The sequence below is a fragment of the Flavobacterium sp. CBA20B-1 genome (genome assembly GCF_028473145.1).
GTDB lineage: Bacteria > Bacteroidota > Bacteroidia > Flavobacteriales > Flavobacteriaceae > Flavobacterium.
In genome coordinates this window covers 1209613-1265681 of the sequence record NZ_CP092370.1, presented here as the reverse complement: position 1 = coordinate 1265681, position 56069 = coordinate 1209613, and the positions used below count along the sequence as shown (strand labels likewise).

Here is a 56069-nt window from a genome sequence, read left to right as displayed (position 1 = left end):
ATCAACAATTAACGGTCACTGATCCCAGTCGAAGTGCAGCATCTCATCCGATTTGTCACTCCGTAGGAGTCTCAAAATATAAAGCATCTCATTTCAAAATCCTTCTATGCTCTATTCTCTATTTTCTATGCTCCCTCCCAACAACAGCTCAAAACTATGACTGGCAATGGGCCGTAAACGGTGGCGGTAGTTTAGGAGAAAGCGGTTGGTACTACCAGGTAGAACAGATATTTGACATACAAATAGGAACCGATGATAATTACTACTTTGTAGCTAAAATAAAAAACGGCACGCCGCAATTAGGCGGTCAGCCGGTAACGGTTTATGGCAACCAAATGGGCGGTAACGATATTTTTATTTTCTCCACTACCTGCGATGGACAAGTACGCTGGAGCCAAGCAATTGGGGGGGGGGGGCTGTTTGATGCTGCTTATAACATAGCCTTAGATAGTAATAACAATGTATATGTGGGTGCTAACTTAAGTTTAGGAAACGCAACTTATCCGGTACATTTTAGTCCCACTGAAGCATTACCTGCACCCCCAAGTAACCCCAGCACTTTAAGCGAAGGCTGGAAAACCACATTTTTAGTTAAATACAACAGTAATGGACAATTTCAGTGGAAAAAAGCATTGCAAGGTGACGTTAATTCGACTGATGTTACTTTTCCTTCATCTATGCTGGATATTTTGATTGACAGTAATGATAACGTTCATTTTATTGTCGGTCTTTTAAACGGTAGTCACTTAGATAATAACGTAGTTGTTCCTGTACAATATAAATATGACCCAACAACAGTAACGGGCTATATTTTTAAATATTATTTGGCGAAATATGATACCAATGGCAATTATGTTAGTAGTATAGAATTGCCTACAGCTGAAGGGAGCATGTTTGCCGAACCAAGTTTTACTTTTAGATACGATGAGCCCCGCAACCGCTATCTTATAGGTGGTTTCCGTTCACGAGTTAATGCCAATGAAGACATTCCATTAACCTACGATGGCACCGCGTTTACCGAAAATGCCTATATATTAGCCATAAACGCTACCAACGGCAACGAACTATGGCGCCGTGAAATGGCATGTAGTAGCAACCTCCAAGATAACCGCATCTACGATTTGGTGGTTGATGATGCTAACGGGGATGTATATATTGGAGGTAAACTTTATAGAGACGGGGGGGCTGTAGTTAGTATAAAAGACCCCAAAAGCACTACTAGCACGCCTTATACCTTTACTTTTTCTCTTCCCGGCGGCAACATGCCTTTTATAGCCAAATTAAACAGCAACGGTGTCACTCAATGGGCACGTACGCCTACGGGCTATAATTGGAGTGGTGCCCAAACAGGCACTTATTGGGGTTTTGGTATGGCATTGCGCTACAACGAGGTGGCTTTTGCCACTATGGGGAGCCATACCATTTGGGATGGCTTTAGCATTAACCGCCCACAAGGCCACCAAAGTGACCCGTTATTAATGCGTTTTAACAAACAAACCGGTGCGGTAATAGGTATGCACGATATTCAGGGAAGTACAGGTAACAACCACATGCTTACCGCCGTAGCGGTAGATAACGACGGTAACTATGTGGTAGGCGGGTGCTATCAAGGTAATTTGTTTACGGGCGGCGGTAGTGTTGGTTTATTAGGAGCTATTGGTAAATACGATTTTTTTGTAGCAAAGCTTGGAGCAAGTACCTGCGGTACGTCAGTAAGCACCGATAAGTTTAATAAGCTAAACGTAAACGTGTACCCCAACCCTACCAATGATATAGTAAACATAGAAACCCAAGAAACGCTTCAAAACTATGAAGTATATAACGTATTAGGGCAACAAATACAACAAGGCAACTTTAACAGCAACAATCAAATAAACCTGCACGGTGCCACAACTGGAACGTATTTTATAAAAGTAACCACCACCCAAGGCAGTGTAGCTACGGTAAAAGTGGTTAAGAAGTAGGTTTTTTGAAGTTGTATGTTCTATGTTGTATGTTGTATAGTGTATAATGTAAATTGTATAACGTATAATGTAAATACTATTATAATAACCTCCCAACACTCCCCCTTTGAAGGGGGATTAAGGGGGATGTGAAAATTTAACGACAAGACTATCATCCTAGAAGAGAGTCAAGTAAAAACAACTTTAAACCTAAAATAAATAAATAGTTCTATTCACAAAATGGCATTATCTTTTTAGTGAGCGTCAAATTATGTGAATATTCCGTAAAAAGAAATGCTGTTTGAGCGAAGCGAGTTTATTTCTTTTAGGAATAGAACATTTATTTGACCACTGAAAAAGATAGCGCCTTGATTTTTTGGTTCTTTTGTATCAAGACAAAAGAATATAAAATAAATAAACCATAACCAAAAGAAATTATGTAACACCAACTACAACATACACTTTGATCCCGAGGCAACGAGGGATCTCAAAAAACTATATACAAGTGGAATGATGAATAAAAAGCACAAATAGCCTAAATACAGCGGTATGAACTTTTAATCGAACGTTGAAACACTGCATGAAGCGTAAACGCATCGGCGAGCGCAGCGATGGTTTCGATGTGTTAGCTTCACAAGTGAATTTCAACCGATTAAAAATGCACCGCAATTAAACACTTTGCTTCTTTGGTGTTTCAAAGAAGAGAATAGCGTAAATTTATCGAATCATCAATTCAACAACATAAATAACTATGAAAAATAAACTACACACCATGCTTCGACAAGCTCAGCAACCACAAGCTCAGCAACCAAAAGCTCAGCAACCAAATCATCAACTCAACAATTCACCAATTCACCAATTCAACAATTCATCAAATCAACAAATCACCAATTCAACCCTTCCCAAACAATTATTAAATCCGTAGAAAAATCACTATCTTGCATACCGTTTAAGATACAAGCAAATGATTACAACTAATAATCTCATTTTTTCCTATTCGGATATACAAAAATTTCATTTTCCTGATATCAATTGTCCCAACGGACAAACCTTGTTAATTACGGGAAATTCGGGTACAGGTAAAACCACTTTACTGCATTTGTTGGGTGGGTTGCTAAAGCCTTCCGAAGGATCAATCCAAATAAATAATCAGGATGTTTTAAGTTTGAGTGCCGCACAACTAGATGCTTTTAGGGGCGCATCGATAGGTATGATTCTGCAAAAATCGTTTTTTATCGAAGCTTTATCAGTATTAGATAATGTGGTTTTGGCATCGTGGATTGCAAACAAAGAAAAAAATAAAGAAAAAGCCTTAAGTATTTTAGATAATTTAGGGTTGAAAGACCACGTGCACAAGTTGCCAAGCAAGTTAAGTATTGGTCAGCAACAGCGGGTAAACATAGCCCGGGCTTTGATTAACAATCCGTCGGTAATTTTGGCTGATGAACCCACATCGAGTTTAGATGACGAAAACGCCTTAATTGTAGCACGTTTGTTGAGTAACTTGGCAGAAAGCTATCAATCATCATTGATTATTGTAACCCACGACCAACGTTTAAAAAGTTTGTTTAACCACCAAATCACTTTGTCATGATCAGTAAAATCGCATGGAAAAACACGTGGTTTAAACCGCTCAACACTTTTTTATGTATTATTTTGCTTACTGCTTCGGTTTCTATCATATCCATTCTTATCCTTTTACAAAAACAATTCGAAGAAAAATTTTCCTCGTCAATGGACAATATCGATTTGGTTTTAGGAGCAAAAGGAAGTCCGTTGCAATTGATTCTGTCATCGGTCTATCAAATGGATGCACCTCCGGGAAACATTTCCTATACCGAAGCCGAAGCTTGGATGAACAAACCAATGGTAGAAAGCGCTGTTCCGTTGGCGTATGGTGATAATTATTTAGGCTATAAAATTGTAGGTACCACTGATAATTATATAAAACATTTTAGTTTGCAAATGCAAGAAGGAAAACTGTTTGCGAATGATTACGAAGTGGTTATCGGGGCTACGATTGCAGCAAATATCGATTTAAAAATTGGCGATACTTTTTTTGGAACACATGGCGATGCCCAAGAAGGTGAAGTGCATGACCATCATGCCTATAAAGTGGTGGGAATATTAGCAGCATCGGGCAAAGTAGCCGATAATTTAATTCTTTCAAATATCGAATCGGTTTGGGGAATGCACGATCATGAACATGAACACGAAGGTCATTCAGAAGTAGCACATGATCATTCAAATCACAACCATGCAGAAGGCGAGGAGCATCACCATGAAGAAGTCAATCCACATGAAGGTAAAGAAATCACCGCAGTGCTTTTAAAATTGCGCAATAATATGGCTAAAATGACCTGGCCACGAATCATTCCTCAAAATACCGAAATGCAGGCAGCTTCACCGGCTTTAGAAGTGAACCGTTTGTTTGCTTTGTTTGGTGTGGGTATTTCGGCCTTAAAATATTTGGCGTATGGCATTATGTTTATTTCGGGCATCAGTATTTTTGTTGCATTGTACAATACCTTAAAAGAACGTAAATACGAATTCGCCTTGTTGCGAATTACTGGTGCCACTAAACTGCAACTGTTGTGGTTGGTTTTGTTAGAAAGTATTTTTTTATGCACCATAGGATTTATTCTTGGTATTGTTTTTGGTAGAATTGGTTTGTATTTCTTGTCCATTTCGTCGCAAGAAGAATTCAAGATGGCATTTAATCCGTTAGAGTTTTTGTGGACAGAAGAAGGAATGTTATTTGCAGCCACATTGGGTGTTGGTATAATAGCAGCCATCATTCCGGCTATAAAAGCGTATTCGTTAAACATTTCAAAAACATTGGCAAATGCTTAAAAAAGGAATTATAGGAATTTATTGCGGATTGGCGCTTTTTTTAATGAGCTTTTCGGTTCAGCAAGGTACTTCTTTTTCGAATACCAACATGCAAAACCAACCCATAGCCCTAAACTGGCAAGTGTTGGGAAATATAAGCAACAGTTTGCGGGTAATGGCGAACTATGGTGCCACGATTAAAGAATCGTTTCATGGAAAGAAAATAACAATCAGCGGCTATATTATTCCGGTAGATAGCAAATCATATGTTTTAAGTAAAAACGTATATTCGCACTGCTTTTTTTGTAGTACCAGTGCGGGTATCGAAACGGTTATGGGGATTCAATTTAAAGGCAAAACACCGCGATTAAAAACCGATACATATGTAACTTTAGAAGGAACATTTTTCTATAACGATACCAATAAAGACGATTGGACTTTTAGTGTGCATGAAGCTGTGATTGCCTCGAAAAAGTAAATACAATTGATTAATTTTGTATCATCATTCATAAAAAAAGAAATAAAATATGTTAAAAAAAATCATCATAGGCATTTATAGCGGATTAGCTGTTTTTTTAATGAGTTTTTCCACTCATTCATCAACAACACATACAACAAGTGAATACCAAAATATAACCGAGGTTTCATGGAAATTGTTGGGGCAGATTGACTTTGTAAAAAGAAAAAATCCACATTACGGTGAAGTGATGTATCCTATGGTAAACAGCACTTTAAAAGCTTTGCAAGGGAAAAAAATAAAAGCTTCGGGCTTTATTGTTCCCATTGATAGCAAATCGTATGCGCTGAGTAAAAATGTTTTTGCACAGTGTTTTTTCTGTGGAAACGCAGGTCCAGAAACCATTATGGGTATAAAATTTAAAGGAAGTACGCCCCGCTTAAAAACCGATACCTATGTAACTTTAGAAGGTACGTTTAGATACAATGCAGACGATATCGATGATTGGATTTACCACATAGAAAACGCCGTTATTACACATCAAAAATAATGATACAGAAAGAACATATTACCGATTTGTTTTTTGATTTGGATCATACCATTTACGATTTCGATAAAAATTCTGCATTGACTTTTCAGGCAATTTTTACCGAAATGCAATTAATTGGTGTCGATGATTTTATGACGCATTTTAAACCGATTAACGATTACTATTGGGATCGATTTTCAAGAGAAGAAATATCGCGTGATTTTCTACGGTACGGCAGACTAAAAGATACGTTTGCTGCTATGAATGTGAAAATTGAAGACAATCATATATATTACATAGCTGATGAATTTATTGGTAAACTGCCTAATCATAACCATGTTTTTGATGGCGCTTATGAAACGCTTAATGTATTGAAAAACAATTATCGTTTGCATATTATAACCAATGGTCCAGATGTAGTTCAAGAAAAAAAATTAAAAAATGCCAATTTAACAGCGTATTTTCAAACAATAACCAATTCTGAAATAGCAGGAGTAAAAAAACCGCATCCCGGAATTTTTCAACACGCCTTAACCGCAGCTAAAACTAAAGCAAATACAAGTTTAATGATTGGCGATAACCTAAATGCCGATGTGCATGGCGCAATAAATGTGGGTATGCAAGCAGTGTGGTTTAACGAATTTAAATTAGAAAACACCATTGGCGTAGCAGAAGTACAACAATTAAATCAACTTTTAGATATCTTATAAAATGAAGAAATTTTTATTTTTAATGCTGTTCACCTTCTTAGGTTTAGGCATGCAGGCACAAGGTTTAAACGCAAAATATGTTCAAATAAAACAAGTGTATCATTTTCAAGACACCTTTAATGAATTCCGAGTGAACTCTTACCTAAAATACCGTTTAGAAGAAGCGGGATATACTGTTTTTTACGACAATCAAGAAATGCCGGCAGAAGTGAAAGCAGATCCATGTAAGTTATTAAAATGCGAGGTAACGCGCGACAAATCGATGCTTGCAACCAAATTGGAAATCACTTTAGTGAACTGTAAAGGAAACGCGGTTTTTACAGCAAACGGAGAAAGCCGATTAAAATTGCATGCTAAATCTTATACCGATGCCATTAAAAATGCTTTGGAATATTCGGTTTTAAACAAACAAAAACAGTAGCTTTTACTGTAAATTCTATAAAAAGCAATAAGGTTATTGCATCTTTTGTTTGAAATGTAAAATGGAATGCCTCGAAATTCACTTCGAGGCATTTCATTTTTAAGGATAAATGAGGTTTTAGCTACAATCAATTGCATCCTTAGTATCCGTATTTACCTTGCCAGCGTTGCTGTAGAAAATCTTTGGTTTGTTTTTCTCGTGCATTTTCACCCGGTTCATAAAAAGCGGTGTTTGCCAGATCATCGGGTAAATATTCCTGATAAGCAAAATTGCTAGGGAAATCGTGGCTGTATTTATAATCTTCGCCGTATCCCAATTCTTTCATTAATTTGGTAGGTGCGTTTCGCAAATGAATCGGAACCGACAAATCGCCTGTTTGTTTTACTGCTGCTTGTGCTTTGCCAATTGCCATATAGCTGGCGTTGCTTTTGGGCGATGTGGCCAAATAAATAGCACACTGACTTAATAAAATCCTACTTTCTGGGTAGCCAATCACCGATACCGCCTGAAAAATATTGTTTGCCATAATAATAGCGGTGGGGTTTGCCAAGCCAATATCTTCAGAAGCAGAAATAAGCAAACGGCGGGCAATGAATTTTAAATCTTCGCCGCCTTCAATCATTCGGGCTAACCAGTAAACCGCTCCGTTGGGATCACTTCCACGAATCGATTTTATAAAAGCCGATATAATATCGTAATGTTGTTCGCCCGTTTTATCATACAAAACCGTGTTTTTTTGAACAATTTGCATTACTTTTTCATTGGTAATTTCCACTGTTTCATCACCAATGGCATTCACAATCAATTCAAAAGTATTCAACAATTTTCTACCATCGCCACCCGAAACCCGAAACAGCGCTTCGTTTTCTATAATCGAAATATTTTTAGTTTTTAAAACTTCGTCCACCAACAATGCTCGGTTCAGCAAGGCTTCCAAATCTGCTTTTGTAAACGCATTCAGGGTATATACTTGGCAGCGTGAAAGCAAAGCCGGAATCACTTCAAAACTTGGGTTTTCGGTTGTAGCACCAATCAGTGTTACCCAGCCTTTTTCAACAGCTGCCAACAAGGAATCTTGCTGCGATTTGCTAAAACGGTGTATTTCATCAATAAATAAAATAGGATTTTTAGGGGTAAATAAACCGCCGTCTCCTTTGGCTTTTTCAATCACCTCGCGCACGTCTTTCACACCTGCATTAATAGCACTCAGCACATAAAAAGGGCGGTTGCTTTCCTGCGCAATAATCTCGGCTAAAGTAGTTTTGCCCGTGCCCGGCGGTCCCCAAAAAATCATAGAGGGGATAATGCCGCGTTTAATACTTTGGGTTAAAATACCTTGGGAACCCACTAAATGCGATTGACTAATATATTCGTCTAAGTTTTTGGGGCGTATGCGTTCTGCTAATGGTGCTTTCATAAGGTAAAATTATAAAATAGATGGTGGCGTTACAAAAAAAAGTGTATTTTAGTATCTATAAAAACGCCCTGCGCATTATTAAGATAATATTCAGTAACTTGTTTTTTTTGCCACAGACACACAGATTTTGAATGTTTTGCATTTAATAGATAGCTTTAAAGATGAATAAAAATCTGTGCATCTTTGGGAATTTTATGATGTGATAGAGGTTAAAAACTACTTTTGATAGTTGCAGTAATCCGTGCATTTGTTTGTAAGCAACAAAATCAGGCAATACGTTCTAGATTCATAATAATTTGCTCTACTTCAACCGCCTTTTTTAATTGATTGGTCAGCAAAAAATCGCCGTATTTTTTCTGATGATTTTCAATCGTTCGGTTTAAATGCGTTTTAAAAAGCTGGCTGTAATGGTTCTTGCTGTAAGCTTCAACCAATTCATAACACTTTTTTATTTCCATAATATTGTGAGTGGTAATCTCGGTTTTAGTGAGCGATACCAATAAACGATTTAAATAGTTTTCTTTTTTAAAAGCCCACTCATTAATTTGTTCTTGATAAACTTTTTGAGCGTCTTTATCATGAATCTCCATCCAAGTATATTTCTGTATGCTGCATTCCACCATTTGGCTTTCTATGTGCAACAAGGCTGCCCGGTGTTTTAAATAAGTCATCATATGATTTGTTTTTCTTCAAAAATCACTATTTAAAATGACGTTGATTGTCGTTATGTAAAAAATAAAGAAGTTGTATTTTTACAAAAAAGTAATGCTATGGATTTATTTACAAACGAAACAACCGAAGATAATTTGTTGCCTTTTGACGGCGAAGTAGTTTACCATGGAATTTTGTTGGATACCCATGAAGCCGATCATTTTTTTAATGTGTTGATGCAGAAAATTGAATGGTATCATGATAAATCGGTTATTTATGGCAAGGAAATCACTACCAAACGAAAGGTTGCTTGGTACGGATCAAAAGATTTTTCGTACACTTATTCCGGTTATACGCGTGTGGCATTGCCTTGGGTGGAAGAATTATTGGCATTAAAACAATTAATTGAATTATATACCAACAGTATGTACAATTCGTGTTTGCTGAATTTGTACCACAGCGGCGAAGAAGGCATGGCGTGGCACAGCGACGGCGAAAAAGATTTGGTAACTAACGGATCTATTGCTTGTTTAAGTTTGGGTGCGCAACGCCGTTTTGATTTTAAACACAAACAATCGGCAGAGAAAAAACAATTCGATTTACCCAATGGTTCGTTAATCGAAATGAAAGGCGAAACGCAGAAACATTGGCTACACCGTATCGCCCCCACAAAAAAAGTAACCGAACCAAGAATTAGTTTAACGTTTAGGCAGATGAGGTGATTTGTGATTGATGATTTGTGATTGATGATTTGTGATAACCAGCAACTACCAATTAAGAAAAAATGTGTTTAGCAAATATGTTAAACGCATTTTTTTTATTGTCTGTTCAATTTCCTACCTTTGAAATTTAATAAAAAAACAAACAATGTTACAATTAACTCAAGAACTTAAAGGAACTGCTTTTGTTTATGTTGTAAACGAACACACTTCTTTAAATACGCAAACTCCAGACTACGTTAATCAAGCTTTTACAGCCTTTCAAACCACAGAAACAAAAGAAGATTTTGTAAAAATAGGCAACCAGTTTTTCTTTTTTGTGAAGGAAAACAACGATTTAGAAAAAATACGTGTAGCTGGTTTTAATATTCGTCAAAAATTAGATAAAAAAACAACCGACATTACTATTATAGGCTCGGGCGAAACAAGTTTGGCGTTGGCAGAAGGTTTGGCATTATCGAACTATCAGTTTTTAAAATACTTTAAAGATGCCGATGACCGCGAATATACTTTGGAACATATTTTTATGTTGGGCGAAATTTCAGCCGATGAAATAACCCGCATGAACAACATTATAAAAGCGGTTTTTTGGGCACGCGATATGGTAAACGAACCCACTTCGTACTTAACAGCCAATCAATTGGCAAAAGAAATTCAGGAGATTGGCGATGAAGCCCATTTTCATGTAGAAGTGTTTCGCAAACCAGAAATCGAAGCCTTAAAAATGGGCGGCTTATTGGCTGTGAATAAAGGCTCGGTGCAACCGCCAACTTTCACGGTGATGGAATACAAACCGGCAAACCCAATCAATGAAAAGCCCATTGTGCTAGTGGGTAAAGGTGTGGTGTATGATACGGGTGGATTGTCGCTTAAACCCACTGCCAATTCTATGGATTTAATGAAATCGGATATGGGTGGTGCAGCAATGATGGCGGCAACTGTATATGCAACGGCTTTAAACAAATTGAATATTCACGTAATTGGTTTAATTCCTGCAACAGACAACCGTCCGGGGGGTGATGCCTATGCTCCGGGTGATATTATTACCATGATGGATGGTACTACGGTTGAGGTTTTAAATACCGATGCCGAAGGTCGTATGATTTTGGCCGATGCCATTTCTTATGCCACAAAATACAATCCCCAACTAATCATTAATGCAGCCACTTTAACCGGCGCGGCTTTGGTTGCGGTGGGTACGCGTGCAGCTTGTTTAATGAGTAATGCAGATGAAAAAGTAACAAAAGCTATTTTAAATGCGGGCGAAAAGGTACACGAACGCATGGTGCAATTGCCATTGTGGGACGATTATAAAGAACAGCTAAAATCTACTTGTGCCGATTTGAAAAATATTGGTGGAAGCACCGCTGGAACCATAACAGCCGGTAAGTTTTTAGAACATTTTGCGAAAGCTCCGTTTGTGCATATCGATATTGCCGGACCAGCATTTACAACTGCTGCCAAAAATTATAAAGGTTTAGGCGGAACAGGAACAGGAATCCGGGCATTGCATGAATTCTTTGTGAATTATAAGAAATAAATAATTATACTTTAAAGTTATCAAATTGAATTTGTAGGTCCGTCAGTTCGAGCCTGTCAAGAATTTTCAACACAAAAACTTCTCGATAGCTTGTCTTGAGCTTGCTGAAAGGCTTCACTCCGTTATGCTACTCGAAGTGACGATTTTCTAAAGACATTTAATTAGATTATATATTATTAAGTAGAATTAAAAATAATCTCAGAAATCCGTTATCATTTGGTAGCGGATTTTTGCTTTTTACATTTTAAATACTTCTTAACAAAGATTAAAAAAGGGTTAAAAAAATAATTTTTGTTGGGGTTTTTGGCACGGCAGTTCTCCCCAATATGTGTAAGTCAATTAGTAATCAATCATCGTTTTATGTTAAATAAACCCTTGTTTTTCTTAAAATTCTTTGTGGTATAATACTTGAAATTTGCTTTTCTATCAATTCAAATAAAGGTTTGTTTTCATCTAACCAAACAAACAGTTTATTTTCAAAGTACATTTTTATGCCCAATCAATTTTTAAAAACCAAAACCGCTCTTTCGCATGATTGTTTAAAAGAGCAATTGCCCACAGAAAAGCCACAAGACTCAAAAAAAATGCGTCGTTCAGAATTCCTAGATGCTTTGTCGTTAAATTCCCTAAAAAATAAAGATTACGTAGTTATTGCCGCCACTTTATTCTTCATGATTATGTCGGTTTTTGCTTTTGTTAACTTTCAAGCAGATATCGAGAAAATTCATTTTGAACGAATGGCTACTTGGTGGGGTGTCGCGATAAGCTATATTGCATTGACTTTATTGGTTTTGCAGTTAAGTTTCCTTGCTTATCTACTTTTTTTGTACGTTAAATACAAAGCGGTAAAAGCAGTTAGCAATGAACAATTGCCCACTTGCTCCGTAATTGTTCCAGCGTATAATGAAGGTAAATTGGTCTATGAAACGTTATTGAGTTTGGCTGATAGCGATTATCCGCATGAAAAACTACAAATTCTATCGATTGATGATGGAAGCAAAGACGATACTTGGCAATGGATGTTGCTTGCAAAAGCAATTTTGGGCAACCGATTGACCATTTATCAGCAACCAAAAAATATGGGAAAACGCCATGCACTGTACCTTGGGTTTAAAGAAGGAACGGGCGATGTTTTTGTAACGGTTGACAGTGATTCTATTGTGAAAGAAGATACGTTGCGCAATTTGGTTAGTCCGTTTGCTGTGCATGAAAAATGCGGTGCTGTGGCAGGAAACGTTCGAGTTTTGAACAAAGAAAAGGGTTTGATACCAAAAATGTTAAACGTAAGTTTTGTTTTTAGTTTTGAATTTGTTCGCTCGGCTCAAAGTGCAATTGGTTCGGTTTTGTGTACACCAGGCGCATTGGCAGCTTACAGAAAAGAAGCTGTGATGAACTGTTTAGAAGATTGGATGAACCAGACTTTTATGGGACAACCAAGTGATATTGGCGAAGACCGCGCTATGACCAATATGATTTTAAAACAAGGCAAACACGCGCTTTTTCAAAAAAATGCGTTGGTTTATACCAATATTCCTGAGAAATATAAAAGTCTGTACAAAATGTTTATTCGTTGGGAACGCAGCAATGTTCGTGAAAACATCATGATGAGCCAATTTGCTTTTACCAAATTCAGAGAAGAATCAACTGTTGGTCCCCGAATTTTATTGGTAATGCAATGGGTAAAAGTAATAATGGCTTATCCGTTATTGTTGTTGTTAATGTTTTTTGTAGTGACGCATCCTGTTTTGTTTGTATGCACCAGTTTAGCCGGAATCTTTGTATTCTCTAGCATTCAAATGTTTTTCTACGCAAAAAAATACAATATTTCAGAAGCATTTTTGGCTTATACCTACAGTGTTTTTTATATGTTCACATTGTTTTGGATCACACCTTATGCCATTGCCACAGCAAGTCGCAGAGGTTGGTTAACCCGCGATTTACCTGCAACCGCATAAATACAATTCAACGAACTATATTTTTAAATCGGTATGTTTTTATAGCATATCGATTTTTTGTGTTTTTGAAAGTAAAGTTTGTTTTTAATCCAATTTTCAAAATATCCAGAAGAAGATGAAATGCTAATGGAAATACGTTTAAAATTAGTACTGAATGCATTATTTTTTGGAACGCTTTATTTAATTATTTCTCCTATTTTGAATTACTTCATTTTTCAAGATGCTATCGAAGAAATAAGTGGAGGATAAATACTAATGGTGTTAATGTTTTATCAAATATTAATGTTTCAAATGAAGCGCTATTCACTTAAAAAAGAATTAGCTAAAGAATAATTTATTATGAAGAATTACATAAAAATAGAACGTGCCCGACACAATTTAACTCAAGCCGATTTGGCTGCGAAAGTCGGAGGTTCATGACAGACAGTTAATTCTATCGAAACAAAAAGATACATTCCATCTGCAGTTTTGGTGTTAAAAATAGCCCAAATATTCAATATCCCTGTTGAAAATCTTTTTGAGTTGGAAGATGATGATTAAAACAAACCCGAAAACTAAAAAGCTTTCGGGTTTGTAGCTACATTACATCACTTTTTTGTAGTTGTAATGTTCTTTCAATGCACCTTCTATTTCATTGCCTTCGGTATCTAAACCAATCAAGCCATTTTCAATAACTTTCAGCTGCATATCATTTTCTTTATTGTCTTTGTCTTTTAAGTGAACCACTGAGCCGTTGTTGTGCCACATGATTTCACCCGCACTTTTATTCACAAAATCTTTGTCTAAATATGTTGCGGTATATTCATAGGTCCCATCGGTTTTCAGTGTTATAGTTGTTTTAATTCCTGGACAATCTGCACAAGGTAATGTCGCTTCGTAAGTTCCTGCCCAATCCAATGAATTGTTGGCATTGTGTCCATCATGGTTCATGGTATCAGAAGCATTTGTTTGTTGTTGAAGCGTGTCGGTAGTAACTGTTGTTTCGGTAGTTTTTTCTTTATTACAAGAAATCAATACACCGCCCAATAAACTAATAGTAAAAATAATCTTTTTCATATAATTGGAATTTTAAAATGATTTATTCCTAAATATACAATAAAAATGCCAAAAACCGCTATTGCTTTAATAACAAAGGTTTCAAACGGTTTTGCTGTGTTTGTGCAAATATTTAATTGTGGAAAGTGTGCATAAATGCAACACTATCTAGATGGATTGTGCATATGCAATTACCTTTCGAATGGTGTTGAGGTTTCTGCCTGTGGCAATTGTTTGCAGTTTTTTTTCAAAAAAGTTGGTGTTCATTTTCGAAGCACCCATTCCATCAACCACATAAAAATAAAGCAACTTATGCAGTATTTTAAAAGCGTCGTTTCCCAGTTGAAAGGCGGTTGTTAAGGCATGCATCGCATCTTCCGAAGGAACATTCTTCATAAATGTAATAAACACTTTGTTGTTGGGCGCATCAGCCGGAAATGGATTGTATTGCAAAGCGGTTTCCACTTCCTGCACATCCAAACAAAATACAGCAATATCCAAATGAAAACGTTCTTGAATAAGCTGCTTTATTTGGTGTTCCACAACTGCTTTTTCCGCATTGCTTTTTAAGACTACATTTCCGCTTTGAATATAAGTAATCACATTTTTGAAACCAATTTCAGTTAAAGCAACTTTCAAATCGGCCATTTTAATGATGTTTTTGCCTGAAACATTTACAGCTCTCAGAAAAATGATGAATGTATCCATGAACAGCTATATTTTTTTTGCAGTATAATCACTTTCATTGCCCAAACGGTCAACGGCTTTTAAAACTATCATTTGGCAGTTTTTCCCGTTTTTAGATCGATTGATGATTTTGTTTAATTGATTTTTTGGAAGAATCTCTATTTGCCATTCGTTGCCGTATTGCGCATACAAAACCCATTGAAAAACATTGGTTTGGTTGCTGTTTGACCAATCGATTTTTACAGATGAATGTTCATCGCTTGCATTAAAATGGGGAGTTGCTATTTCGCTGGTTTTCATCCACGGACTCAATGGTACCAATGCTTTTTCTTTATACGGGTCGCTTTTCAAGGCAGGAATCATTTCGTTGTTGTTGGTTAATCCAGCAACGCTGTAATGAATGGCACCCACGCTGTTTTTGTTCAACACTTTGTTGGTAATTTTGATTTGATTCACAATTTCCGATGCACGGTTGGCTGCTTTCACTTCCACGGTGTTCAATCCAGGCCATAAATGGCGGTTCATAGTGTTTTCCTCTTGCCACCACTCCAACAAATCCTGAAATTTTTGTCGTTGTGAATTGATAGGCCAATACAATTGAGGCGAAAAATAGTCGATCCAGCCTTTATTTAACCATAATTTGGCATCGGCATACAATTCATCAAACTGTGAAGAACCCACCACACCCATAGGATAACCCGATTTCCAAATTCCAAACGGACTGATTCCAAACTTAACGTATGGTTTTTCTTGTTTGATTTCTTTGTGGATCCGTTCAATGAATTTATTCACATGATCTCTGCGCCAATCAGCTTTAGAAAGACTTCCATCGGCATTTTTATAGGTGTTCCATGAGGCAGTATCAGGAAAATCGGCACCGCCATTGTACGACGCATACGGATAAAAATAATCATCAAAATGCACCGCATCAATATCATAGCGCGATACAATATCTTTCACCACATTCGAAACATGGTCTTGTGTTTTGATACTCGCCGGATCAAACCAATACATTCCGTTTTTGAGTTTCACAATATTGCTGGGCGATTTTTTAACCATTGATTCACTGCTCACTGAACCACCGCTTAAATGATGTGCCCGATACGGATTCAGCCAAACATGTAACTCCAAACCGCGTTTATGAGCTTCTTCAATCCAAAATTCCAACGGATCATAATAAGGTGCAGGTGCTTTGCCTGTTTCGCCGGTTAAATAACACGACCACGGTTCATAATTGCTTTTATACAATGCATCTGCAGCCGGACGCACCTGAAAAATCACCGCATTGAAATTGGCATCTTCCAATAAATCGAGCAATTGTATTGCCTCTCGTTTTTGATCTTCGGTAGATAGATTTTTTCTGCTGGGCCAGTTGATATTGGCAACCGTAGCCACCCAAGCTGCCCGAAATTCCCGCTTCACTTCTGGGAGTTCTATTTTTGGTGTTGCTGTTTTCGAAGGTTGTTCAATAGGTTGCGGAGTAGGAGTTTCAGCTTCTACTTCAGATTTTTTTACAACCGTAACTTTAGGTTTTTGCTGCTGTTGCACCGCACAAGAAATTAATGATAAAGAGGCGAGTGCTATAAAAACCAAGTATTTATTTACTTTCAGTTTCATACAAATATAATAATGCACAAAAATAATAAGATTAATGGGTACCTGGCTAATTTTTAAGATTTTCTGTTATTAATTATAACATTGAAAGCAAACAGTTATTTCACAATGAAATCTCAATTCATTTAAAAAAGCTAACTAAGGAATAGTTTTGTTTTTCTGTATAATGTAAATTGTATTGCTGTAGAATGTAAAATAAATTGGTGTGAAACACAGTAATTTTTGCTAATCAACTGCTGTGAAGCAGTTAAAAGGTAGAGTTTTAAAACAACTTTGCCAAAGTTCCAAACTTTGGCAAAGTTTAATGGTTTTACTGCTTTTCTAAAACCGTTTTTAAATTGGCTGTTCCTTTTTCAAAATCTTTGTTCATGTCGTAAAAAAGGCTCATTAGGTTAAACGGATAAGGCATTTCGCCATCAACCACCCAGCGGACTTTGGTTTGGGTGTCGCTCACAGCCTCGGTGGTAAAATACGATTTTGCAGGTTCGGTGCTGTCCATTAAAAACAAATCAATGTCCACACGGCTGTTTTCATTGATTTTGGTAATTACTTGCGATCCGTTGCCCACTTCTTCGCTTTTCCAGCTGTATTTAAAACCTTCGGTACCGTCTGTTCCTTCTGATGTAGCTATAATATTTGGATCCAACTCAAACCAAACACCAAAATTTTCTTGGTTTTTAATGTGTTTCACATAGTTGAAAACTTCTGCATTGGGTTTGTTGATAACTGCCGAACCTTCTGCATGAAATGTTTTAGGAAGAATGGCCGCTGCAATCAATGCTAAAGCTACTAATCCTAACAGTGTAAGCAAGGTATATTTTAAAAATTTCATAGTATAAAAAGTTTTAAGTTTACTCCATTTTTTTATTTCCTTCAAAATGAATCATCCACCAAATTCCGAATTGATCTTGGAATGATGCATATAATTCTGCCCAAAACTGCTCGCTCAATTCCATTTCAATGTTCATTGCATTTTCAGACAGCGAAGCATATAAATCTTTTGCTTCTTGTGCTGTATCGGTGTCTAGCATTACATAGGTGCTGTTACCGTGTTTTAATTGATGTCCAAAACTCTCTAAACAATCCGACCCCATAATCATGGTGTTTTCATTTAGCATAATTGCGGTGTGCATGATTTTTTGCTTGTCTTCGTCGTTTATTGGAAATTCAGGGTTTTCAGGCATATCTCCAAATCGATTGATTCCAATGTTTGGTGTTTTAAACACTTTTTCATAGAACGAAAAAGCCTGTTCACAGTTGCCATTAAAATTTAAGTATGCATGAATTCTTGCCATAATATTTCAGTTTTTAAGATTTATATTATCAAAAGTAGTGCGGTATATACAAAATAAACTTACCTTATGACAAGATTTGAAACCGTATAAACTTATTTTTTTAATGTTGATTGATAAAGCGCAATATAATCGTTCACCGAAATTTTCTGCATTAGTTCTGCAATCAAATCAAAAGGAATAGCATCTGTTTTTTTGAATCGGATACAACTTTTTCCCATGTCTAATTTTCTTTTGCTGTGGTTGGGAAATTCGTTTACAAACCAATCATAAACAGCAGGTTGCATATAAATACCCATGTGATACAATGCGATATGGCTTTTTTGAGAAGCAATACTTATAAAAGGCAATGGCAATTCGGGCGAACAATGATAACCAGCCGGAAAAATACTTTTAGGCACAACAAAGCCAATGTTGTTATAAATAAACCGTTCTTCAAAACCTTCGGGAAGGTTGTTTTTAATAGTTTCATATAATTGGTGAAAGGCCTCTTGCCGTTCTGGAGCAACTTGCTCTAAATAGTCTTGTATGGTGTTGGGATTGTTCATAGATTCGCTTTTTTATGTTTTATATTCTTTTCTAATTCTGCTTAAACTGGTGTCGGTAATTCCTAAATACGACGCAATATGTTTTAAAGGGATTAATTGAAAAAGTTGTGGTTTTTGTTGAAGCAATTTGTCGTAGCGTTGTTTTGCTGAAAGGGTAAGCATTTCCATGCTGCGTTCTTTGAGTTCAAACAAAGCATTTGCCATCCATGCGCGTCCCCATTCTCTGAAACCATAAATGGCATGAAAAAGTTCTTGAAAATCGTCAAACATAATGCAAAGCATGGTGCAATTGGTGGCACATTGCCAGTTTTCTAGCGTTTTCTTTTTTTGAAACAAAGCATTTACATCAATAACCACCTCTCCTTCGGTATAAAGGTTTATGGTAATGGGGTTGCCATTGCTGTCGTGTACAAAACTGTGCACAGCACCTTCTAATAAAATATAGTAACAATTCAAGGTTTGTGCTTGTTCCAACAAAAACGAACCTTTTTCAAAATCAACCAAATGATGCTTTTTTAAAATTGTTTCATAATCGGCAGCAGTTAAATGTTCGTTTTGGTAACACTTTTGTATAACGTGAAGCAACATGGATTTTTTTTTCCGAACTTAAAAAAATAATTCATCTTTCGCAATAGTTTTCTTTTAAAACCACTTTTTTCCGAAGGATTTTTTATAACTTCAACAAAAAGAAATCATTTGGAAACGATAAAAAGCTTACGCACACATTTCTATACAGGCAAAACAAGAAGCTTTGCACACAGAAAGCATTGTTTGCAACAGTTTCAATCGATGCTGGATCACCACAAAGATGAAATGATTGCTGCAGTACAAGCCGATTTCAACAAACCTGCGTTTGAAACCTTGGCTACCGAAATTGCGATGTTGCAAAAAGAGTTGAATTATTTCAAAAAGCATTTAAAAAAGTGGGTTACTCCTCAACGGGTTTCATCAACCATATTGAATTTTCCATCGAAAGAAACCGTTGCGTATCAGCCTTATGGAGTTATTTTGATTATTGCTCCGTGGAATTATCCGCTTCTTTTGGCGTTGCAACCACTTTTGGCAGCTTTGGCGGCGGGCAACTGTGCCGTTTTGAAACCTTCGGAATTAACTGTACATACTTCTGCATTATTGGCGGGGTTAATCCCTAAATATTTCACAAAAGATTTGGTGCAAGTAATCGAAGGTGGTGTGGAAGAAACAACAGCACTTTTAGAACAAAAGTTTGATAAGATTTTTTTTACGGGGAGCACCGCTGTTGGTAAAATTGTGCATCAAGCTGCGGCTAAAAATCTCACACCGGTTGTTTTGGAATTGGGCGGAAAATCGCCTTGTGTTATCACGCCAAGTACGAATATTTCGTTAGCTGCCAAACGGATTGCTTATGCTAAATTTGTAAATGCCGGACAAACTTGTATTGCACCCGATTTTATTTTTATACATCCCAGCGTAGAAAAAGAATTTATTGCCGAAATGCAAAAGGTTTTAATAGATTTTTATGGAAAAGATCCAGAGAAATCTCCTTATTTCGCTCGGATTATTAACGAAAAACACCATAACAGGATTAAAAAATATCTTTCAGAAGGAAGTATATTGATGGGTGGAGCAACGAATGATGCTACCCGTTATATCGCGCCTACACTTCTAAAAGTTGAAAAGACAATCGATGAAGTGATGCAAACCGAAATTTTTGGTCCGGTATTGCCTCTTTTGATTTATAATCATATAAACGAAATTATTGCCTATAATCAAGAAAACGAAAAACCTTTGGCTTTTTATGTTTTTGGAGATGATACCGCGGAAATAGAAACTCTTTTGAACCATTGTCAATACGGTGGTGCGTGTGTAAACGATTGTTTGTCGCACATTATCAACAATAAACTGCCTTTTGGAGGAATTGGCGCCAGCGGTTTTGGGAATTACCACGGAAAATATAGTTTTGAAGCTTTTTCACAAACCAAAGCGGTGGTTTACCGAAAAACATGGTTTGACAGTAAAATAAAATATCCACCTTACACAGAAGATGCTTTTCAGTTACTAAAAAAAATGATGCGGTTTCTGTGAAAAAACAACAGCAACCCATTTAGGTTGCTGTTTTTAATCATATCAAGCCGGCACGTTTAAGCAATGCATTTGGCGATGGTTCTTGACCGCGGAATTTTTTATATAGCGTCATTGGGTGATCGGTTCCGCCTTGCGATAAAATAAAATCTTTAAATTTGGTAGCAATTTCTTTGTTAAAGATTCCGTTTTGTTCAAAATAATCAAAGGCATCGGCATCTAACACTTCTGCCCATTTGTAAGTGTACTATCAAAAAAAATATCATTGTAAGTTTTTTTTATTAGAAAAAAATAGTATTTTTTATTAATTTATACAGAATAATTTGTTAGTTTTATATTATTAATAATTATAATGATATATTATGAAGAATTTTTTAATTTTATTGGGGGGGTAATAACCCTTGTTGCTTGTTCAGATGATTTCTCACAAGTAAATGATTCGAACCAACCAAGTGAGGTTGTATTTGATGATGATTTTAAAAATTATAATAAGTCAGGTTCAGATTATGTTGTTAATACGATCGCTGGACCTTATAATTCAGCTTGGGATGTGAACAACATACGAACTGTAAGGCATTATTACGGCTGTACTTCTTTAGCTACTTATGGAAGCTATGTTCGTGTAACCCCTTACATAGGTTTAGCATACTACGATGGTGCCGATGATGGTACTTACAATACACCTACTGGTGCTTTTAATATAAATAGTGGTGCTTTCCCTAATTTATATGCAGGTGGTACAGAATATGGTAATTATATAGCTGCTAATCCTTTTATATTAGGAACCAGTGCGTATAGCCTTCATGAACTTGCTATACGCGAAAATGGTGGTGCAATTACACCGGGTGTTGGTGACCATTGTCAGGTAAACAATGCAGATGTTTTTGGTTACAATCCCGAGGGTATTTTTTTCGATTTACAAAATAACCACATTGTACAGCCTTTAGCATTAGCTGCGGGTACAACAGTTACACCACCAACAGGTTCTGCTACAAATGCAGAAACAAACTTATTGGCACAATATGGTAAAGTCATGTATTACAAAATTGAATTTAGCCCAAATGCAGATGTAGCTAATTTTATTGAAACTAGGTATGTTTTAGCTTTGGAGGCAACTGTATCTGATTTTCCATCTGCATGGGCAACAATGTCAATTACCGATACCCCTTTTGGAGGTGATTTATACTATGCAGCAGGAACAAGAGAAATAATTGTAGATGCACCTTCGTTAGCAACTTATCCGGGTTTTATGTACTCTGGATCAGCAGATGCTATATTTGGGCAAGCTAGAAGAATTGAAACCAGACATTATTTCCCTACATACCCTGATGACTATCTACAACTATTTATATATTAATAAGATGAGAGATTTTTTATATTTATTAATAGGTGTATTTTTTTCTGGAGCTACCTATGCGCAAATATTATTTACCGAAAATTTTAATAATTATGCATTGGGAGAAGTAAGTACCGATGCTACAGGAGCGATACCCGGAAAAGGCGGTTGGTATGTGAGAAAAGCATACCCTAACAACCCTGCACCTTGCGAAATTGTTAGTGAGGCTGGTAGAGGGAATGTATTGGCAATAGGCATTAATAAAAATAATTCTTCTCAAGGTAATGGTTCTTATTTAACTCAAAAAAATGTTAATACGTTATGGAACAACCGAGCATTAGGGAACGATATACTCAAGTTAGAATATGATATTTATATCGTAAATAATTTAATTAATAATGATCCATTTGCCGGAAGTGTTTTATTTTCAGAAATATTAGATAAAGTGGTATTTTTTAATGACATTAGAAATTATAATACCGCAATTCCATCCAACACAAAAGCTTACCTGCAAGCTGGTCACAATAACATAGGATTCTGGACGTATCTTAATCTAGGAAAAAACAATACTGCTGAATATGATAATTTTCCATACAATAGTTGGATTACGGTAGAATTTTTTATTGATTATAAATATGAATCTGGAGCTATTGTGGGTGGTGCTTTTTATGTACATATACCTGCTTTAAATATTTTAAAGAGAGCTAATTTTAATAATAGTGAGGATATTGCATCATTAACTATTATCGGTGCTGGGAATGGTGATCTTCCGGTAGTTGTTAAATATGATAATATTCAGCTAACTGCTTTAAATGCATTACCAACATATTTAGGAGTTGAAGACTTTATTTCGCAAAAGCTTAATTTATACCCTAATCCGGCACAAAGTGTTGTTAACATTACTAACAGCGAAAACATCTTGATAAATCATGTCGGTATTTATGATATACATGGTAAGCATTTGCGTAGTGAAAGTTTTAATAACGAATCACCAATACAGCTAAATGTAGAAAATTTATCAAGTGGTACTTATATGCTACACATAGAAACAAAACAAGGTACAGCAATAAAAAAGTTAGTTAAACAGTAGCAAAATTAAATAGAAAAAACAGCAACCCATTTAGGTTGCTGTTTTTAATTATATCAAGCCGGCACGTTTAAGCAGTGCATTTGGCGATGGTTCTTGCCCGCGGAATTTTTTGTAAAGCGTCATTGGGTGATCGGTTCCGCCTTGCGATAAAATAAAATCTTTGAATTTGGTAGCAATTTCTTTGTTGAAGATGCCGTTTTGTTCAAAATAATCAAAGGCATCGGCATCTAACACTTCTGCCCATTTGTACGAGTAATACCCTGCGGCGTATCCACCAGCGAAAATATGCGAAAAAGCAGTACTCATCACATTTTCAGCAACATCAGGATATAATTTTGTCGCTTCAAATTGTTGGTTTTCAAATTCTTTTAAACGGCCAATATTTTCTGGGTTTTTGGAATGCCAAGCCATATCCAACAAGCCAAAACTCAACTGACGCAAGGTTGCCATTCCTTCTAAAAAGTTGGCACTTTCTTTAATTTTATTGATGTATTGTTGTGGAATGGTTTCACCGGTTTCGTAATGCTTTGCAAACAATGCCAAAGTTTCGGGCTGATAGACCCAGTTTTCCATAATCTGACTTGGGAGTTCTACAAAATCCCAATAAACCGATGTTCCCGATAACGATGGATACGTTGTGTTTGCTAACATTCCGTGTAACGCGTGCCCAAACTCGTGAAACAACGTAGTCACTTCGTTAAAAGTCAGCAACGATGGTTTTGATGGAGTAGGAGGAGTGAAGTTGCACACAATAGAAATATGCGGACGTTCATTAACACCATTTTTAATCCATTGCGATTTAAACGATGTCATCCATGCACCGTTGCGCTTACCTTTTCGTGGGAAAAAGTCTGTGTATAACAACGCAATTTTTTCTCCGTTATCGTTGGTAACATCAAAAGTCTGCACATCGGCATGGTATTTATCAACCGTAAAAACTTCGGTAAAATGCAAACCAAACAATTTTTCGGCAACGGTAAAAGCTCCGTTTAAAACGTTTTCCAGTTTAAAATAAGGTTTCAGCGCTTCGTCGTCTAAATTAAAACGTTCTTGTTTCAATTTTTCGCTGTAATAGCTTCCGTCCCATTTTTCTAATCGGTCAATACCATCTAATTTTTTAGCATAAGCCGTTAATTCATCAAATTCTCTTTGAGCAGCGGGTTTAGCTTTTACCAATAAATCATTTAAAAAAGTCAATACTTTCTCCGGATTTTGTGCCATGCGTTCTTCCAAAACAAAGGTTGCATGGTTTTTATAACCTAATAAATGCGCACGTTTATTTCGCAATTTTACAATTTTAAGCACAATGTCTTCATTGTTGTATTCGTTTTTTTGGAAACCTTTTTTGCCATTTGCAATCGCAATTTCCTTGCGTAATTCACGGTTTTTAGCATAAGTTACAAATGGCAGATAGCTTGGAAAATCTAAAGTAAAAATCCAACCTTGTTTTTCTTGTTGAGTGGCACGATTTTTAGCAGCTTCGATTACACCATCGGGCAATCCGGCTAAATCTTCTTCGTTGGTAATGTGTAGTTGATAGGCATTGGTTTCAGCCAAAACATTCTCGTTAAACTGTAACGATAGAACCGATAATTGGGCATCAATTTCACGCAATACTGCTTTTTGTTCCTCGTTTAGCAAGGCACCGTTTCGCACAAATCCTTTGTAGGTTTTTTCTAGTAACGTGATTTGTTCCGTAGTTAATGTGGATTTATCAACAGTATCAAAAACTTGTTTTACGCGTTTGAACAACTCCGGATTTAGCGAAATATCGTTGCTAAAAGCCGATAGATTCGGAGCAATAATTTGGGCAATTTTTTGCAATTCTTCGTTTGTTTCAGCCGAATTCAAGTTAAAAAAAATGTTCGAAATACGGTCTAATTGCATACCCGAAAAAGCCATTGCTTCGATTGTGTTTTCAAAAGTGGGTGCATTGGTATTGCTTATTATTTCTTGTATTTCTGCTTTTGCCTGTTTAATGGCTTCGTTAAATGCTGGTTCGTAGTCGCTGTTTTTTATTTGTGAAAACGGAGCCGTGTCAAAAGCCGATAATAATATATTTTCCATAATTTGCTTAAAAGTTAAAGCCTAAAATTAAGGATTATATCGTTAAAGAACTATTAAAGCTAACTGAAAAATGATTATATTGGTTTTGTAGTAGATAACTCCTGCGAGGTCTTTTCAGTCTGTGTAGGTGTATTTTGACTTTGATTTGCTGTATTGTCGTTTTAATCTGGAATTTTAATGGCGTGTCGAATTTTGCACAAGGGATAGCAGCGGATAGCCCACAGCGGTTGCGGTTTTCACCGCAACCGCGAGGACTTGTAGCGAATAGCCCGGTGCGAAGCATGTGCCCAAAAGAGCTTGTTGGGATTAAGAGCTTTTTATAATGATGCGGTGGTTATGCATGCCGTTTTTGCGGTGAAAGGTGTCGTTGTACACATATCCGTTTTGATCTTTTCGTAATAAGGGCAGGGGATTGTAGTTGCCTTTTGCATCGAATTGTTTGATGAAATCGTCTTTGCTTTCATCGAAATCGGGGTGTTGCCAATCGTATTTGTACTGCGGTTCTAGTTGTGGTTTCTTTAAAAGATATGAAAGCAGCAGTCCGGAGATAAAACCCGCAAGATGACCTTGCCACGAAATGCCTTCTTCAATATCGGGCAGCATATACCAAACCGAACCTCCGTATAGAATAATCATCAGGAAAGAAATGGCCATTAAACGGTATTGTTTGCTGCGGATTCCAGTGAAAAACATATAGGCGGTTAACACATAAATCAGACCGCTTGCACCGATGTGGGTTCCGCTGGTAGCGATGAGCCATGTGCCAAGCCCTGACAACAAAATACCTCCAATAATTAATGTTTTCCAATTTTTGTAATAATAGTAGCAAATGAGTGGAAGCAACACTAAAAGTGCTAAGGTGTTGTTCCATAAATGTTGCAGAGAACCGTGTAAAAATGGCGAAAAAACAATTCCTCGCAAGCCTTTTACGGTGTGGGGTACAATACCAAAATGATTCCATTCTAAAAAGTAACGCCAGTTTAAATAATAAACCATCCACAGCGTAAGTATTGCTATAAAAGGCACCCAAAAAACGGCTGGGCGGTATTTTAATTGTTCTGTTTCCATAAAAGCCATCAATCAAAAATATACCCAAATAAAAAAGCCTGCCTTTTTGGCAGTTTTTGTGGTGATGGGTTTTTTGAAAGAATTTAAAAAAAGCCTCTGTACAGAATTAAAAAGGCTGTTGTATTTTGAAAAGGATAACGGATTACAAACGTTGCCTCACTGCTTCGTATAAAAAAGCACCACAAGCCACCGAAACGTTTAAGGAAGAAATGGTTCCAAACATAGGGAGCTTTGCTTTGTGGTCAATGATTTTTAGAACCGATGGATTCACACCTTTGTCTTCGGAACCCATGATGATGGCTATGCCTTGGTTAAAGTCGATATCGTAAATGTTGTTTTCGGTTTTCTCGGTAGCCGCAACGGTTGCAATTCCTGAACCTTGCAAATAGAAAACAGCATCTTTAATATGATCCACCTTACAAATCGGAATGTTAAAAACCGCACCTGCCGATGTTTTTACCGTATCACCGTTTACCGGAGCCGATCCTTGTTTTTGAATAATGATTCCGTCCACACCGGTGCATTCTGCCGTACGAATAATTGCACCAAAATTGCGGGCATCGCTCAACTGGTCTAAAATTAAAAAAAGCGGTTTGTCTTTTTTCTCTAAAACACCTTCAATCAATTGTTCCATCGAAACAAATTTAATTGGTGCGATAGATGCAACGGCACCTTGATGGTTGTTGAATTTGCTTAATTTGTTCAGTTTTTCAACCGGAACATACGAAAAATTCACGTTGTTTTTCTTCAGCGTTTTCATAAGCTCCTGCATTAAATCGCCCTGAGCTTCTTTTTGTATAAATACTTTATCTATTTCCTTTCCCGCGCTGATCGCTTCGATAACCGCACGAATTCCAAATATTTGATGTTCATTTTGCATGCTACAAAGATATTACTATATTTAATTAAAAATCAATAATGAAAAAAATACTGTTGTTATTTGGGCTTTTTGTAGCAAATTTTTCTTTTGGGCAGGAAATTATTTCGCAAGAACTTTATGAAGGAACTGTTTCAAACGATTTAAAAGTATCTTTTTATTTGAAGATAGAAGAAGACGGCTGCCCCAGAACAGTGGTTTCAGCAATCTATAAATACCAAAACAATAAACAAGATAATTGGATTCTTTTAGAAACCACATTTTCTGAACAAAAACAGCAATATACATTTGTAGAGCATTACAATACTGGGCTGATGTTGCTGAAAAGAATTGACAATCAATTAAAAGGAATTTGGATTTCGCCCGATGGTAAAAAGCAACTTCCGGTGCATCTTAAAAAAGTAAAAACCACTAAAACGGAAATTGAAAAGTTAGAAGATGCGTTGGAAAAAGAACATTACAAAGCGTATGATTGTTAAAAGCTTATATGTTTAATCATAAAAAAATGTGTAGTTTGCAGTTGCGAATTTTTTATGTAAATTTCCTACTGAAAATTTAGAAAAAAGTTTTAAAATATGAAGAAATTAAGTTTATTACTATTCATTATTAGTAGTGTCTTAATATCTTGTAAGAAAAAATGGCAAGATGTTAAGCAAGCAGAAGTCGCTGTAAATCTCGAAAACTATGTTGATTTTAGCAAAGGCGAAACACCTGATTTTTTTACAGCGAAAACCATTAGCGGCAAACAAATAAATTCAAAAGATTATTTAGGGAAGAATTTAGTGCTTTTGGTTGCTAAAGCTGATTTTGAAGGTAAAATGTCTGAAGGTTTTAATGAATTGTTTGATAAATACAAGAATAATGAGAATGTTGCCTTTCTAACGATTATAGACGGAGATAATAATGATAGTTTACAAACATTTTTAAGTGAATATAATGCTGAAGCTGACTTTATTGATAACACAAGAACATCTGGGAAAAAGCAAATAAATCACAGTTTTCACTGCTGGCCTGCAACTGTTTTAATTGATAGAAATGGGAAAGTTATTTATGCGACTTGTGGAGGTTATGGATTTGCAGATGAATACAAGAAAATACTTGATAGTTTATCAATTGTGAAAAAGTAAACTGCCCAAAAGATTAAAACTGCGTCTTATAGCTTAAATGAAAAATAGCATTCGATAGTTTAAAGTCGGTGTTGGGCTGTATGCCGTTTGCGTAAATAATGTTGAACAAGCCACCACCGGTTTGTATGCCAAATCCTAATCCAAAAGAATACAATAAATCGCTGGTGTTTTCGCCTTCGTAATAAGCGGCGTCGGTAATGGAGTGTAAATACATATTCGGTGCTAACAAATAGCGAACTTCATTATAAAGCCCTAACTGAGTTTTCGCAAGCAACGAATTTTCCTGAAACCCCCGGAGCGAGTTAATGCCTCCAAAACGATTATATTCATTATATAATAAAGGAATGGCGCTTAAAAGTGCCGAACTTTCTAACTGTTGATGGATATACCACCTGTTGTTTAGTTGCCACAAATAATGGGCATTAAAGTTAATAAATTGCTGCGAACCTTTGCGGTTGTCTTTTTCTTCGGTTTTCGATCCAAAACCAGCCAAAGCTGTCACTTGATACTTTTGTCGAAACAACGGATGATCTTGGTAATTGTTCAATAAATAATTCAGTGTGATGAATTGATTATTGTAATCGGCAGCTTGATAAAAATTCTCTGTTCCTGCCACAGAAGCTGTGGACTGATAACCAACGCCAATACGGTGGTTAAAATTCAGATAATACAAAACCGCCGCATTGAACTTGGTATTGAGCATGGTGCTGTCTTGTTTGAACAACTCCAACGAAGTTTTCAGCCCAAATGGCGTGTTGAACAAATAAGGCACTTCGCCCGAGAGATTAAACTGCGTTTGCTGATTGCCATCGTTTTTCCAATACAGTTTCAACTGCTCGCCTTTGTTCAAAATATTCATCAATTGCAAATCGGCATAACCGTTAAACTGCACCTTGCCGTTGTCATCGTTCGTAAAACCAATCAACCCATCAAACTGACTGATGTTTTGTCGCTCCACATATAAATATAAGGCGGTGTTGCTTTCTGTAAACAGCACTTCAGGTTGTTTCTTTGTTTTTATAAACGGAAATTGGCGCATTTCTTTCTGCAATTCTTGCGTAACAGCATCGGTAAACGGTTTTTTTTCGTATTTTTTTATCAATCGCTGTTTAATTCCGGTAGGGAAGTTGTTGTAAGGAGTAAAAACAATTTGATCAATTTTTCTTTGTTGATCCAATGTCAGGTCTAAATCGGCACTAATTATATTGTTTAGAAACTGATGATTCGTTAGCCGTACCGTGCTAATAGCATATCCTTTTTTAGCTAATTGGTCAACGATGTTTTTTAAATAAGTTTCAGTGTTTTGTATGGCAATGGTTTTGCTTGATTCGTTAATATTTAAAATAGATTGCAGATGTTCTTGGTGCTTGTTGAAATTGATTTTTAAGCTATCGGTTTTTTTGCCCAAATCAAAACGCACCCAATACAGGCTGTCTTTTTTTTCTGCCGATACAATTTGGTGGTATAAATAACCATTGTTCTTTAAAAAACCTTGCAACGTTTGCAATTGATTTTCCACTTCTTGCCCTTTATTAAAAATACTATCTTTAATATTTTGTTTTAAAAAAGATGTTTCGTTGGTGTTTTTTCCGTTTACTTTTAAATAAATTTGCTGCCCATAAGTTGCGTGATTATTTGCAAAACAAAAAATCAAAAAAAGTACTATATATAAAAGGTATGTTTTTTTAAAACGCATGAATAGGGAATGAGATTAAATGGTAAAAATAGAAATAATTTGAAAATAAACGAAATACGTTTGTTTTGAATATAATAATTTATATATTTGCATCCCCGAAAATACACGGGAAACAAAATTGAATGTAGAAAATTTTTAATAAACATTATGCCAACAATTCAACAATTAGTAAGAAAAGGGAGAACCCAATTGACTAAGAAGAGTAAATCGGTTGCTTTGGATTCATGTCCTCAAAGACGTGGTGTGTGTACGCGTGTTTATACTACAACGCCTAAAAAGCCAAACTCTGCAATGCGTAAAGTAGCGCGTGTACGTTTGACAAACGGTAATGAAGTAAACGCTTACATCCCAGGAGAAGGACACAATTTACAAGAGCACTCGATAGTATTAGTTAGAGGTGGAAGGGTAAAAGATTTACCAGGAGTTAGATACCACATCGTTCGTGGTGCTTTAGATACAGCCGGTGTTAACGGTCGTACGCAAAGAAGATCTAAATATGGTGCTAAACGCCCTAAAGACGCAAAAAAGTAATTTAATTTAAGTAGAATAGTCAAAAGTTAAAAGTCGTAAAGATTTGTGCATTGCTTTTTGGGTGATGCAAAGCTTTAAACTTGAAACCTTAAACTAGAAACTTTTAAAAGTAACAAAGAAATGAGAAAAAGACAGGCAAAGAAAAGACCTCTTTTACCAGATCCAAAATTCAACGATCAGTTAGTAACACGTTTCGTAAACAACTTAATGTGGGATGGTAAAAAATCTACTGCTTTCAAAGTATTCTACGATGCATTAGAAATCGTTGAAACGAAAAAGCAAGATGAAGAAAAAACATCTTTGGAAGTATGGAAAGACGCATTAACAAACGTTATGCCTCACGTTGAAGTACGTTCTCGCCGTGTAGGTGGTGCTTCATTCCAAATTCCAATGCCCATTCGTCCGGATAGAAAAATTTCTATGGCGATGAAATGGATGATTCTTTATGCAAGAAAAAGAAACGATAAATCTATGGCTTCTAAATTAGCTGCTGAAATCTTAGCTGCGGCTAAAGAAGAAGGTGCAGCTGTTAAGAAAAGAATGGATGTTCACAAAATGGCTGATGCTAATAAAGCATTCTCTCACTTTAGATTTTAATTTTTCATAAAGAACAACACAAATGGCTAGAGATTTAAAATTTACTAGAAACATAGGAATCGCTGCTCACATTGATGCGGGTAAAACCACTACAACAGAGCGTATCCTTTTTTATACAGGAAAAAACCACAAGATTGGTGAAGTGCACGATGGTGCATCAACAATGGACTGGATGGAGCAAGAAGCAGAACGTGGTATCACTATCACATCTGCTGCTACAACTTGTACATGGTCTTTCCCAACCGATCAAGGTAAGAAAATTGCAGAATCGCAAGATTACCACTTCAATATTATCGATACTCCAGGACACGTTGACTTTACCGTTGAGGTAAACCGTTCATTACGTGTATTAGACGGATTAGTGTTCTTATTCTCTGCAGTTGACGGAGTGGAACCACAATCTGAAACTAACTGGCGTTTAGCTGACAACTACAAAGTTCCACGTATGGGATTTGTTAACAAAATGGACCGTCAAGGATCTAACTTCTTAAAAGTTTGTCAGCAAGTTAAAGATATGTTGAAATCAAACGCAGTGCCGATTGTTTTACCAATTGGTGACGAAGCTGATTTTAAAGGAGTAGTAGATTTAGTGAAAAACCGTGCAATTGTATGGCACGATGAAACACAAGGTGCTACTTTTGATATCGTAGAAATTCCTGCAGAAATGGTTGATGAGGTAAAACAATACCGTGGTCAATTAATCGAGGAAATTGCTGCTTATGACGAAAACTTGTTAGAGAAATACATGGAAGATGAAAACTCTATCACTGAAGAAGAAGTGCACAAAGCATTGCGTGCTGCAACTTTAGATATGAGTATCATTCCAATGACATGTGGTTCATCTTTCAAAAATAAAGGTGTTCAGTTTATGTTGGATGCTGTTTGTCGTTATTTGCCTTCTCCAATGGATAAAGAAGCGATTGAAGGTACAAATCCAAACACAGACGAACCAATTACACGTAAACCATCTGTAAGCGATCCTTTTGCTGCATTAGCATTCAAAATTGCTACCGATCCATTCGTAGGTCGTTTAGCTTTCTTCCGTGCATATTCAGGAGGATTAGATGCAGGTTCTTATGTGTTGAATACACGTTCAGGAAACAAAGAGCGTATTTCTCGTATTTATCAAATGCATGCTAACAAGCAAAACCCAATCGAAAGAATTGAAGCTGGAGATATTGGTGCGGCTGTTGGTTTCAAAGATATTAAAACAGGAGATACTTTATGTGACGAAAAACACCCAATCGTGTTAGAGTCTATGGATTTCCCTGATCCAGTAATCGGTATCGCTATCGAACCTAAAACAAAAGCAGACGTAGATAAAATGGGTATGGCTTTAGCTAAATTAGCAGAAGAAGATCCAACATTTACCGTTCGTACAGACCAAGCTTCTGGGCAAACAATCATCTCTGGTATGGGTGAGTTACACTTAGATATCATTGTAGATCGTATGCGTCGTGAGTTTAAAGTAGAGGTGAACCAAGGTGAACCTCAGGTAGAGTACAAAGAAGCTTTTACACGTGTTGCAGATCACAGAGAAACCTACAAAAAACAGTCAGGTGGTCGTGGTAAATACGGTGATATCGTATTTAAAATTGGTCCGGCAGACGAAGTGGATGGAAAACCATTCGTAGGATTACAGTTTGTGAACGAAGTAAAAGGTGGTAACGTACCAAAAGAATATATTCCTGCTGTTGAAAAAGGTTTCCGTGAGTCTATGAAACAAGGTCCTTTAGCAGGATTCGAGATGGATTCATTAAAAGTTACTTTAGTTGATGGTTCTTACCACGCAGTGGATTCGGATGCTTTATCATTTGAATTAGCAGCAAAAATGGGATTCAAAGAATCTGCAAAAGCTGCAGGTGCTATCATCCTTGAGCCAATCATGAAGTTAGAAGTGTTAACACCAGAAGAAAACATGGGTGATATTGTTGGTGACTTAAACCGTCGTCGTGGACAAATCAACTCAATGGACGATCGTAATGGAGCAAAAGTTGTGAAAGCATCTGTGCCGTTATCAGAAATGTTCGGATATGTAACCACATTGCGTACATTGTCTTCAGGTCGTGCAACTTCAACAATGGAGTTCTCTCACTACGAGCAAACGCCTTCTAACATTCAAGAAGAAGTAATTAAAAAAGCAAAAGGTAACGCTTAATAATTAAGAAAATGAGTCAAAAAATCAGAATAAAATTAAAATCTTACGATCACGCTTTGGTTGACAAGTCAGCTGAAAAAATCGTAAAAACTGTAAAAAGTACAGGTGCAGTAGTAACCGGACCAATTCCGTTACCAACACACAAAAAAATATTTACTGTTTTACGTTCTCCGCACGTTAACAAAAAATCAAGAGAACAATTCGAGTTAAGTTCGTACAAAAGATTATTAGATATCTATTCATCATCTTCAAAAACGATCGACGCTTTAATGAAATTAGAGCTTCCTTCAGGAGTAGAAGTAGAGATAAAAGTGTGATAATAAACTTTTTTTAGAAAATACTTGTATATTTCAAGCATTGGTATTACTTTTGCCGATGCTTGAAATTTTTATATTTACTAATTATTAATTAAAATTTATGTCTGGGTTAATTGGAAAAAAAATCGGCATGACTTCAATCTTCGATGAAAAAGGGAAAAACATTCCTTGTACAGTAATCGAATTAGGTCCATGTGTCGTTACCCAAGTCAGAACCAAAGAGGTTGACGGGTATGAAGCTTATCAACTTGGTTTCGATGACGCTAGAGAGAAGAGTGCAACAAAAGCGGCTACAGGTCACTTTAAAAAAGCAGGAACTTCTGTAAAGAAAAAAGTTGTTGAAATTCAAGATTTTGAAAACACGTATAATCTAGGTGATGTAATCACTGTAGATTTATTTGCTGAAGGAGACTTTGTTGATGTACAAGGTACTTCTAAAGGAAAAGGATTCCAAGGTGTTGTAAAACGTCATGGATTTGGTGGTGTTGGTCAGGCTACGCACGGTCAGCATAACCGTTTAAGAGCTCCAGGTTCTGTGGGTGCATCATCGTACCCTTCGCGCGTATTCAAAGGAATGCGTATGGCAGGAAGAACAGGAGGAGAAAAAGTAACAGTTCAAAACCTTAGAGTTTTAAAAGTGGTAACCGATAAAAACTTATTAGTTGTTAAAGGTGCAGTACCAGGTCATAATAACTCTTATGTAATCGTACAGAAATAATGGAAGTAAAAGTTTTAGATATCAACGGAAAAGAAACTGGTAGATCAGTACAATTGGCTGATTCAGTTTTCGCAATTGAGCCTAATAAACACGCTATCTATTTAGATGTTAAACAGTATTTGGCAAACCAACGCCAAGGTACACATAAAGCAAAAGAAAGAGCAGAAGTAGCTGGTTCTACACGTAAAATTAAAAAACAAAAAGGTACAGGTACTGCACGTGCAGGATCTGCAAAATCACCTGTTTTTAAAGGTGGTGGTACAATCTTTGGACCAAGACCTCGTAGCTATTCTTTCAAATTAAACAAGGCGTTAAAGCGTTTAGCTCGTAAATCGGCTTTCACAATCAAAGCACAAGAGTCGAATTTATTTGTAATTGAAGATTTTACTTTCGAAGCACCAAATACTAAAAATTTCATTAACGTATTGAAAGCTTTAGGTTTAGAAAATAAAAAATCATTATTTGTGTTGGGTGAATCAAATAAAAACGTATATTTGTCGTCACGCAATTTAAAAAGAGCTTCTGTTGTAACTTCTTCAGAGTTAAATACTTACGGTATTTTGAATTCAAATTCGTTAGTGTTAACTGAAGGTTCAGTAGAGGGAATTGTAGAAAATTTAAGTAAATAAGTAGGGAAATGAGTACAATTATTAAACCTATCATTACCGAAAAAATAACAAAAGACGGTGAATTATTTAACCGTTTTGGTTTTGTGGTAGCTAAGAAAGCGAATAAAGTAGAAATTAAAAAGGCAGTTGAAAAAGCTTATGGCGTTTCTGTTTTAGATGTAAACACAATGATTTACAGAGCAGATAGAACTACAAAATTCACAAAAAGCGGAATGATTACTGGTAAAACATCTGCTTACAAGAAAGCAATTGTTACATTGAAAGAAGGAGATTCAATCGATTTTTATAATAATATCTAATAACAATGTCAGTTAGAAAATTAAAACCTATTACCCCAGGTCAGCGTTTTAGAGTTGTTAATAGTTTTGACGCTATTACAACTGATAAGCCGGAGCGTTCATTATTAGCACCGAAAAAAAACTCTGGAGGTAGAAATAGTCAAGGAAAAATGACCATGCGTTATATTGGTGGTGGTCATAAACAACAATATCGTATCATCGATTTTAAAAGAACTAAAGTTGGAGTTCCAGCAACAGTAAAAACAATCGAATACGATCCAAACCGTTCAGCTTTTATCTCATTATTAGCTTATGCAGATGGTGCAAAGACTTATATCATTGCTCCAGCAGGATTGCAAGTGGGTCAGAAAGTAGTTTCAGGTCCAGAAGCAGCTCCAGAAGTTGGTAATGCAATGCCTTTAGCAAATATTCCTCTTGGTACAATTATTTCTTGTATCGAGTTACGTCCAGGTCAAGGTGCTGTTATCGCACGTTCTGCAGGAACTTTTGCACAATTAGTTGCTCGTGATGGTAAATACGCAACCATAAAAATGCCTTCAGGTGAGATTCGTTTAATCTTATTAACATGTATGGCAACAATCGGTGCAGTATCTAACTCAGATCACCAGTTAATCGTTTCAGGTAAAGCAGGTAGATCTCGTTGGTTAGGTAGAAGACCACGCACTAGACCAGTAGCAATGAACCCAGTAGATCACCCAATGGGAGGTGGTGAAGGACGCTCTTCAGGAGGTCACCCACGTTCAAGAAAAGGTTTACCGGCGAAAGGTTACAGAACACGTTCTAGTGTTAAAGCAAGTAATAAATATATTGTAGAACGTAGAAAGAAATAATTAAGTAAGTATGGCACGTTCATTAAAAAAAGGACCTTATGTTCACTTTAAACTTGAGAAAAAAGTTGTAGAGAACGCAGAAAACGGTAACAAAGCAGTTGTTAAAACATGGTCAAGAGCATCAATGATTACTCCAGATTTTGTTGGGCAAACAATCGCAGTACACAACGGTCGTCAATTTGTACCTGTTTACGTAACAGAAAACATGGTAGGACATAAATTAGGAGAATTTTCACCAACACGTTCATTCCGTGGACACGCTGGTGCAAAAAATAAAGGTAAAAAATAATAAGAAGCTATGGGAGTTCGTAAAAGAGAAAGAGCCGAGCAAATAAAAGAAGCTAACAAACAAATTGCTTTTGCTAAGCTAAACAATTGCCCAACTTCACCTCGCAAAATGCGCTTAGTTGCAGATTTAGTAAGAGGACAGAAAGTTGAGAATGCTCTTAACATATTAAAATTTAATACAAAAGAAGCTTCAGGCAGATTAGAAAAATTATTGTTATCAGCAATCGCTAACTGGCAGGCAAAAAACGCTGATGCAAATATCGAAGAAGCAGAATTATTTGTACAGGAAATCCGTGTTGACGGTGGCGCAATGTTAAAAAGATTACGTCCTGCACCACAAGGTCGCGCACACAGAATTAGAAAACGTTCTAATCACGTTACAATCGTATTAGGATCAAACAATAACACACAAAGCAATTAATAAACAGTATGGGACAAAAGACTAATCCAATCGGAAATCGCCTTGGGATCATCAGAGGATGGGACTCTAACTGGTACGGTGGAAATGACTATGGAGATAAACTTGCTGAAGATGCAAAAATCAGAAAGTACATCCATGCTCGTTTAGCAAAAGCTAGTGTATCTAAAATCATTATCGAGAGAACTTTAAAACTTGTAACCGTTACTATTACTACTGCACGTCCGGGAATCATCATCGGAAAAGGCGGTCAGGAAGTAGACAAGTTGAAAGAAGAACTTAAGAAAATTACTAACAAAGAGATACAGATCAATATCTTTGAAATTAAAAGACCCGAGCTAGATGCTTATTTGGCTGCAACAAGCATCGCACGTCAAATCGAAAGCCGTATTTCTTACCGTAGAGCTATTAAAATGGCAATCGCTGCGGCAATGAGAATGAACGCTGAAGGTATGAAAGTGCAAATTTCAGGTCGTTTGAACGGTGCAGAGATGGCACGTTCAGAAAACTTTAAAGATGGTCGTATTCCTCTATCTACTTTCCGCGCTGATATTGACTATGCTTTAGCTGAAGCTCACACTACTTACGGTAGAATGGGAATCAAAGTATGGATCATGAAAGGTGAAGTTTATGGTAAAAGAGATCTTTCTCCGTTAGCTGGTTTGGACAAACAAAAATCGTCTAAACCATCAGGATCTGGAAAACCAAATGGAAGACCAAACCAACGCAACAAAAGAAAGTAATTTTAAACTAAAGAAAAATGTTACAGCCTAAAAGAACGAAGTACCGTAAGGTACAGAAAGGTAAAATGAAAGGGGTTTCTCAAAGAGGAAGCGAACTTTCTAACGGAATGTTCGGGATTAAATCTTTAGATTACTCATTCATTACTTCTCGTCAAATCGAAGCTGCACGTATCGCTGCAACTCGTTTTATGAAACGTGAAGGTCAATTATGGATTAAAATCTTCCCAGATAAACCTATCACTAAAAAACCTCTAGAGGTACGTATGGGTAAAGGTAAAGGTGCAGTTGAATATTGGGCTGCAGTTGTTAAGCCAGGAAGAATCATGTTTGAAGTAGGTGGTGTGCCTTTAGCAGTTGCAAAAGAAGCATTACGATTAGCCGCTCAAAAACTTCCAGTAAAAACCAAGTTTATCATCGCTAGAGATTTCGAAGCTTAATTTTAGATCATTATGAAAAAACAAGAAATAAATAATCTATCTGTAGCTGAGTTACAAGCTAAACTTGGTGAATTAACAAAACAATATGCTGAGTTGAAAAACGCTCACGCTATTTCGCCTATTGCTAACCCTTTGCAATTAAGAACAGTAAGAAGAGCTATCGCAAGAGTGAACACTGAGATTAGCAAAAAAGCCTTACAATAATTGTAATCTGCTGAAAGATGGAAAAAAGAAATTTAAGAAAAGAAAGAATCGGTGTAGTTACTAGCAACAAAATGACTAAGTCTATCGTTGTGTCTGAAACAAGTAAAGTAAAACACCCATTATACGGAAAGTTCGTGTTAAAAACAAAGAAATATGTTGCACACGACGAATTAAACGACTGTAACATTGGTGACACAGTTAGAATAATGGAAACACGTCCATTATCTAAAAACAAATGTTGGAGATTAGTTGAAATCATTGAAAGAGCGAAATAATTATGGTACAACAGGAATCTAGATTAAAAGTAGCAGATAACACAGGAGCAAAAGAAGTTTTGACTATCCGTGTTTTAGGAGGAACGAAGCGTCGTTATGCCTCTGTTGGAGACAAAATTGTAGTAGCGATTAAAGATGCAACTCCAAACGGAAACGTTAAAAAAGGAGCAGTATCTACAGCTGTTGTAGTACGCACCAAAAAAGAAGTGAGAAGAGCTGATGGATCTTACATCCGTTTCGACGATAACGCATGTGTATTGTTGAACGCTGCAGGTGAAATGAGAGGTACACGCGTTTTTGGTCCGGTAGCAAGAGAACTTCGTGAAAAACAATTCATGAAAATTGTATCATTGGCACCTGAAGTGCTTTAATTCGTTAAAAGATGACAAAGCTAAAAATAAAAACAGGAGATAACGTTCGCGTTATTGCTGGAGATCACAAAGGATCTGAAGGAAAAGTTTTACGCGTACTGCGCGAAAAAAACAAAGCAATCGTTGAAGGAGTGAACATGGTTTCTAAACACGTGAAACCAAGTGCAACAAACCCTCAAGGTGGTATTGTAAAAAAAGAAGCAGCAATTCATATTTCAAACATCGCTTTGGTTGATCCAAAAACAAACGGAGTTACGAAAGTGGCTTACAAAGTAGAAGGAGATAAGAAAGTGCGCGTTTCTAAAAAATCTAATCAAGCATTATAGTCATGACTTATATACCAAGACTTAAACAAGAATATAAAGACAGAGTGATCTCTGCTTTAAAAGAAGAATTCGGTTACAAGAATGTAATGCAAGTTCCTAAACTTGAGAAAATTGTTGTAAGCCGTGGAGTAGGTGCTGCTGTTTCCGATAAAAAATTAGTGGACCACGCTGTGGAAGAACTAACAAAAATTACCGGACAAAGAGCAATATCTACCATTTCTAAAAAAGACGTTGCTTCTTTTAAATTAAGAAAAGGAATGCCAATTGGTGCAAAAGTTACTTTACGTGGTGAAAGAATGTATGAATTCTTAGACCGTTTAGTAACATCTGCATTACCACGTGTTCGCGATTTCGCTGGTGTTAAATCAAACGGATTTGATGGTAGAGGAAATTACAACCTTGGAGTAGTTGAGCAAATCATTTTCCCAGAAATCGATATTGATAAAGTAAACAAAATCGCAGGTTTTGATATTACCTTTGTAACTTCTGCAAAAACAGATGCCGAAGCAAAATCATTACTTGCAGAATTAGGAGTACCTTTTAAAAAGAACTAGTATGGCTAAAGAATCAATGAAAGCCCGTGAGGCGAAAAGAGAAGCATTGGTAGCTAAGTATGCTGCAAAACGCAAAGCTTTAAAAGAAGCTGGAGACTATGAAGCATTACAAAAATTACCTGCAAACGCTTCTCCTGTACGTTTACACAACCGTTGTAAATTAACAGGACGCCCAAGAGGTTATATGCGCCAATTTGGTATTTCACGTGTAACATTCCGTGAAATGGCAAATCAAGGTTTAATACCAGGCGTTAAAAAAGCAAGTTGGTAATCTCAAAAAAAGGTAGTACTTTTGCCAACGTAAAAATAATTTTAATTGATTAAAGGTTCAGGAAACGAGTGTTTCCTGAAAACCATAATCGCAATTTTATACATATGTATACAGATCCTATCGCAGATTTTTTAACAAGAATTAGAAATGCATCTCGTGCAAACCACAAAGTGGTTGAGATTCCAGCATCTAACTTTAAAAAAGAAATCACAAAAATTTTATTCGACCAAGGGTATATTTTAAGCTACAAATTCGATGATTCTTCTGTTCAAGGAACAATCAAGATTGCTTTAAAATATGATAAAGACACCAAAGAGTCTGTTATCAAAGATATCCAAAGAATTAGTAAACCAGGTTTACGTAAATATGCATCATCTGCAGATTTGCCACGTATCTTAAACGGTTTAGGTATTGCAATTGTGTCAACATCTAAAGGTTTAATGACAGGTAAAAAGGCAAAAACCTTAAACGTGGGTGGTGAAGTAGTTTGTTACGTATACTAATAAAATAGACGAGCGAAATGTCAAGAATAGGTAAAAATCCAATCTCAATTCCTGCTGGCGTAAATGTTGAAGTTAAAGACGCAGTAGTTGTAGTAAAAGGAAAATTAGGAGAGCTTTCACAAACTTTTGAAAAAGTAGATGTGAAAGTAGAAGACGGACAAGTAATCGTTGAGCGTTCATCAGATATTAAAGATGAAAGAGCAAAACACGGTTTATACAGAAGTTTAATCAACAATATGGTTGTTGGTGTATCTGAAGGTTTTACTAAAGAATTAGAATTAGTAGGTGTTGGTTACCGTGCATCTAATCAAGGACAAAAACTTGATTTAGCTTTAGGTTTCTCTCACAATATCGTTCTGGAAATTGTTCCTGAAGTAAAAGTGGAAACAGTTTCTGAAAAAGGTAAAAACCCGATTGTAAAATTAACATCTGCAGACAAACAACTTGTTGGTCAGGTAGCAGCAAAGATTCGTTCTTTCCGCAAGCCAGAACCATACAAAGGAAAAGGAATCAAGTTTGTTGGTGAAGAGTTAAGAAGAAAAGCAGGTAAATCAGCTTAAAAATTAAAGCCATGTCATTAAACAAATCTGAAAGAAGACAAAGAATTCAATACAGAGTAAGAAAAACAGTTAGCGGTACAGCTGCTAGACCACGTTTGTCTGTATATAGAAGTAATAAAGAAATCTATGCACAAATCATAGATGATGTAAACGGTGTAACTTTAGCAGCGGCTTCTTCTCGTGAAGCAGGTGTTGCAAAAGGAACTAAAATCGAAACTGCTGCATCAGTTGGTAAACTAATTGCAGAGAAGGCTTTAAAAGCAGGTGTAGAAACAATCTCTTTTGATAGAGGTGGAAATTTATACCACGGTCGTGTGAAATCATTAGCTGAAGGCGCAAGAGAAGCTGGATTAAAATTCTAATTGTAATTAGTTATGTATCAAAATTATAAAAACGTAGAATATGTTAAACCAGCGGGTCTTGAATTAAAAGATCGTTTGGTTGCAGTTAATCGTGTTACCAAAGTAACTAAAGGAGGTAGAGCTTTCGGCTTTTCTGCTGTAGTTGTAGTTGGTGACGAAAATGGTGTAGTTGGTCATGGTTTAGGAAAATCGAAAGATGTATCTGAAGCTATTGCCAAAGCAGTTGAAGATGCTAAGAAAAACTTAGTTCGTATCCCATTATATGGAACAACTATTCCGCATGAACAAAAAGGTAAATTTGGCGGTGCTCGTGTATTCTTAATACCAGCATCGGTAGGTACCGGAGTTATTGCAGGAGGTAACGTACGTGCAGTATTAGAGTCTGTAGGTATTCACAATGTATTATCAAAATCTCAAGGATCTTCTAACCCTCATAACGTTGTTAAAGCAACATTCGATGCTTTATTAAACATGAGAAGTGCTGCTACAGTTGCAAAACAAAGAGGAATTTCTTTAGAGAAAGTATTTAAATCTTAATTTTGAGTAGTATGTCAAAAATTAAAGTAAAACAAGTTAGAAGCAAAATCAATTGTCCTGAAAATCAAAAAAGAACGTTAGCAGCTTTAGGTCTTCGCAAATTAGGACAAGTTGTTGAGCATGATAATACACCAGCTATCGTAGGAATGGTAAAAAAAGTTCAACATTTAGTTTCTGTAGAAGAAATTAACTAATTTAAAAGGGAGTTATGAATTTAAGTAATTTACAACCGGCAAACGGTTCTGTACATAATCAAAACAAAAGAGTAGGTCGTGGAGAAGGTTCTGGAAAAGGCGGAACAGCTGCACGTGGACACAAAGGGGCTAAATCTCGTTCAGGTTATTCTAAGAAAATTGGTTTTGAAGGTGGACAGATGCCTTTGCAGAGACGTGTTCCTAAATTTGGTTTTAAAAATATCAATAGAGTAGAGTATGTAGGTATCAACTTAGACACCTTACAAACTTTAGTTGACAACGGAACAATTACTGATGCAATTGATTTCAATGCATTAGTTGAAAATAGAATAGTTTCAAAAAATAGCTTAGTTAAGATTTTGGGTAGAGGAGAGCTTAAAGCAAAATTAAAAGTAACTGCTCACAAATTTACAGCAACAGCAAAAGCAGCTATCGAAGCAGCTGGAGGTGAAGTTGTATCTTTATAAAAATCACTAACTAGTTATGAAGAAGTTTTTTGAAACGTTAGCCAATATTTGGAATATTGAAGAACTTAAGAATAAAATCTTAATAACTTTAGGTATGTTGCTTGTGTATCGTTTTGGTGCACAAGTAACCTTACCAGGTATTGACGCTACAAAATTACATGCTTTATCAGATCAAACTGATCAAGGGATAGGGTGGCTAATAAATGTGTTTACAGGAGGTGCGTTTTCGCAAGCTTCTATTTTTGCATTGGGTATCATGCCGTATATCTCTGCATCAATTGTAGTTCAGTTAATGGGTATAGCTGTACCTTATTTGCAGAAACTTCAAAACGATGGTGAAAGTGGTAGAAAGAAAATGAACCAAATTACAAGATGGTTAACCATAGGTATCACCTTAGTACAAGGACCAGGTTATATCTATAATTTGTACAAACAATTACCGCCTGATGCATTTTTATTAGGCTTTGATTCTTTTTCTTTCTTGTTCTCTTCAGTATTAATCTTAACAACAGGAACAGTTTTCGCAATGTGGTTAGGAGAAAAGATTACTGATAAAGGAATTGGAAATGGTATTTCACTATTAATTATGGTTGGTATCATCGCAAAATTGCCAATGGCTTTCTTACAAGAAACACAATCTCGTATGGTAGCAGGTAATGGAGGTGCTATGATGATCGTATTTGAAGTGATTATTTGGTTAGTCATTATCATTGCTTGTATTCTTTTAACAATGGCCGTTCGTAAAATACCAGTTCAATACGCTCGTAGAAGCGTTGCCGGTGAATACGACGCAGCATCTGTATCTGGAAACCGTCAATGGATTCCATTAAAGCTTAATGCATCAGGTGTAATGCCTATTATCTTTGCACAAGCAATTATGTTTATACCACCAGTAATTGCTGGATTATCCTCTTCAGACGGTGCACAAACCGTAGCAACAATGTTCAATAACATTTTTGGTTTAGAGTATAATTTAGTTTTTGCTTTGTTAATCATAATTTTTTCGTACTTTTACACCGCGATTACGGTACCTACCAATAAAATGGCAGACGATTTAAAACGTAGTGGAGGTTTTATCCCTGGAATTAAACCTGGACAAGAAACTGCAGATTTCTTAGATCGTGTCATGTCATTAATCACATTCCCAGGTTCGTTGTTCCTAGCAGTTATTGCAGTTTTACCTGCAGTTGCTGTATCATTATTAGGCGTGCAACAAGGTTGGGCAATGTTTTATGGAGGAACCTCTTTATTAATCTTAGTGAGTGTTGCAATTGACACAATACAGCAAATTAATGCGTATTTGTTAAACAAACAATACGACGGACTAATGAAGAGCGGAAAAAATAGAAAAGCAATCGCTTAATATATGGCAAAACAATCAGCAATAGAACAAGACGGATCTATCATTGAAGCATTATCAAATGCAATGTTCCGTGTAGAATTAGAGAACGGACACATTGTAATTGCTCATATTTCTGGAAAAATGCGTATGCATTACATCAAATTATTACCTGGTGATAAAGTGAAGTTAGAAATGAGCCCTTACGATTTGTCTAAAGCAAGAATTACTTATAGATATTAAAGGCTGTTAAAATGAAAGTAAGAGCATCAGTAAAGAAAAGAAGTGCAGAATGCATTATTGTACGTAGAAAAGGAAGATTATACGTTATTAATAAAAAGAATCCTAGATTTAAACAAAGACAAGGATAATTATGGCAAGAATAGCAGGGGTAGATATACCTAAAAATAAAAGAGGAATTATTGCTTTAACTTACATATTTGGTGTAGGTTTAAGTAGAGCAAAAGAGGTGTTGGCAACAGCTAACGTAAACGAAGACAAAAAAGTGTCTGAATGGAACGATGAAGAAATCGGTGCTATTCGTGAGGCAATGTCTTATTACAAAATTGAAGGTGAATTGCGTTCAGAAGTATCTTTAAACATTAAACGTTTAATGGATATTGGATGTCAACGTGGTATCCGTCATAGAGCTGGTCTTCCATTAAGAGGACAAAGAACCAAAAACAACTCTAGAACAAGAAAAGGTAAAAGAAAAACTGTTGCTAACAAGAAAAAAGCAACTAAATAATAAGTAGTATGGCTAAAGCAAATACAAAAAAACGTAAAGTTATAGTTGAATCTACTGGAGAGGCTCACATCAGCGCAACTTTTAATAACATCATCATTTCATTAACAAACAAAAAAGGTGAAGTTATTTCTTGGTCATCAGCTGGTAAAATGGGATTCCGTGGTTCTAAAAAGAACACACCTTATGCAGCACAAATGGCAGCAGAAGATTGTGGTAAAGTAGCGTTAGAAGCTGGACTTAAAAAAGTGAAAGTTTACGTTAAAGGACCAGGAAATGGTAGAGAGTCTGCAATTCGTTCTATCCACAACAGTGGAATCGAAGTAACAGAAATCATTGATATTACGCCAATTCCTCACAACGGATGTCGTCCTCCAAAAAGAAGAAGAGTTTAATTTATAGTAATAGTATAACCTAAGGTAGGAGACGATTATCGGAGGATGAGACCTGAATTCATAATCCCTACCTTTTTTATTTTTTTTTAAAATGGCAAGATATACTGGTCCACAAACAAAAATCGCTCGTAAATTCGGAGAAGCTATCTTCGGAGATGACAGAGCATTCGAAAAAAGAAATTACCCTCCAGGGCAACATGGTTTAGCAAAGAAAAGAGGTAAAAAATCTGAGTATGCTATCCAATTAATGGAGAAACAAAAAGCTAAATACATCTATGGTGTTTTAGAAAAACAATTCCGTAACATGTTCAAAAAAGCTTCTGCATCAAAAGGTGTAACAGGTGAAGTTTTAATTCAGTTATGTGAATCTCGTTTAGACAATGTTGTGTACAGAATGGGTATTGCCCCTTCACGTCGTGCAGCTCGTCAAATTGTTTCTCACAGACACGTTACCGTTAACGGAGAATTGGTAAACATTCCTTCATATCAATTAAAAGCTGGTGATAAAGTAGCCGTTCGTGAAAAGTCAAAATCTTTAGATGCAATCGAACGTTCATTATCTAATTCTAGCGCTGTTTACGAATGGATTACTTGGAACAATGATACAAAAGAAGGTACATTCGTTAGTGTTCCTGCTAGACTTCAAGTTCCAGAAAACATCAAAGAACAGTTAATCGTAGAGTTGTACAACAAATAATAATTGACATTCAGTCGAAATACACATGGCAATATTTAATTTTCAAAAGCCCGACAAAGTTATCATGATTGATTCCACCGATTTTAAAGGGAAATTCGAGTTTCGCCCTTTAGAACCAGGTTATGGATTAACCATTGGTAATGCACTAAGAAGAGTACTTCTGTCATCATTAGAAGGATACGCAATTACTTCGGTACGTATTGAAGGTGTTGAGCATGAGTTTTCTACTATTTCTGGTGTTGTTGAGGATGTAACAGAAATTATCTTAAATCTTAAACAAGTGCGTTTTAAACGTCAAATTGAAGATGTGGATAATGAATCTGTTAGCATATCATTCACAGGAAAAGATCAATTAACAGCAGGTGATTTCCAAAAATTCATTTCAGGTTTTCAAGTTTTAAACCCTGATTTGGTAATTTGTAACCTTGATAGCAAAGTAACCATAAACATGGAACTTTCTATTGAAAAAGGTAGAGGTTATGTACCCGCAGAAGAAAATAGAAAGCCCAACGCACCTTTCGGTACCATTTATACAGATTCTATTTATACACCTGTAAAAAATGTGAAGTATGCCATAGAAAACTATCGTGTAGAGCAAAAAACCGATTACGAAAAATTGGTTTTTGATATCGTTACCGATGGTTCTATCCACCCTAAGGATGCTTTAACAGAAGCTGCTAAAACGTTGATTCACCATTTCATGTTATTCTCTGATGAAAGAATCACTTTAGAGGCCGATGAAATTGCTCAAACTGAATCATACGATGAGGAATCATTACACATGAGACAGCTTCTAAAAACAAAATTGGTAGATTTAGATCTTTCAGTAAGAGCATTAAATTGTTTAAAAGCGGCTGAAGTAGATACATTAGGCGATTTGGTTTCTTATAACAAAAACGATTTAATGAAATTTAGAAACTTCGGAAAAAAATCTTTAACAGAACTAGAAGAATTAGTACAAGTTAAAGGTTTAACTTTCGGAATGGATCTATCAAAATACAAATTAGATAAAGAATAAATTACTTCATATTTTGCGCTCCGAATAAACGGATTGAAGCAAGATGAAGCTAAAAAGACAACGTCATGAGACACGGAAAAAAAGTAAATCACTTAGGAAGACAAGCAGGTCACAGAAAAGCAATGTTGGCTAATATGGCTTGTTCTTTAATTGAACACAAACGTATTAATACTACAGTTGCTAAAGCAAAAGCATTAAAACAATTTGTGGAACCTTTAGTAACTAAATCTAAAACAGACGATACACACAACCGTCGTGTTGTTTTTTCTTACTTAAGAAACAAATACGCTGTTACTGAATTATTCAGAGAAGTAGCACCTAAAGTAGGAGATCGTCCGGGAGGATACACTCGTATTATTAAATTAGGAAATCGTTTAGGAGATAACGCTGAAATGGCAATGATCGAATTAGTAGATTTCAATGAAATTTATAATGCTGGTAAAAAAGAAGTTAAAAAAGCATCAACTAGAAGAGGTAGAAAAAAAGCTGAACCAAAAGCGGAAGCTACCCCTGCAACAGAAACTTCTACTGAAGCTAATGAAACAAATGAATAGTTTATTAAACATACATTATTCTAATATATTAAAAGGACAAACTTTTAAAGTTTGTCCTTTTTTTTATACTTTTTTTTAAACTTTATATTAATTTTGTACACCGAAACATCAACAAACAATGAAATATACTTCTAAAGATAAAGCAATCGTACTTTTAAGCGACGGCACTATTTTTTATGGAAAATCTGTAGGGATTAAAGGAACAACTACTGGCGAAATTTGTTTTAATACAGGGGTAACTGGTTATCAAGAAATTTTTACTGACCCTTCATACTTTGGTCAAATCATGCTTTCAACAGTAGCACATATCGGTAATTACGGTGTGCATGAAGACGAAGTTGATTCAGACGGAATTAAAATTTCGGGATTGGTTTGCAAAAATTTTAGTACCAACTATTCACGTCCTGCTGCAAGTGGTTCGCTGTATGATTATTTTGAAAAGAAAAATCTTGTAGCCATTTCGGATGTAGATACACGCGCATTGGTAAGTTACATTCGCGACAACGGAGCTATGAACGCCGTTATTTCAACAGACGGCAAATCAATCGATGAGTTAAAGGAAATTTTGGCTGCCGTGCCTAATATGAATGGTTTGGAATTGGCTTCAAAAGTTTCTACAAAAGAGCCTTATTTCTATGGCGATGAAAGTGCAACATACAAAGTAGCTGCTTTAGATTTTGGTATCAAAACAAATATCTTGCGTTGCTTGGCAGCGCGCGACTGCTATGTGAAAGTGTATCCTTACAACGCAACCCTTCAAGATTTGAACGATTTTAACCCTGATGGATATTTCTTATCAAACGGGCCTGGGGATCCGCAACCGTTAACTGAAGTGATCCAAACAGCTAAAGACATTATTGCGACCAACAAACCGGTTTTCGGAATTTGTTTAGGGCATCAAATCATTGCGTTATCGCAAGGGATAAATACCTATAAAATGTTTAACGGACACCGCGGAATCAATCACCCGATTATGAATGCGGTTTCAGGTAAAGGCGAAATTACTTCTCAAAACCATGGTTTTGCAGTTGTTCGTGAAGAAGTAGAACAGCATCCAAATGTAGAAATGACGCATTATCATTTGAACGACAATACCGTTGCTGGTATCCGCTTAAAAGATAAGCAAGTGTTTTCGGTGCAATACCACCCAGAATCATCACCTGGACCAAACGATTCAAAATATTTGTTTGATGAGTTTGTTACTTATATGAAAGAACAAAAAGAAGCTTAATAGCTTCTTTTTATTTTATTAATCAAATAATTACATTTGCAACAACAAATTAAACAATACAATTTAAGATATGAGTTTTGAAGAACTGCTTTACAAAATACTTATTCCAATAAATACCATTCTAATTATTATAGTTTGGGCTTATATTATAAGGTTGAATAAAAGAAAAATGAAACCAAATATTTATACAAAATTGGCAGGAATATCTTTGTTAATAGTCTGGATTGTTTTGTTCTATCTATTAAGTCAGTATGTATTATGAAAAGAAGCTTAATCGCTTCTTTTTTTTTATCAATCAAATAAGTACATTTGCAACAACAAATTAAACAACACAATTAAAGATATGAGTACAATTGTAAGAATTCATGCACGTCAGATTTTAGATTCTCGTGGAAATCCAACAGTAGAAGTAGATGTGGTTACAGAAACAGGCGTTTTAGGTCGCGCAGCGGTACCCTCAGGCGCATCAACAGGTGAACACGAAGCCGTAGAATTGCGCGATGGTGGCAAAGAATGGATGGGAAAAGGCGTTTTAACAGCTGTTAAGAATGTCAATGAAGTAATTGCAGAAAATATTGTAGGATTTAGTGTTTTTGAACAAAACGCAATCGATCAGGCAATGAATGAATTAGATGGTACTCCAAATAAATCAAACCTTGGAGCAAATGCTATTTTAGGTGTTTCATTGGCGGTTGCAAAAGCGGCAGCAAACGAATTGGGGATGCCTTTATACCGTTACGTTGGTGGCGTTTCTGCAAACACCTTGCCGGTTCCAATGATGAACATTATTAACGGTGGTTCGCATTCTGATGCGCCAATCGCATTTCAAGAGTTTATGATTATGCCGGTTTCTGCTGCTAATTTTACTGAAGCAATGCAAATGGGAACTGAAATCTTCCATAATTTGAAAAAAGTATTACACGATAGAAATTTAAGCACTGCAGTTGGCGACGAAGGTGGTTTTGCACCAAATTTAGCCGGCGGAACAGAAGATGCTTTGGATTCTATTAAACTGGCTGTTGAAAAAGCAGGTTATGTTTTTGGAAAAGACATTATGATTGCTTTAGATTGTGCGGCTTCTGAATTTTATGTGAACGGCGCATACGATTACAAAAAATTTGAGGGTGATGCAGGAAAAGTTCGTACATCAGAAGAACAAGCAGCCTATTTAGCTGAATTATGCGAAAAATATCCTATTATATCAATTGAAGACGGAATGTATGAAGACGATTGGAGCGGTTGGAACTTACTTACACAAAAAATTGGCGATAAAGTGCAGTTAGTAGGCGACGATTTATTTGTAACAAATGTAGCACGTTTAGAGCGTGGAATTACTGAAAACACAGCTAATTCAATTTTGATTAAAGTAAATCAAATTGGTACGTTGAGCGAAACCATTGCGGCTGTAAACATGGCACATAATGCAGGCTACACATCAGTAATGAGCCACCGTTCGGGCGAAACAGAAGATAACACCATTGCAGATTTGGCTGTAGCATTAAACTGCGGACAAATAAAAACTGGTTCAGCTTCGCGTTCAGACCGTATGAGTAAATACAACCAATTGCTGCGAATTGAAGAAGAGTTGGGCGCCGTGGCATACTATCCGCAAAGCAAAGCTTTTAAGGTAAAAAGCTAATATTTTTAAATATTTTTAAATATTTTGTAAAAAAGACGCTTATGCGTCTTTTTTGTTTTTTTAGCTATTTTATCTCAAAAAAATACAAAGCATTCCTTAAAAATTAGGAATATTAAAATTTAATCTTAAAATGGTGTGAATAAAACGGCTTATAGCGATGTGGCTGTTGTGTTTATTATAAATAATTTATATAAATCATAGGAATTATTTATATATTTATACTTTATTAAGTGAAACATTTTTATTAAATTCGCTTCAAACAAAATAAAAAATAAACTAAAAAATATATGTCAAAAACTGCAACTATATCTATAGATGACAAAACGTTAGAATTACCTATAATTGTTGGTACAGAAAACGAGGTGGCTATTGATATTGAAAAGTTAAGAGCTTTAACCGGTGCAATTACATTAGATCCGGGTTATAAAAACTCTGGTTCTTGTAAAAGTGCCATTACTTTTTTAGATGGGGAAGAAGGAATTTTAAGATACCGAGGATATTCAATTGAAGATTTAGCTGAAAAATCAAACTTTTTAGAAGTAGCTTATTTAGTTATTTTTGGCGAGTTGCCAACTGCGCAACAAATCGAAAAATTTGAAAACGATATCCGCAAATATACATTGGTAAACGAGGAAATGAAAGGCATCATCGATGGTTTTCCAAAACACGCACATCCAATGGGTATCTTGGCATCTTTAACATGTGCTTTAACTGCTTTTAATCCAAAAGTAGTAAATGTGGAAGACGATCAGCAAATGTATGATGCTGTTTGCAAAATAATGGGTAAATTCTTAGTAGTTGCAACATGGACATACAGAAAAATTAATGGTTATCCATTAAACTATTACGATAACACATTGCCTTATGTAGATAACTTTTTACAATTGATGTTTAAATTACCAACAGGCCCTTACAAAGTAAACCCGGTAGTTTTAAACGCAATTGATAAATTATTCATTTTACACGCAGACCACGAGCAAAACTGTTCTACATCAACTGTGCGTATGGTAGGTTCTTCGCATGCAGGTTTGTTTGCATCTATTTCTGCTGGTGTTTCGGCGCTTTGGGGACCACTTCACGGCGGTGCTAATCAGGCTGTTCTAGAAATGTTAGAAGAAATCCAGAAAGATGGTGGCGATGCAGATAAATATCTTGCAAAGGCAAAAGATAAAAACGATCCATTCCGTTTAATGGGCTTTGGACACCGTGTGTATAAAAATTTCGATCCTCGTGCACGTATCATTAAAAAAGCGGCAGACGAAGTTTTGGCAGAATTAGGTGTAAACGATCCTATCTTAAAAATCGCTAAAGATTTAGAAGAAATGGCATTGAAAGACGAGTATTTCGTATCGCGCAATTTATATCCAAACGTAGATTTCTATTCAGGTATCATTTACCGTGCATTAGGAATACCAACCGAAATGTTCACCGTAATGTTTGCAATTGGTCGTTTACCAGGATGGGTTGCTCAATGGAAAGAAATGCGTGAAAACAAAGAACCAATCGGTCGTCCACGTCAGGTTTATGTTGGCGAGCCATTGCGTCCGTTCAAAGAAATGTCAAATAGATAAAATATTAATTTTAGAATTATAAGAAGCGTATTGAGAAATCAATACGTTTTTTTTTTGTACGTGTTTTATTTGTTAATTTAAATATAAGTTTTATATTTAAAATTTTAAATATCTAATTATTATTAAATATGGGCGTTAAATACAAAGTAATTTCAAAAGGTCAGCCAGGTGTTGTTGGTGGCGGTGTTAAGAAATTCTATGCAAGTACTGTTTTCACAGGCGAAAAAAATTTAGAACAACTAACAAAAAGTATCGAAAAAATTAGTACAGTAAGTGGTGCAGATATCCGTGCAGTATTGTATGCTTTGGTAGATGTTATTGCAGACGATTTATCAAACAGCCAAATAGTAAGGCTGGGCGATTTAGGTTCGTTGCGATTAAATATTAGCAGTGAAGGTATGGATAAAGAAACCGAAGTTTCGGCTACCAGTATTAAAAACACAAAACTGGTTTTTACACCCGGTATAAAGCTAAAAGAAATGCAAAAAGTAGTTAAGTTTGAAAAACATACTAACTAATAGTAATTACCACGTTAGGAAAATATAATTACCACAGGTGTAAAATATTTTTTCTAACGTGAAAAATTAACCTTTATAAATATAATTATGAAAAAACTAATTTTAATACTATTAGGTTTATTCGCTATTTTAGGCTGTAATTCATCAAACGAAGATGATCATAATATAAAAGTTTACTTTGATCAAGAAACATACAATCAACAAAAGTTGATGTGGAAGCAACAGAATGTTCAAAATTATAAATTCACGATTGAATCTATGAGTTCGTCAGAAGGACCAATAGAAGAAGAAATAACAGTTTTAAATGGAGAAGTTGTATATGATGAAGATAGAAGTTATAATTTAACAATTGATGATATTTATGACCAAATTAAAAGTATGTATGATTACGATGTAGAGCAATCAAAAAAGGATCCACTCGATCCTTTTTACAAAATAATTGATGCGATTTATCATAGCGTAAAATATGACAAAAAATATCCAATTCCTATTTCTTTCGGAAGGACTTACGATTTTAACACACATGAAATTCCTGTGGGCTTTGGTAAAACTACAGAAATTAAAAATTTCATAATTCTTGATTAAGAAGCAATAAATTTTAAAAGCCAAATCAAACCGATTTGGCTTTGCTGTTTTTAATAGCATAACAGCAAAGAACTTCTTATATTTGCCTATTACCTAATTACTTTTTTATGAAATTACATGTAACCGATGAAACTTCAAGGCTTAAAGCAGTAATTCTTGGAACGGCAGTAAGCAATGGACCAACGCCTAGTATAGAAGAAGCTTACGATCCAAAATCTCTAGAACATATCAAGGCAGGTACATATCCTGTGGAAAAAGATATGATTGCAGAAATGGAAGCTTTTAACGAAGTTTTTAAAAAATATAACGTAACGGTTTACCGCCCGAAAACTATCGAAAATTACAACCAAATATTTAGTAGAGATATTGGTTTTGTGATTGATGATATTTTTATAAAAGCAAATATTCTACCAGATCGCGAACGCGAATTAGATGCCATTCAATATGTAATCGATCAAATAGATCCTGCAAAAGTAGTGCGTCCGCCAGAAGAAGTTCATATCGAAGGTGGCGATGTAATGCTATATAACGATCATATTTTCATCGGAACATATAAAGGAAGTGATTATAAAGATTTCATCACGGCGCGTACCAATATGGCAGGTGTCAATTATATCAAAGAATTGTTTCCACACAAAATTGTAAAGGAATTTGATTTGGTAAAATCTAAAATTGAACCCCGTGATAACGCACTGCATTTAGACTGTTGTTTTCAGCCAGTAGGAGAAAATAAAGGAATTATCTACAAATCGGGTTTCCGTGAAGAAGCAGATTATATGTATTTAGTGAACCTTTTTGGCAGAGAAAATTTGTTTCATATAGAACGCGAAGAAATGTATCACATGAATTCTAATGTTTTTTCAATTGATAAAAATGTGGTAGTTTCCGAACGCAATTTCACACGATTAAACAACTGGTTACGCGAAAACGGATTCACCGTAGAAGAAATTCCGTATGCAGAAATTTCTAAACAAGAAGGTCTTTTACGTTGTTCAACTTTACCGTTAATTAGAGAGAAATAAATTGTTTAAGGTTTAAGGTTTAAAGTTATGTAACGTTTTAAACCTTTAACTTTAAACGTTAAACAAAAAAATATGAGTCAACAAGCAGCAAATACCGTATTAATGATTCGTCCGGTGCAATTCCGTATGAACGAACAAACGGCAGTAAATAATTATTATCAAAAGAAATTAGAAGGATTAACCCCGGCAAATGTAAACCAAAAAGCTCAGGAAGAATTTGATGGATTTGTAGAACGTTTACGTTCGGTTGGTGTAAACGTGGTGGTGGTAGATGATACCAAAGAAACCGATACGCCTGATAGTATTTTTCCAAACAACTGGATTTCTTTTCACGACAATGCCGAAGTGGTTTTGTATCCCATGTTTGCAGAGAACCGCAGATTAGAACGCCGCGAAGATATTTTGGATATTCTGGAAGAGAAAGGTTTTAAGATTAACGAAATAAACGATTACACATCGGCAGAAGAAGACAATATCTTTTTAGAAGGAACCGGAAGTATGATTATCGATCGGGAAAATGCTAAAGTGTATGCCGCATTATCGCCTCGTGCAGACGAAGAGTTGATTATTGAGTTTTGCGAAGACAACGATATGCACCCGGTGATTTTTGAAGCATATCAAACAGTTGATGGCAAACGTTTACCCATTTACCATACCAATGTTATGATGAGTATTGCCGAAACTTTTGCAGTGATTTGTGGCGATAGTATCGATGATAAACAAGAGCGCAAATTGGTGGTGAATAGCCTGAAAGAAGACGGCAAAGAAATTATTTATATTACCGAAGACCAAGTAAATCACTTTGCAGGAAACATGTTGCAGGTTGAAGGAAAAGACGGGCAACTGTATATGGTAATGAGCACACAGGCTTACGAAAGTTTAACCGATGCTCAGATTAAAGCCATAGAAAAGCATTGCGCTATTCTCCACGCACCGCTTTATACTATTGAAGCTTGCGGCGGCGGAAGTGCCCGTTGTATGCTGGCGGAAGTGTTTTTACCTCAGGAGTAAAATAAAGTTTATAAATTAAAACGCATTGAGCAATCAATGCGTTTTTTATGTATATACCTTCTTAAATTTTAAAGATAACAAGCAGCGAATTAATAATGTATTGAATACCAATTGCCAAAACCAAGAAACCAATAATTCTTGAAATAGCAACGATACCAGCTGCTCCCAAAAGTTTAGATATATAATTGGCGCTCCTTAAAATTAAGAATACAGTTATCGCTACTGCCAAAATAGCAGCAACAATTAAAAGTTTGTTCATTAGTTCAGGGTTGTCTTGCTCCATCGCAATTAATAACGACATAGAACCCGGACCTGCCATCATAGGAATTGCGAGCGGAGTTAAAGCAATATCGTTTCGTTGTTGGGCATCATCGGCCACTTTTTTATTTACACCTCTGCGTTTACTAAAACTGCCAGATAAAAGGCCAAAACCTGATGAACAAATAACCACACCACCAGCTATTCGTAGCACATCGATGCTAATTCCGAAAAAATTTAAAATTATTTTGCCAATAAAAAACGAAATAACCAAAATAATGAATACATTCACCGAAGCCCAAAAAGCGGTTTTGTTTTTAATTTCTTTAGAATCATCTTGAGTCAATCCAAGAAAAATAGGAACAGAACCCAATGGATTAATTACCGAAAATAAAGCTGCAAATGTTATTAAAAATAGATCCATACAATGAAGGTAGAAAGATTTTTTAAAGCTAAAAAATAAAATCAAATTACAGTTTAAATAAATTGAGTATTTTTATAAAAAAAATATGAACTATTCTTTTCTTGATTTAGTTTACGTTAAAGAAAATCAAACGGTTCAGCAGGCATTCTACGAGCTAAAAACCACTTCGCAAAAGGCAGATGCGTTGGGGTTTACACGTTATTGGCTTGCCGAACATCACAATATGGAAGGTGTGGCTAGTAATGCTACATCGGTTTTGATGGGATATGTAGCCGCAAACACGCAGAAAATCAAGGTTGGGTCAGGTGGTGTTATGTTGCCCAATCACTCGCCTTTGGCTATTACCGAACAATTTGGAACCTTGGCGCAGATTTATCCCAACAGAATTGATCTAGGCTTGGGAAGAGCACCAGGAACCGACGGACTAACTGCGCAACACATGAATGAAAACTTTATGAAAAATGTACACGAGTTTCCAAAAAATGTGTCCGCAATCCAGCAATATATTTCTGCCGAAAACACCGAAGCTAAAGTACGTGCATATGTTGCAGAAGGAACCAATATTCCTGTTTATATATTGGGTTCCAGTACCGAAAGTGCCGTTTTGGCTGCTGCTTATGGCTTGCCCTACGCTTTTGCATCACACTTTGCACCACAACAATTGGGAGCGGCTTTTAAGTTTTATACCGATGAATTTCAACCAAACAGCGGAATAGCATCACCTTATAAAATAGCTTGTGTAAATGTAATTATTGGTGAAACAAACGAAGAAGCGAAATTGCAAGCTTCCACTTTTTATAA

70 protein-coding genes and 1 pseudogene (2 of these 71 only partly in view) are annotated in these 56069 nt (G+C 36.0%); 56 read left to right on the top strand and 15 right to left on the bottom strand.

Annotation, left to right across the window (positions count from 1 at the left end):
* From MG290_RS06360 to MG290_RS06325, 8 genes are all read left to right on the top strand, one after another.
* On the top strand, positions 1 to 1964 hold the 3' portion of the coding sequence (locus tag MG290_RS06360) for a T9SS type A sorting domain-containing protein (RefSeq protein ID WP_264562983.1). 61 nt of this gene lie to the left of the window's left edge; only the last 1964 of its 2025 coding nucleotides appear in the window; its start codon lies off the left edge, out of view; it ends in the stop codon at positions 1962 to 1964.
* Between the two features lie 730 nt (positions 1965 to 2694).
* Positions 2695 to 2868 (top strand): hypothetical protein, encoded by a 174-nt coding sequence (locus tag MG290_RS06355; protein WP_264562982.1) that lies wholly within the window; start codon positions 2695 to 2697, stop codon positions 2866 to 2868.
* A 39-nt stretch (positions 2869 to 2907) separates the two neighbouring features.
* Positions 2908 to 3537, top strand: coding sequence for an ABC transporter ATP-binding protein (locus MG290_RS06350; protein WP_264562981.1), 630 nt, complete (start codon positions 2908 to 2910; stop codon positions 3535 to 3537).
* Positions 3534 to 4796, top strand: coding sequence for an ABC transporter permease (locus tag MG290_RS06345; protein ID WP_264562980.1), 1263 nt, complete (start codon positions 3534 to 3536; stop codon positions 4794 to 4796). The genes MG290_RS06350 and MG290_RS06345 overlap by 4 nt, the downstream gene beginning before the upstream one ends.
* Complete coding sequence (locus MG290_RS06340) at positions 4789 to 5253, top strand: hypothetical protein (protein WP_264562979.1); 465 nt, start codon at positions 4789 to 4791, stop codon at positions 5251 to 5253. The genes MG290_RS06345 and MG290_RS06340 overlap by 8 nt, the downstream gene beginning before the upstream one ends.
* 49 nt (positions 5254 to 5302) lie before the next feature.
* On the top strand, positions 5303 to 5782 hold the full coding sequence (locus tag MG290_RS06335) for a hypothetical protein (protein WP_264562978.1): 480 nt from the start codon (positions 5303 to 5305) through the stop codon (positions 5780 to 5782).
* The gene (locus MG290_RS06330; RefSeq protein ID WP_264562977.1) at positions 5782 to 6471 is read left to right on the top strand and encodes a YjjG family noncanonical pyrimidine nucleotidase; all 690 of its coding nucleotides are present in this window, start codon (positions 5782 to 5784) and stop codon (positions 6469 to 6471) included. The genes MG290_RS06335 and MG290_RS06330 overlap by 1 nt, the downstream gene beginning before the upstream one ends.
* Position 6472: 1 nt before the next feature.
* A complete protein-coding gene (locus MG290_RS06325) occupies positions 6473 to 6892 on the top strand; it encodes a hypothetical protein (protein WP_264562976.1) in 420 nt (139 codons plus the stop codon).
* A 139-nt stretch (positions 6893 to 7031) separates the two neighbouring features.
* On the opposite strand, the gene MG290_RS06320 is transcribed toward MG290_RS06325, so the two are convergent.
* The gene (locus MG290_RS06320) at positions 7032 to 8309 is read right to left on the bottom strand and encodes a replication-associated recombination protein A (RefSeq protein ID WP_264562975.1); all 1278 of its coding nucleotides are present in this window, start codon (positions 8307 to 8309) and stop codon (positions 7032 to 7034) included.
* A gap of 266 nt (positions 8310 to 8575) precedes the next feature.
* Positions 8576 to 8983 (bottom strand): hypothetical protein, encoded by a 408-nt coding sequence (locus MG290_RS06315; protein WP_264562974.1) that lies wholly within the window; start codon positions 8981 to 8983, stop codon positions 8576 to 8578.
* A gap of 96 nt (positions 8984 to 9079) precedes the next feature.
* On the opposite strand from MG290_RS06315, the gene MG290_RS06310 reads away from it, so the two are divergent.
* From MG290_RS06310 to MG290_RS06300, 3 genes are all read left to right on the top strand, one after another.
* Entirely contained in the window at positions 9080 to 9682 is a 603-nt protein-coding gene (locus MG290_RS06310; protein WP_264562973.1) for an alpha-ketoglutarate-dependent dioxygenase AlkB family protein, read from the top strand.
* A 145-nt stretch (positions 9683 to 9827) separates the two neighbouring features.
* Positions 9828 to 11219: a leucyl aminopeptidase family protein gene (locus MG290_RS06305; protein WP_264562972.1), complete on the top strand. Its 1392-nt coding sequence runs from the start codon at positions 9828 to 9830 to the stop codon at positions 11217 to 11219.
* Positions 11220 to 11803: 584 nt separating this feature from the next.
* Positions 11804 to 13174 carry a glycosyltransferase family 2 protein gene (locus MG290_RS06300; RefSeq protein WP_413614622.1) on the top strand — a complete coding sequence of 457 codons (1371 nt, stop codon included), beginning with the start codon at positions 11804 to 11806 and terminating at the stop codon, positions 13172 to 13174.
* A gap of 582 nt (positions 13175 to 13756) precedes the next feature.
* On the opposite strand, the gene MG290_RS06295 is transcribed toward MG290_RS06300, so the two are convergent.
* The 7 genes from MG290_RS06295 to MG290_RS06265 form a co-directional block, all read right to left on the bottom strand.
* The gene (locus tag MG290_RS06295) at positions 13757 to 14230 is read right to left on the bottom strand and encodes a copper resistance protein NlpE (RefSeq protein WP_264562970.1); all 474 of its coding nucleotides are present in this window, start codon (positions 14228 to 14230) and stop codon (positions 13757 to 13759) included.
* 147 nt (positions 14231 to 14377) lie between these two features.
* Complete coding sequence (locus MG290_RS06290) at positions 14378 to 14917, bottom strand: DUF1697 domain-containing protein (RefSeq protein WP_264562969.1); 540 nt, start codon at positions 14915 to 14917, stop codon at positions 14378 to 14380.
* A 6-nt stretch (positions 14918 to 14923) separates the two neighbouring features.
* On the bottom strand, positions 14924 to 16513 hold the full coding sequence (locus tag MG290_RS06285) for a glycoside hydrolase family 10 protein (protein ID WP_264562968.1): 1590 nt from the start codon (positions 16511 to 16513) through the stop codon (positions 14924 to 14926).
* Positions 16514 to 16820: 307 nt separating this feature from the next.
* A complete protein-coding gene (locus tag MG290_RS06280) occupies positions 16821 to 17342 on the bottom strand; it encodes an SRPBCC family protein (protein WP_264562967.1) in 522 nt (173 codons plus the stop codon).
* Positions 17343 to 17361: 19 nt separating this feature from the next.
* On the bottom strand, positions 17362 to 17805 hold the full coding sequence (locus MG290_RS06275) for a VOC family protein (RefSeq protein ID WP_264562966.1): 444 nt from the start codon (positions 17803 to 17805) through the stop codon (positions 17362 to 17364).
* Between the two features lie 92 nt (positions 17806 to 17897).
* Entirely contained in the window at positions 17898 to 18350 is a 453-nt protein-coding gene (locus MG290_RS06270) for a DUF1801 domain-containing protein (protein WP_264562965.1), read from the bottom strand.
* A gap of 12 nt (positions 18351 to 18362) precedes the next feature.
* Positions 18363 to 18938 (bottom strand): Crp/Fnr family transcriptional regulator, encoded by a 576-nt coding sequence (locus MG290_RS06265; protein WP_264562964.1) that lies wholly within the window; start codon positions 18936 to 18938, stop codon positions 18363 to 18365.
* A 108-nt stretch (positions 18939 to 19046) separates the two neighbouring features.
* Here MG290_RS06265 and MG290_RS06260 point away from each other — a divergent pair, with 108 nt between their 5' ends.
* On the top strand, positions 19047 to 20414 hold the full coding sequence (locus MG290_RS06260) for an aldehyde dehydrogenase family protein (protein WP_264562963.1): 1368 nt from the start codon (positions 19047 to 19049) through the stop codon (positions 20412 to 20414).
* A 37-nt stretch (positions 20415 to 20451) separates the two neighbouring features.
* Here the strand turns inward: MG290_RS06260 and MG290_RS06255 are convergent.
* Positions 20452 to 20658: pseudogene (locus MG290_RS06255) on the bottom strand (M3 family metallopeptidase); the annotation flags it as partial.
* A gap of 105 nt (positions 20659 to 20763) precedes the next feature.
* Here MG290_RS06255 and MG290_RS06250 point away from each other — a divergent pair.
* Both MG290_RS06250 and MG290_RS06245 read left to right on the top strand, forming a co-directional pair.
* Positions 20764 to 21768, top strand: a complete 1005-nt coding sequence (locus MG290_RS06250) for a hypothetical protein (protein WP_264562962.1) — start codon at positions 20764 to 20766, stop codon at positions 21766 to 21768.
* Between the two features lie 4 nt (positions 21769 to 21772).
* Positions 21773 to 22837, top strand: coding sequence for a T9SS type A sorting domain-containing protein (locus MG290_RS06245; protein WP_264562961.1), 1065 nt, complete (start codon positions 21773 to 21775; stop codon positions 22835 to 22837).
* A gap of 48 nt (positions 22838 to 22885) precedes the next feature.
* Here MG290_RS06245 and MG290_RS06240 read toward each other — a convergent pair whose 3' ends face one another.
* The 3 genes from MG290_RS06240 to rlmB all read right to left on the bottom strand — a co-directional run bounded on the left by MG290_RS06240 (position 22886) and on the right by rlmB (position 26852).
* Positions 22886 to 24904 (bottom strand): M3 family metallopeptidase, encoded by a 2019-nt coding sequence (locus tag MG290_RS06240; protein WP_264562960.1) that lies wholly within the window; start codon positions 24902 to 24904, stop codon positions 22886 to 22888.
* 306 nt (positions 24905 to 25210) lie between these two features.
* Positions 25211 to 25972, bottom strand: coding sequence for a rhomboid family intramembrane serine protease (locus MG290_RS06235; RefSeq protein ID WP_264562959.1), 762 nt, complete (start codon positions 25970 to 25972; stop codon positions 25211 to 25213).
* 142 nt (positions 25973 to 26114) lie between these two features.
* On the bottom strand, positions 26115 to 26852 hold the full coding sequence (rlmB, locus tag MG290_RS06230) for a 23S rRNA (guanosine(2251)-2'-O)-methyltransferase RlmB (protein WP_264562958.1): 738 nt from the start codon (positions 26850 to 26852) through the stop codon (positions 26115 to 26117).
* 38 nt (positions 26853 to 26890) lie between these two features.
* On the opposite strand from rlmB, the gene MG290_RS06225 reads away from it, so the two are divergent.
* Positions 26891 to 27328: a hypothetical protein gene (locus tag MG290_RS06225; RefSeq protein ID WP_264562957.1), complete on the top strand. Its 438-nt coding sequence runs from the start codon at positions 26891 to 26893 to the stop codon at positions 27326 to 27328.
* 96 nt (positions 27329 to 27424) lie between these two features.
* The gene (locus MG290_RS06220; protein ID WP_264562956.1) at positions 27425 to 27976 is read left to right on the top strand and encodes a peroxiredoxin family protein; all 552 of its coding nucleotides are present in this window, start codon (positions 27425 to 27427) and stop codon (positions 27974 to 27976) included.
* Between the two features lie 13 nt (positions 27977 to 27989).
* Here MG290_RS06220 and MG290_RS06215 read toward each other — a convergent pair whose 3' ends face one another.
* The gene (locus MG290_RS06215; RefSeq protein ID WP_264562955.1) at positions 27990 to 29630 is read right to left on the bottom strand and encodes a hypothetical protein; all 1641 of its coding nucleotides are present in this window, start codon (positions 29628 to 29630) and stop codon (positions 27990 to 27992) included.
* Positions 29631 to 29819: 189 nt separating this feature from the next.
* Here MG290_RS06215 and rpsL point away from each other — a divergent pair, with 189 nt between their 5' ends.
* The 39 genes from rpsL to ctlX all read left to right on the top strand — a co-directional run bounded on the left by rpsL (position 29820) and on the right by ctlX (position 54586).
* Positions 29820 to 30203 (top strand): 30S ribosomal protein S12, encoded by a 384-nt coding sequence (rpsL, locus tag MG290_RS06210; RefSeq protein ID WP_091100281.1) that lies wholly within the window; start codon positions 29820 to 29822, stop codon positions 30201 to 30203.
* Positions 30204 to 30323: 120 nt separating this feature from the next.
* Positions 30324 to 30800, top strand: coding sequence for a 30S ribosomal protein S7 (gene rpsG, locus MG290_RS06205; protein ID WP_091522195.1), 477 nt, complete (start codon positions 30324 to 30326; stop codon positions 30798 to 30800).
* Positions 30801 to 30822: 22 nt separating this feature from the next.
* Positions 30823 to 32958, top strand: a complete 2136-nt coding sequence (gene fusA, locus MG290_RS06200; RefSeq protein ID WP_264562954.1) for an elongation factor G — start codon at positions 30823 to 30825, stop codon at positions 32956 to 32958.
* A gap of 11 nt (positions 32959 to 32969) precedes the next feature.
* Positions 32970 to 33275, top strand: coding sequence for a 30S ribosomal protein S10 (gene rpsJ, locus MG290_RS06195; RefSeq protein WP_091522187.1), 306 nt, complete (start codon positions 32970 to 32972; stop codon positions 33273 to 33275).
* A 100-nt stretch (positions 33276 to 33375) separates the two neighbouring features.
* Complete coding sequence (rplC, locus tag MG290_RS06190; RefSeq protein WP_264562953.1) at positions 33376 to 33993, top strand: 50S ribosomal protein L3; 618 nt, start codon at positions 33376 to 33378, stop codon at positions 33991 to 33993.
* Positions 33993 to 34622, top strand: a complete 630-nt coding sequence (rplD, locus tag MG290_RS06185; protein ID WP_257498214.1) for a 50S ribosomal protein L4 — start codon at positions 33993 to 33995, stop codon at positions 34620 to 34622. Before rplC ends, rplD begins: the two co-directional genes overlap by 1 nt.
* 8 nt (positions 34623 to 34630) lie before the next feature.
* A complete protein-coding gene (rplW, locus tag MG290_RS06180; protein WP_257498215.1) occupies positions 34631 to 34921 on the top strand; it encodes a 50S ribosomal protein L23 in 291 nt (96 codons plus the stop codon).
* A gap of 5 nt (positions 34922 to 34926) precedes the next feature.
* Positions 34927 to 35751, top strand: a complete 825-nt coding sequence (rplB, locus tag MG290_RS06175; protein ID WP_091100308.1) for a 50S ribosomal protein L2 — start codon at positions 34927 to 34929, stop codon at positions 35749 to 35751.
* Between the two features lie 10 nt (positions 35752 to 35761).
* Positions 35762 to 36040 (top strand): 30S ribosomal protein S19, encoded by a 279-nt coding sequence (gene rpsS, locus MG290_RS06170; protein WP_257498216.1) that lies wholly within the window; start codon positions 35762 to 35764, stop codon positions 36038 to 36040.
* Positions 36041 to 36049: 9 nt separating this feature from the next.
* A complete protein-coding gene (gene rplV / locus MG290_RS06165) occupies positions 36050 to 36460 on the top strand; it encodes a 50S ribosomal protein L22 (protein ID WP_257498217.1) in 411 nt (136 codons plus the stop codon).
* An 8-nt stretch (positions 36461 to 36468) separates the two neighbouring features.
* Positions 36469 to 37200, top strand: a complete 732-nt coding sequence (gene rpsC, locus MG290_RS06160; protein WP_264562952.1) for a 30S ribosomal protein S3 — start codon at positions 36469 to 36471, stop codon at positions 37198 to 37200.
* A 17-nt stretch (positions 37201 to 37217) separates the two neighbouring features.
* Entirely contained in the window at positions 37218 to 37637 is a 420-nt protein-coding gene (rplP, locus tag MG290_RS06155) for a 50S ribosomal protein L16 (protein ID WP_091522162.1), read from the top strand.
* Positions 37638 to 37649: 12 nt separating this feature from the next.
* On the top strand, positions 37650 to 37841 hold the full coding sequence (gene rpmC / locus MG290_RS06150) for a 50S ribosomal protein L29 (protein WP_257498219.1): 192 nt from the start codon (positions 37650 to 37652) through the stop codon (positions 37839 to 37841).
* 17 nt (positions 37842 to 37858) lie between these two features.
* Positions 37859 to 38116 (top strand): 30S ribosomal protein S17, encoded by a 258-nt coding sequence (gene rpsQ, locus MG290_RS06145; protein WP_091522155.1) that lies wholly within the window; start codon positions 37859 to 37861, stop codon positions 38114 to 38116.
* Between the two features lie 2 nt (positions 38117 to 38118).
* Positions 38119 to 38487: a 50S ribosomal protein L14 gene (gene rplN, locus MG290_RS06140; protein WP_014166275.1), complete on the top strand. Its 369-nt coding sequence runs from the start codon at positions 38119 to 38121 to the stop codon at positions 38485 to 38487.
* An 11-nt stretch (positions 38488 to 38498) separates the two neighbouring features.
* The gene (rplX, locus tag MG290_RS06135) at positions 38499 to 38813 is read left to right on the top strand and encodes a 50S ribosomal protein L24 (RefSeq protein ID WP_257498220.1); all 315 of its coding nucleotides are present in this window, start codon (positions 38499 to 38501) and stop codon (positions 38811 to 38813) included.
* Positions 38814 to 38815: 2 nt separating this feature from the next.
* Positions 38816 to 39367, top strand: coding sequence for a 50S ribosomal protein L5 (gene rplE / locus MG290_RS06130; RefSeq protein ID WP_264562951.1), 552 nt, complete (start codon positions 38816 to 38818; stop codon positions 39365 to 39367).
* 1 nt (position 39368) lies between these two features.
* The gene (gene rpsN, locus MG290_RS06125; RefSeq protein WP_091100340.1) at positions 39369 to 39638 is read left to right on the top strand and encodes a 30S ribosomal protein S14; all 270 of its coding nucleotides are present in this window, start codon (positions 39369 to 39371) and stop codon (positions 39636 to 39638) included.
* A gap of 104 nt (positions 39639 to 39742) precedes the next feature.
* Complete coding sequence (rpsH, locus tag MG290_RS06120; RefSeq protein WP_257498222.1) at positions 39743 to 40141, top strand: 30S ribosomal protein S8; 399 nt, start codon at positions 39743 to 39745, stop codon at positions 40139 to 40141.
* 17 nt (positions 40142 to 40158) lie between these two features.
* Positions 40159 to 40701 carry a 50S ribosomal protein L6 gene (rplF, locus tag MG290_RS06115; protein WP_264562950.1) on the top strand — a complete coding sequence of 181 codons (543 nt, stop codon included), beginning with the start codon at positions 40159 to 40161 and terminating at the stop codon, positions 40699 to 40701.
* Positions 40702 to 40712: 11 nt separating this feature from the next.
* Positions 40713 to 41063, top strand: a complete 351-nt coding sequence (gene rplR / locus MG290_RS06110; protein ID WP_257498224.1) for a 50S ribosomal protein L18 — start codon at positions 40713 to 40715, stop codon at positions 41061 to 41063.
* Between the two features lie 12 nt (positions 41064 to 41075).
* Positions 41076 to 41600, top strand: coding sequence for a 30S ribosomal protein S5 (rpsE, locus tag MG290_RS06105; protein WP_257498225.1), 525 nt, complete (start codon positions 41076 to 41078; stop codon positions 41598 to 41600).
* 11 nt (positions 41601 to 41611) lie between these two features.
* Positions 41612 to 41794, top strand: a complete 183-nt coding sequence (rpmD, locus tag MG290_RS06100) for a 50S ribosomal protein L30 (RefSeq protein ID WP_257498226.1) — start codon at positions 41612 to 41614, stop codon at positions 41792 to 41794.
* A 14-nt stretch (positions 41795 to 41808) separates the two neighbouring features.
* Positions 41809 to 42261 (top strand): 50S ribosomal protein L15, encoded by a 453-nt coding sequence (rplO, locus tag MG290_RS06095; protein WP_264562949.1) that lies wholly within the window; start codon positions 41809 to 41811, stop codon positions 42259 to 42261.
* Between the two features lie 16 nt (positions 42262 to 42277).
* Positions 42278 to 43624: a preprotein translocase subunit SecY gene (gene secY / locus MG290_RS06090; protein WP_264562948.1), complete on the top strand. Its 1347-nt coding sequence runs from the start codon at positions 42278 to 42280 to the stop codon at positions 43622 to 43624.
* A 3-nt stretch (positions 43625 to 43627) separates the two neighbouring features.
* Positions 43628 to 43843: a translation initiation factor IF-1 gene (infA, locus tag MG290_RS06085; RefSeq protein WP_007136545.1), complete on the top strand. Its 216-nt coding sequence runs from the start codon at positions 43628 to 43630 to the stop codon at positions 43841 to 43843.
* An 11-nt stretch (positions 43844 to 43854) separates the two neighbouring features.
* Positions 43855 to 43971: a type B 50S ribosomal protein L36 gene (gene ykgO / locus MG290_RS06080; RefSeq protein ID WP_002987490.1), complete on the top strand. Its 117-nt coding sequence runs from the start codon at positions 43855 to 43857 to the stop codon at positions 43969 to 43971.
* Between the two features lie 2 nt (positions 43972 to 43973).
* Positions 43974 to 44348: a 30S ribosomal protein S13 gene (gene rpsM / locus MG290_RS06075; RefSeq protein WP_257498232.1), complete on the top strand. Its 375-nt coding sequence runs from the start codon at positions 43974 to 43976 to the stop codon at positions 44346 to 44348.
* A gap of 8 nt (positions 44349 to 44356) precedes the next feature.
* Positions 44357 to 44740, top strand: a complete 384-nt coding sequence (rpsK, locus tag MG290_RS06070; RefSeq protein WP_091522117.1) for a 30S ribosomal protein S11 — start codon at positions 44357 to 44359, stop codon at positions 44738 to 44740.
* A gap of 91 nt (positions 44741 to 44831) precedes the next feature.
* Positions 44832 to 45437: a 30S ribosomal protein S4 gene (gene rpsD, locus MG290_RS06065; RefSeq protein ID WP_257498233.1), complete on the top strand. Its 606-nt coding sequence runs from the start codon at positions 44832 to 44834 to the stop codon at positions 45435 to 45437.
* A gap of 25 nt (positions 45438 to 45462) precedes the next feature.
* Complete coding sequence (locus tag MG290_RS06060; RefSeq protein WP_257498234.1) at positions 45463 to 46455, top strand: DNA-directed RNA polymerase subunit alpha; 993 nt, start codon at positions 45463 to 45465, stop codon at positions 46453 to 46455.
* Positions 46456 to 46520: 65 nt separating this feature from the next.
* Positions 46521 to 47009, top strand: coding sequence for a 50S ribosomal protein L17 (rplQ, locus tag MG290_RS06055; RefSeq protein ID WP_264562947.1), 489 nt, complete (start codon positions 46521 to 46523; stop codon positions 47007 to 47009).
* A gap of 118 nt (positions 47010 to 47127) precedes the next feature.
* On the top strand, positions 47128 to 48240 hold the full coding sequence (gene carA / locus MG290_RS06050; protein ID WP_264562946.1) for a glutamine-hydrolyzing carbamoyl-phosphate synthase small subunit: 1113 nt from the start codon (positions 47128 to 47130) through the stop codon (positions 48238 to 48240).
* A gap of 343 nt (positions 48241 to 48583) precedes the next feature.
* Positions 48584 to 49879 (top strand): phosphopyruvate hydratase, encoded by a 1296-nt coding sequence (gene eno / locus MG290_RS06045; protein WP_264562945.1) that lies wholly within the window; start codon positions 48584 to 48586, stop codon positions 49877 to 49879.
* A 287-nt stretch (positions 49880 to 50166) separates the two neighbouring features.
* Complete coding sequence (locus MG290_RS06040) at positions 50167 to 51450, top strand: citrate synthase (RefSeq protein WP_264562944.1); 1284 nt, start codon at positions 50167 to 50169, stop codon at positions 51448 to 51450.
* Positions 51451 to 51578: 128 nt separating this feature from the next.
* Positions 51579 to 51968 carry an HU family DNA-binding protein gene (locus tag MG290_RS06035; RefSeq protein ID WP_264562943.1) on the top strand — a complete coding sequence of 130 codons (390 nt, stop codon included), beginning with the start codon at positions 51579 to 51581 and terminating at the stop codon, positions 51966 to 51968.
* 87 nt (positions 51969 to 52055) lie between these two features.
* Entirely contained in the window at positions 52056 to 52553 is a 498-nt protein-coding gene (locus MG290_RS06030) for a hypothetical protein (protein WP_264562942.1), read from the top strand.
* A gap of 107 nt (positions 52554 to 52660) precedes the next feature.
* Complete coding sequence (locus tag MG290_RS06025) at positions 52661 to 53575, top strand: dimethylarginine dimethylaminohydrolase family protein (protein WP_264562941.1); 915 nt, start codon at positions 52661 to 52663, stop codon at positions 53573 to 53575.
* Between the two features lie 72 nt (positions 53576 to 53647).
* Positions 53648 to 54586, top strand: a complete 939-nt coding sequence (ctlX, locus tag MG290_RS06020) for a citrulline utilization hydrolase CtlX (protein ID WP_264562940.1) — start codon at positions 53648 to 53650, stop codon at positions 54584 to 54586.
* A 61-nt stretch (positions 54587 to 54647) separates the two neighbouring features.
* On the opposite strand, the gene MG290_RS06015 is transcribed toward ctlX, so the two are convergent.
* The gene (locus MG290_RS06015) at positions 54648 to 55268 is read right to left on the bottom strand and encodes a MarC family NAAT transporter (protein ID WP_264562939.1); all 621 of its coding nucleotides are present in this window, start codon (positions 55266 to 55268) and stop codon (positions 54648 to 54650) included.
* A gap of 85 nt (positions 55269 to 55353) precedes the next feature.
* Between MG290_RS06015 and MG290_RS06010 the strand changes: the two genes are divergently transcribed.
* Positions 55354 to 56069 carry the 5' portion of an LLM class flavin-dependent oxidoreductase gene (locus MG290_RS06010; RefSeq protein WP_264562938.1) on the top strand. It continues 271 nt past the right edge of the window, so the window shows 716 of its 987 coding nt (coding positions 1-716); the start codon lies at positions 55354 to 55356; the stop codon falls past the right edge of the window.

Coding starts and splice junctions, on each gene's coding strand:
- rplO (WP_264562949.1), top strand. CDS start 41,809: ATGAATTTAAGTAATTTACAACCGGCAAACGGTTCTGTACATAATCAA.
- rplC (WP_264562953.1), top strand. CDS start 33,376: ATGTCTGGGTTAATTGGAAAAAAAATCGGCATGACTTCAATCTTCGAT.
- MG290_RS06220 (WP_264562956.1), top strand. CDS start 27,425: ATGAAGAAATTAAGTTTATTACTATTCATTATTAGTAGTGTCTTAATA.
- MG290_RS06310 (WP_264562973.1), top strand. CDS start 9,080: ATGGATTTATTTACAAACGAAACAACCGAAGATAATTTGTTGCCTTTT.
- rpsD (WP_257498233.1), top strand. CDS start 44,832: ATGGCAAGATATACTGGTCCACAAACAAAAATCGCTCGTAAATTCGGA.
- rpsE (WP_257498225.1), top strand. CDS start 41,076: ATGTATCAAAATTATAAAAACGTAGAATATGTTAAACCAGCGGGTCTT.
- ykgO (WP_002987490.1), top strand. CDS start 43,855: ATGAAAGTAAGAGCATCAGTAAAGAAAAGAAGTGCAGAATGCATTATT.
- MG290_RS06275 (WP_264562966.1), bottom strand. CDS start 17,805: ATGGCAAGAATTCATGCATACTTAAATTTTAATGGCAACTGTGAACAG.
- rplD (WP_257498214.1), top strand. CDS start 33,993: ATGGAAGTAAAAGTTTTAGATATCAACGGAAAAGAAACTGGTAGATCA.
- MG290_RS06355 (WP_264562982.1), top strand. CDS start 2,695: ATGAAAAATAAACTACACACCATGCTTCGACAAGCTCAGCAACCACAA.
- MG290_RS06325 (WP_264562976.1), top strand. CDS start 6,473: ATGAAGAAATTTTTATTTTTAATGCTGTTCACCTTCTTAGGTTTAGGC.
- MG290_RS06240 (WP_264562960.1), bottom strand. CDS start 24,904: ATGGAAAATATATTATTATCGGCTTTTGACACGGCTCCGTTTTCACAA.
- rpsG (WP_091522195.1), top strand. CDS start 30,324: ATGAGAAAAAGACAGGCAAAGAAAAGACCTCTTTTACCAGATCCAAAA.
- MG290_RS06295 (WP_264562970.1), bottom strand. CDS start 14,230: ATGAAAAAGATTATTTTTACTATTAGTTTATTGGGCGGTGTATTGATT.
- MG290_RS06015 (WP_264562939.1), bottom strand. CDS start 55,268: ATGGATCTATTTTTAATAACATTTGCAGCTTTATTTTCGGTAATTAAT.
- MG290_RS06040 (WP_264562944.1), top strand. CDS start 50,167: ATGTCAAAAACTGCAACTATATCTATAGATGACAAAACGTTAGAATTA.
- MG290_RS06315 (WP_264562974.1), bottom strand. CDS start 8,983: ATGATGACTTATTTAAAACACCGGGCAGCCTTGTTGCACATAGAAAGC.
- rpsH (WP_257498222.1), top strand. CDS start 39,743: ATGTATACAGATCCTATCGCAGATTTTTTAACAAGAATTAGAAATGCA.
- rplQ (WP_264562947.1), top strand. CDS start 46,521: ATGAGACACGGAAAAAAAGTAAATCACTTAGGAAGACAAGCAGGTCAC.
- MG290_RS06270 (WP_264562965.1), bottom strand. CDS start 18,350: ATGAACAATCCCAACACCATACAAGACTATTTAGAGCAAGTTGCTCCA.
- rpsC (WP_264562952.1), top strand. CDS start 36,469: ATGGGACAAAAGACTAATCCAATCGGAAATCGCCTTGGGATCATCAGA.
- rplX (WP_257498220.1), top strand. CDS start 38,499: ATGACAAAGCTAAAAATAAAAACAGGAGATAACGTTCGCGTTATTGCT.
- eno (WP_264562945.1), top strand. CDS start 48,584: ATGAGTACAATTGTAAGAATTCATGCACGTCAGATTTTAGATTCTCGT.
- rplW (WP_257498215.1), top strand. CDS start 34,631: ATGAGTACAATTATTAAACCTATCATTACCGAAAAAATAACAAAAGAC.
- rplE (WP_264562951.1), top strand. CDS start 38,816: ATGACTTATATACCAAGACTTAAACAAGAATATAAAGACAGAGTGATC.
- MG290_RS06340 (WP_264562979.1), top strand. CDS start 4,789: ATGCTTAAAAAAGGAATTATAGGAATTTATTGCGGATTGGCGCTTTTT.
- MG290_RS06305 (WP_264562972.1), top strand. CDS start 9,828: ATGTTACAATTAACTCAAGAACTTAAAGGAACTGCTTTTGTTTATGTT.
- MG290_RS06280 (WP_264562967.1), bottom strand. CDS start 17,342: ATGAAATTTTTAAAATATACCTTGCTTACACTGTTAGGATTAGTAGCT.
- rpsJ (WP_091522187.1), top strand. CDS start 32,970: ATGAGTCAAAAAATCAGAATAAAATTAAAATCTTACGATCACGCTTTG.
- rpmC (WP_257498219.1), top strand. CDS start 37,650: ATGAAAAAACAAGAAATAAATAATCTATCTGTAGCTGAGTTACAAGCT.
- rplF (WP_264562950.1), top strand. CDS start 40,159: ATGTCAAGAATAGGTAAAAATCCAATCTCAATTCCTGCTGGCGTAAAT.
- rpsS (WP_257498216.1), top strand. CDS start 35,762: ATGGCACGTTCATTAAAAAAAGGACCTTATGTTCACTTTAAACTTGAG.
- MG290_RS06060 (WP_257498234.1), top strand. CDS start 45,463: ATGGCAATATTTAATTTTCAAAAGCCCGACAAAGTTATCATGATTGAT.
- rplV (WP_257498217.1), top strand. CDS start 36,050: ATGGGAGTTCGTAAAAGAGAAAGAGCCGAGCAAATAAAAGAAGCTAAC.
- MG290_RS06350 (WP_264562981.1), top strand. CDS start 2,908: ATGATTACAACTAATAATCTCATTTTTTCCTATTCGGATATACAAAAA.
- rplB (WP_091100308.1), top strand. CDS start 34,927: ATGTCAGTTAGAAAATTAAAACCTATTACCCCAGGTCAGCGTTTTAGA.
- MG290_RS06030 (WP_264562942.1), top strand. CDS start 52,056: ATGAAAAAACTAATTTTAATACTATTAGGTTTATTCGCTATTTTAGGC.
- MG290_RS06345 (WP_264562980.1), top strand. CDS start 3,534: ATGATCAGTAAAATCGCATGGAAAAACACGTGGTTTAAACCGCTCAAC.
- rpsQ (WP_091522155.1), top strand. CDS start 37,859: ATGGAAAAAAGAAATTTAAGAAAAGAAAGAATCGGTGTAGTTACTAGC.
- MG290_RS06025 (WP_264562941.1), top strand. CDS start 52,661: ATGAAATTACATGTAACCGATGAAACTTCAAGGCTTAAAGCAGTAATT.
- MG290_RS06320 (WP_264562975.1), bottom strand. CDS start 8,309: ATGAAAGCACCATTAGCAGAACGCATACGCCCCAAAAACTTAGACGAA.
- rplN (WP_014166275.1), top strand. CDS start 38,119: ATGGTACAACAGGAATCTAGATTAAAAGTAGCAGATAACACAGGAGCA.
- rpmD (WP_257498226.1), top strand. CDS start 41,612: ATGTCAAAAATTAAAGTAAAACAAGTTAGAAGCAAAATCAATTGTCCT.
- MG290_RS06035 (WP_264562943.1), top strand. CDS start 51,579: ATGGGCGTTAAATACAAAGTAATTTCAAAAGGTCAGCCAGGTGTTGTT.
- MG290_RS06300 (WP_413614622.1), top strand. CDS start 11,804: ATGCGTCGTTCAGAATTCCTAGATGCTTTGTCGTTAAATTCCCTAAAA.
- MG290_RS06245 (WP_264562961.1), top strand. CDS start 21,773: ATGAGAGATTTTTTATATTTATTAATAGGTGTATTTTTTTCTGGAGCT.
- MG290_RS06290 (WP_264562969.1), bottom strand. CDS start 14,917: ATGGATACATTCATCATTTTTCTGAGAGCTGTAAATGTTTCAGGCAAA.
- ctlX (WP_264562940.1), top strand. CDS start 53,648: ATGAGTCAACAAGCAGCAAATACCGTATTAATGATTCGTCCGGTGCAA.
- rpsM (WP_257498232.1), top strand. CDS start 43,974: ATGGCAAGAATAGCAGGGGTAGATATACCTAAAAATAAAAGAGGAATT.
- rplR (WP_257498224.1), top strand. CDS start 40,713: ATGTCATTAAACAAATCTGAAAGAAGACAAAGAATTCAATACAGAGTA.
- MG290_RS06235 (WP_264562959.1), bottom strand. CDS start 25,972: ATGGAAACAGAACAATTAAAATACCGCCCAGCCGTTTTTTGGGTGCCT.
- MG290_RS06225 (WP_264562957.1), top strand. CDS start 26,891: ATGAAAAAAATACTGTTGTTATTTGGGCTTTTTGTAGCAAATTTTTCT.
- rpsN (WP_091100340.1), top strand. CDS start 39,369: ATGGCTAAAGAATCAATGAAAGCCCGTGAGGCGAAAAGAGAAGCATTG.
- MG290_RS06250 (WP_264562962.1), top strand. CDS start 20,764: ATGATATATTATGAAGAATTTTTTAATTTTATTGGGGGGGTAATAACC.
- rpsK (WP_091522117.1), top strand. CDS start 44,357: ATGGCTAAAGCAAATACAAAAAAACGTAAAGTTATAGTTGAATCTACT.
- rplP (WP_091522162.1), top strand. CDS start 37,218: ATGTTACAGCCTAAAAGAACGAAGTACCGTAAGGTACAGAAAGGTAAA.
- carA (WP_264562946.1), top strand. CDS start 47,128: ATGAAATATACTTCTAAAGATAAAGCAATCGTACTTTTAAGCGACGGC.
- infA (WP_007136545.1), top strand. CDS start 43,628: ATGGCAAAACAATCAGCAATAGAACAAGACGGATCTATCATTGAAGCA.
- MG290_RS06330 (WP_264562977.1), top strand. CDS start 5,782: ATGATACAGAAAGAACATATTACCGATTTGTTTTTTGATTTGGATCAT.
- MG290_RS06285 (WP_264562968.1), bottom strand. CDS start 16,513: ATGAAACTGAAAGTAAATAAATACTTGGTTTTTATAGCACTCGCCTCT.
- rlmB (WP_264562958.1), bottom strand. CDS start 26,852: ATGCAAAATGAACATCAAATATTTGGAATTCGTGCGGTTATCGAAGCG.
- fusA (WP_264562954.1), top strand. CDS start 30,823: ATGGCTAGAGATTTAAAATTTACTAGAAACATAGGAATCGCTGCTCAC.
- secY (WP_264562948.1), top strand. CDS start 42,278: ATGAAGAAGTTTTTTGAAACGTTAGCCAATATTTGGAATATTGAAGAA.
- MG290_RS06265 (WP_264562964.1), bottom strand. CDS start 18,938: ATGTTGCTTCACGTTATACAAAAGTGTTACCAAAACGAACATTTAACT.
- MG290_RS06335 (WP_264562978.1), top strand. CDS start 5,303: ATGTTAAAAAAAATCATCATAGGCATTTATAGCGGATTAGCTGTTTTT.
- rpsL (WP_091100281.1), top strand. CDS start 29,820: ATGCCAACAATTCAACAATTAGTAAGAAAAGGGAGAACCCAATTGACT.